At 38.2% G+C, this 57,671-nt stretch carries 48 protein-coding genes and 1 riboswitch (1 of these 49 only partly in view); of the genes, 25 read left to right on the forward strand and 23 right to left on the reverse strand.

Going from position 1 to position 57,671, the window contains the following annotated elements; translation table 11 throughout:
* Positions 1 to 44 precede the first annotated feature (44 nt).
* Both FHT21_RS07985 and FHT21_RS07990 read left to right on the forward strand, forming a co-directional pair.
* Positions 45 to 626 (forward strand): Crp/Fnr family transcriptional regulator, encoded by a 582-nt coding sequence (locus tag FHT21_RS07985; protein ID WP_167294169.1) that lies wholly within the window; start codon positions 45 to 47, stop codon positions 624 to 626.
* Between the two features lie 123 nt (positions 627 to 749).
* Entirely contained in the window at positions 750 to 1,142 is a 393-nt protein-coding gene (locus FHT21_RS07990; RefSeq protein WP_167294170.1) for a DUF983 domain-containing protein, read from the forward strand.
* Between the two features lie 310 nt (positions 1,143 to 1,452).
* Here the strand turns inward: FHT21_RS07990 and FHT21_RS07995 are convergent, their stop codons facing one another.
* From FHT21_RS07995 to FHT21_RS08015, 5 genes are all read right to left on the reverse strand, one after another.
* Positions 1,453 to 2,211, reverse strand: coding sequence for a copper homeostasis protein CutC (locus tag FHT21_RS07995; protein ID WP_167294171.1), 759 nt, complete (start codon positions 2,209 to 2,211; stop codon positions 1,453 to 1,455).
* A gap of 25 nt (positions 2,212 to 2,236) precedes the next feature.
* Positions 2,237 to 3,115 carry a DUF2314 domain-containing protein gene (locus tag FHT21_RS08000; protein ID WP_167294172.1) on the reverse strand — a complete coding sequence of 293 codons (879 nt, stop codon included), beginning with the start codon at positions 3,113 to 3,115 and terminating at the stop codon, positions 2,237 to 2,239.
* A gap of 42 nt (positions 3,116 to 3,157) precedes the next feature.
* Positions 3,158 to 4,192, reverse strand: coding sequence for a N(4)-(beta-N-acetylglucosaminyl)-L-asparaginase (locus FHT21_RS08005; RefSeq protein WP_167294173.1), 1,035 nt, complete (start codon positions 4,190 to 4,192; stop codon positions 3,158 to 3,160).
* Between the two features lie 123 nt (positions 4,193 to 4,315).
* Positions 4,316 to 5,119: a nitrilase family protein gene (locus FHT21_RS08010; protein WP_208398890.1), complete on the reverse strand. Its 804-nt coding sequence runs from the start codon at positions 5,117 to 5,119 to the stop codon at positions 4,316 to 4,318.
* Positions 5,120 to 5,140: 21 nt separating this feature from the next.
* A complete protein-coding gene (locus FHT21_RS08015) occupies positions 5,141 to 6,286 on the reverse strand; it encodes a methionine aminotransferase (RefSeq protein ID WP_167294174.1) in 1,146 nt (381 codons plus the stop codon).
* A 280-nt stretch (positions 6,287 to 6,566) separates the two neighbouring features.
* On the opposite strand from FHT21_RS08015, the gene FHT21_RS08020 reads away from it, so the two are divergent.
* Positions 6,567 to 8,099 carry a DUF2271 domain-containing protein gene (locus tag FHT21_RS08020; protein WP_167294175.1) on the forward strand — a complete coding sequence of 511 codons (1,533 nt, stop codon included), beginning with the start codon at positions 6,567 to 6,569 and terminating at the stop codon, positions 8,097 to 8,099.
* On the forward strand, positions 8,065 to 8,754 hold the full coding sequence (locus tag FHT21_RS08025) for a PepSY-associated TM helix domain-containing protein (RefSeq protein ID WP_208398891.1): 690 nt from the start codon (positions 8,065 to 8,067) through the stop codon (positions 8,752 to 8,754). Before FHT21_RS08020 ends, FHT21_RS08025 begins: the two co-directional genes overlap by 35 nt.
* A gap of 68 nt (positions 8,755 to 8,822) precedes the next feature.
* Here the strand turns inward: FHT21_RS08025 and FHT21_RS08030 are convergent, their stop codons facing one another.
* A complete protein-coding gene (locus FHT21_RS08030; protein WP_167294176.1) occupies positions 8,823 to 10,049 on the reverse strand; it encodes a multidrug effflux MFS transporter in 1,227 nt (408 codons plus the stop codon).
* 204 nt (positions 10,050 to 10,253) lie between these two features.
* On the opposite strand from FHT21_RS08030, the gene FHT21_RS08035 reads away from it, so the two are divergent.
* Together FHT21_RS08035 and FHT21_RS08040 are read left to right on the forward strand one after the other, a co-directional pair.
* A complete protein-coding gene (locus FHT21_RS08035; RefSeq protein ID WP_167294177.1) occupies positions 10,254 to 11,024 on the forward strand; it encodes a queuosine precursor transporter in 771 nt (256 codons plus the stop codon).
* Between the two features lie 28 nt (positions 11,025 to 11,052).
* The gene (locus FHT21_RS08040) at positions 11,053 to 11,502 is read left to right on the forward strand and encodes a hypothetical protein (protein WP_167294178.1); all 450 of its coding nucleotides are present in this window, start codon (positions 11,053 to 11,055) and stop codon (positions 11,500 to 11,502) included.
* Between the two features lie 78 nt (positions 11,503 to 11,580).
* On the opposite strand, the gene FHT21_RS08045 is transcribed toward FHT21_RS08040, so the two are convergent.
* From FHT21_RS08045 to FHT21_RS08055, 3 genes are all read right to left on the reverse strand, one after another.
* Positions 11,581 to 12,825 carry a homoserine dehydrogenase gene (locus tag FHT21_RS08045; protein WP_167294179.1) on the reverse strand — a complete coding sequence of 415 codons (1,245 nt, stop codon included), beginning with the start codon at positions 12,823 to 12,825 and terminating at the stop codon, positions 11,581 to 11,583.
* A 143-nt stretch (positions 12,826 to 12,968) separates the two neighbouring features.
* The gene (gene metX / locus FHT21_RS08050; protein WP_167294180.1) at positions 12,969 to 14,027 is read right to left on the reverse strand and encodes a homoserine O-acetyltransferase; all 1,059 of its coding nucleotides are present in this window, start codon (positions 14,025 to 14,027) and stop codon (positions 12,969 to 12,971) included.
* A 26-nt stretch (positions 14,028 to 14,053) separates the two neighbouring features.
* Entirely contained in the window at positions 14,054 to 15,385 is a 1,332-nt protein-coding gene (locus tag FHT21_RS08055) for an O-acetylhomoserine aminocarboxypropyltransferase/cysteine synthase (protein WP_167294181.1), read from the reverse strand.
* 267 nt (positions 15,386 to 15,652) lie between these two features.
* Positions 15,653 to 15,763: riboswitch (SAM riboswitch) on the reverse strand.
* A gap of 210 nt (positions 15,764 to 15,973) precedes the next feature.
* Between FHT21_RS08055 and FHT21_RS08060 the strand changes: the two genes are divergently transcribed.
* A complete protein-coding gene (locus FHT21_RS08060) occupies positions 15,974 to 16,990 on the forward strand; it encodes a hypothetical protein (RefSeq protein WP_167294182.1) in 1,017 nt (338 codons plus the stop codon).
* Positions 16,991 to 17,182: 192 nt separating this feature from the next.
* On the opposite strand, the gene FHT21_RS08065 is transcribed toward FHT21_RS08060, so the two are convergent.
* Positions 17,183 to 18,298 carry an aminotransferase class V-fold PLP-dependent enzyme gene (locus FHT21_RS08065; RefSeq protein ID WP_167294183.1) on the reverse strand — a complete coding sequence of 372 codons (1,116 nt, stop codon included), beginning with the start codon at positions 18,296 to 18,298 and terminating at the stop codon, positions 17,183 to 17,185.
* Positions 18,299 to 18,422: 124 nt separating this feature from the next.
* Between FHT21_RS08065 and FHT21_RS08070 the strand changes: the two genes are divergently transcribed.
* From FHT21_RS08070 to FHT21_RS08085, 4 genes are all read left to right on the forward strand, one after another.
* Entirely contained in the window at positions 18,423 to 18,917 is a 495-nt protein-coding gene (locus FHT21_RS08070; RefSeq protein WP_243853904.1) for a hypothetical protein, read from the forward strand.
* A gap of 411 nt (positions 18,918 to 19,328) precedes the next feature.
* Entirely contained in the window at positions 19,329 to 20,522 is a 1,194-nt protein-coding gene (gene mqnE / locus FHT21_RS08075) for an aminofutalosine synthase MqnE (RefSeq protein WP_167294184.1), read from the forward strand.
* Between the two features lie 103 nt (positions 20,523 to 20,625).
* Positions 20,626 to 21,249 (forward strand): histidine phosphatase family protein, encoded by a 624-nt coding sequence (locus FHT21_RS08080; RefSeq protein ID WP_208398892.1) that lies wholly within the window; start codon positions 20,626 to 20,628, stop codon positions 21,247 to 21,249.
* A gap of 90 nt (positions 21,250 to 21,339) precedes the next feature.
* Entirely contained in the window at positions 21,340 to 22,080 is a 741-nt protein-coding gene (locus FHT21_RS08085) for a menaquinone biosynthesis protein (RefSeq protein ID WP_167294186.1), read from the forward strand.
* A 100-nt stretch (positions 22,081 to 22,180) separates the two neighbouring features.
* Here FHT21_RS08085 and FHT21_RS08090 read toward each other — a convergent pair whose 3' ends face one another.
* Positions 22,181 to 22,495: an HPF/RaiA family ribosome-associated protein gene (locus FHT21_RS08090; protein ID WP_167294187.1), complete on the reverse strand. Its 315-nt coding sequence runs from the start codon at positions 22,493 to 22,495 to the stop codon at positions 22,181 to 22,183.
* A gap of 580 nt (positions 22,496 to 23,075) precedes the next feature.
* Between FHT21_RS08090 and mutS the strand changes: the two genes are divergently transcribed.
* The 4 genes from mutS to FHT21_RS08110 all read left to right on the forward strand — a co-directional run bounded on the left by mutS (position 23,076) and on the right by FHT21_RS08110 (position 27,497).
* Positions 23,076 to 25,655, forward strand: a complete 2,580-nt coding sequence (gene mutS / locus FHT21_RS08095; protein ID WP_243853906.1) for a DNA mismatch repair protein MutS — start codon at positions 23,076 to 23,078, stop codon at positions 25,653 to 25,655.
* A gap of 80 nt (positions 25,656 to 25,735) precedes the next feature.
* Entirely contained in the window at positions 25,736 to 26,263 is a 528-nt protein-coding gene (locus tag FHT21_RS08100) for a C40 family peptidase (RefSeq protein WP_167294189.1), read from the forward strand.
* Between the two features lie 154 nt (positions 26,264 to 26,417).
* Entirely contained in the window at positions 26,418 to 26,885 is a 468-nt protein-coding gene (locus FHT21_RS08105) for a TlpA family protein disulfide reductase (RefSeq protein ID WP_167294190.1), read from the forward strand.
* Positions 26,886 to 26,891: 6 nt separating this feature from the next.
* On the forward strand, positions 26,892 to 27,497 hold the full coding sequence (locus tag FHT21_RS08110; RefSeq protein WP_167294191.1) for a thioredoxin family protein: 606 nt from the start codon (positions 26,892 to 26,894) through the stop codon (positions 27,495 to 27,497).
* Here the strand turns inward: FHT21_RS08110 and FHT21_RS08115 are convergent.
* Positions 27,494 to 28,681 (reverse strand): heparan-alpha-glucosaminide N-acetyltransferase domain-containing protein, encoded by a 1,188-nt coding sequence (locus tag FHT21_RS08115; RefSeq protein WP_167294192.1) that lies wholly within the window; start codon positions 28,679 to 28,681, stop codon positions 27,494 to 27,496. The two genes, FHT21_RS08110 and FHT21_RS08115, sit on opposite strands and share 4 nt — an antisense overlap.
* Positions 28,682 to 28,960: 279 nt before the next feature.
* On the opposite strand from FHT21_RS08115, the gene FHT21_RS08120 reads away from it, so the two are divergent.
* On the forward strand, positions 28,961 to 30,385 hold the full coding sequence (locus FHT21_RS08120) for a glycoside hydrolase family 125 protein (RefSeq protein ID WP_167294193.1): 1,425 nt from the start codon (positions 28,961 to 28,963) through the stop codon (positions 30,383 to 30,385).
* A 195-nt stretch (positions 30,386 to 30,580) separates the two neighbouring features.
* Positions 30,581 to 30,775: a hypothetical protein gene (locus FHT21_RS08125; protein ID WP_167294194.1), complete on the forward strand. Its 195-nt coding sequence runs from the start codon at positions 30,581 to 30,583 to the stop codon at positions 30,773 to 30,775.
* On the opposite strand, the gene FHT21_RS08130 is transcribed toward FHT21_RS08125, so the two are convergent.
* The 5 genes from FHT21_RS08130 to FHT21_RS08150 form a co-directional block, all read right to left on the reverse strand.
* Positions 30,776 to 31,129: a nuclear transport factor 2 family protein gene (locus tag FHT21_RS08130; RefSeq protein ID WP_167294195.1), complete on the reverse strand. Its 354-nt coding sequence runs from the start codon at positions 31,127 to 31,129 to the stop codon at positions 30,776 to 30,778.
* Positions 31,130 to 31,234: 105 nt separating this feature from the next.
* Entirely contained in the window at positions 31,235 to 33,679 is a 2,445-nt protein-coding gene (locus tag FHT21_RS08135) for an outer membrane beta-barrel family protein (RefSeq protein WP_167294196.1), read from the reverse strand.
* Positions 33,680 to 33,854: 175 nt separating this feature from the next.
* Positions 33,855 to 34,613 carry a leucine-rich repeat domain-containing protein gene (locus FHT21_RS08140; protein ID WP_167294197.1) on the reverse strand — a complete coding sequence of 253 codons (759 nt, stop codon included), beginning with the start codon at positions 34,611 to 34,613 and terminating at the stop codon, positions 33,855 to 33,857.
* A 12-nt stretch (positions 34,614 to 34,625) separates the two neighbouring features.
* Positions 34,626 to 35,231 carry a hypothetical protein gene (locus tag FHT21_RS08145; RefSeq protein ID WP_167294198.1) on the reverse strand — a complete coding sequence of 202 codons (606 nt, stop codon included), beginning with the start codon at positions 35,229 to 35,231 and terminating at the stop codon, positions 34,626 to 34,628.
* 224 nt (positions 35,232 to 35,455) lie between these two features.
* Positions 35,456 to 37,624, reverse strand: a complete 2,169-nt coding sequence (locus tag FHT21_RS08150; RefSeq protein ID WP_167294199.1) for a glycoside hydrolase family 95 protein — start codon at positions 37,622 to 37,624, stop codon at positions 35,456 to 35,458.
* 456 nt (positions 37,625 to 38,080) lie between these two features.
* Between FHT21_RS08150 and FHT21_RS08155 the strand changes: the two genes are divergently transcribed.
* Positions 38,081 to 40,228: a GH92 family glycosyl hydrolase gene (locus tag FHT21_RS08155; RefSeq protein ID WP_167294200.1), complete on the forward strand. Its 2,148-nt coding sequence runs from the start codon at positions 38,081 to 38,083 to the stop codon at positions 40,226 to 40,228.
* Between the two features lie 216 nt (positions 40,229 to 40,444).
* On the opposite strand, the gene FHT21_RS08160 is transcribed toward FHT21_RS08155, so the two are convergent.
* Positions 40,445 to 40,855 (reverse strand): hypothetical protein, encoded by a 411-nt coding sequence (locus FHT21_RS08160; protein ID WP_167294201.1) that lies wholly within the window; start codon positions 40,853 to 40,855, stop codon positions 40,445 to 40,447.
* 179 nt (positions 40,856 to 41,034) lie between these two features.
* Here FHT21_RS08160 and FHT21_RS08165 point away from each other — a divergent pair, with 179 nt between their 5' ends.
* Both FHT21_RS08165 and FHT21_RS08170 read left to right on the forward strand, forming a co-directional pair.
* On the forward strand, positions 41,035 to 43,080 hold the full coding sequence (locus FHT21_RS08165; protein ID WP_167294202.1) for a sensor histidine kinase: 2,046 nt from the start codon (positions 41,035 to 41,037) through the stop codon (positions 43,078 to 43,080).
* On the forward strand, positions 43,067 to 43,702 hold the full coding sequence (locus FHT21_RS08170) for a response regulator transcription factor (protein ID WP_167294203.1): 636 nt from the start codon (positions 43,067 to 43,069) through the stop codon (positions 43,700 to 43,702). The genes FHT21_RS08165 and FHT21_RS08170 overlap by 14 nt, the downstream gene beginning before the upstream one ends.
* On the opposite strand, the gene FHT21_RS08175 is transcribed toward FHT21_RS08170, so the two are convergent.
* The 5 genes from FHT21_RS08175 to FHT21_RS08195 all read right to left on the reverse strand — a co-directional run bounded on the left by FHT21_RS08175 (position 43,694) and on the right by FHT21_RS08195 (position 48,314).
* Complete coding sequence (locus FHT21_RS08175) at positions 43,694 to 44,254, reverse strand: hypothetical protein (protein WP_167294204.1); 561 nt, start codon at positions 44,252 to 44,254, stop codon at positions 43,694 to 43,696. The two genes, FHT21_RS08170 and FHT21_RS08175, sit on opposite strands and share 9 nt — an antisense overlap.
* Before the next feature lie 741 nt (positions 44,255 to 44,995).
* The gene (locus tag FHT21_RS08180) at positions 44,996 to 45,757 is read right to left on the reverse strand and encodes a hypothetical protein (RefSeq protein WP_167294205.1); all 762 of its coding nucleotides are present in this window, start codon (positions 45,755 to 45,757) and stop codon (positions 44,996 to 44,998) included.
* An 11-nt stretch (positions 45,758 to 45,768) separates the two neighbouring features.
* The gene (locus FHT21_RS08185; protein ID WP_167294206.1) at positions 45,769 to 46,353 is read right to left on the reverse strand and encodes a hypothetical protein; all 585 of its coding nucleotides are present in this window, start codon (positions 46,351 to 46,353) and stop codon (positions 45,769 to 45,771) included.
* 452 nt (positions 46,354 to 46,805) lie between these two features.
* Positions 46,806 to 46,955 carry a helix-turn-helix domain-containing protein gene (locus FHT21_RS08190; protein WP_167294207.1) on the reverse strand — a complete coding sequence of 50 codons (150 nt, stop codon included), beginning with the start codon at positions 46,953 to 46,955 and terminating at the stop codon, positions 46,806 to 46,808.
* Between the two features lie 384 nt (positions 46,956 to 47,339).
* On the reverse strand, positions 47,340 to 48,314 hold the full coding sequence (locus FHT21_RS08195; RefSeq protein ID WP_167294208.1) for a GntR family transcriptional regulator: 975 nt from the start codon (positions 48,312 to 48,314) through the stop codon (positions 47,340 to 47,342).
* 383 nt (positions 48,315 to 48,697) lie between these two features.
* Between FHT21_RS08195 and FHT21_RS08200 the strand changes: the two genes are divergently transcribed.
* The 5 genes in view from FHT21_RS08200 to FHT21_RS08220 are tightly spaced (at most 18 nt apart) and all read left to right on the forward strand, a layout consistent with a single transcriptional unit that may run on beyond the window.
* Entirely contained in the window at positions 48,698 to 51,877 is a 3,180-nt protein-coding gene (locus FHT21_RS08200; RefSeq protein WP_167294209.1) for a TonB-dependent receptor, read from the forward strand.
* Positions 51,878 to 51,895: 18 nt separating this feature from the next.
* Positions 51,896 to 53,467, forward strand: coding sequence for a RagB/SusD family nutrient uptake outer membrane protein (locus FHT21_RS08205; RefSeq protein ID WP_243853910.1), 1,572 nt, complete (start codon positions 51,896 to 51,898; stop codon positions 53,465 to 53,467).
* A gap of 17 nt (positions 53,468 to 53,484) precedes the next feature.
* On the forward strand, positions 53,485 to 54,384 hold the full coding sequence (locus FHT21_RS08210; RefSeq protein WP_243853912.1) for a DUF5017 domain-containing protein: 900 nt from the start codon (positions 53,485 to 53,487) through the stop codon (positions 54,382 to 54,384).
* Positions 54,381 to 56,969 (forward strand): glycerophosphoryl diester phosphodiesterase, encoded by a 2,589-nt coding sequence (locus FHT21_RS08215; RefSeq protein WP_167294212.1) that lies wholly within the window; start codon positions 54,381 to 54,383, stop codon positions 56,967 to 56,969. The genes FHT21_RS08210 and FHT21_RS08215 overlap by 4 nt, the downstream gene beginning before the upstream one ends.
* Before the next feature lie 8 nt (positions 56,970 to 56,977).
* Positions 56,978 to 57,671, forward strand: partial view of a hypothetical protein gene (locus FHT21_RS08220; protein WP_167294213.1) — the 5' portion only. Its footprint extends 2,717 nt past the window's final position; the window shows 694 of its 3,411 coding nt (coding positions 1-694); it begins with the start codon at positions 56,978 to 56,980; its stop codon lies beyond the right edge, outside the window.

A 57,671-nucleotide genomic window follows, 5' to 3' on the forward strand; every position in this document is an offset into this window, starting at 1 on the left:
GAATGACGACTGTTTGAGCGGATTAAATTACTATAAGCAAGGAGATGAACATCCAAAAACTGATTGATAAAGGCTTAAAACTTAGGAGCTATCTAAAAGATTCGGTTATTTACGAGCCAGACATGCAGCCGAGGCATGTGTATTTTATCAAATCAGGTGAGGTACGAATGGTTACTGTGAGCGATGAAGGAAAGGAGTTTATTCAAGGCGTTTTTAAAACGGGACAGTATTTTGGTGAACCTGCTTTATTAATCAACAGGCCATATTTAGCATTTACCATTGCCAATAAAGATTCGCAGATTATTGCTGTAAATAAAGAAGATTTCTTTGAACTGATAAAAAATGAGCCCGATTTTAGTATGGATCTGATCCGTACTTTAAGTAACCGCTTATTTTATAAATCGATGATGTTGGAAGAACTTGCGAGCGAAAAGGCTGATCATCGCTTGTTAACGATTATCAATTACCTCCTTAACGATATTGCTGTAGGTGAACATTTAAAGGTAACGCGACAAGAATTAGCCGATATGACTGGTTTAAGGGTAGAAACAGTTATCCGCGGAACTAAAATACTAGCAGAAAAAGGCCTGATTAGAACTGTTAAAGGGAAAATTGTGAAGATTTAAGATTATTAAGAGAATAAACAATAACCAACCGGTGAACCAATAGACTAATCCCTCAAACATGATGTAGATCATAAATTAGTTTTTAATTTTAAGTTTACCTTTGTGCTATTAAATTATAAGATTATGGCTGAGTTATCTAAATTCCAGGCTTTTATACAGTGTAAGTGTCCGCGCTGCCGCAAAGGTGATATTTTTACAGGAAGTGCTTATTCTTTCAAACTCCAAAAAACAAATGTTAGCTGCCCACATTGCAACTTAAAATTTGAGCGTGAACCAGGGTTTTTCTATGTAGCGATGTTTGTGAGTTACGCCATGAATGTTGCAGAAATTATAACTATCGGAGTAGCATCATATGTTTTGGGCTTACCTTTAATTTATGAGAACCTGTGGTACTATGTAGCTTTAATCTTAGCTGGAGTTTTATTATTATCACCAATCAATTACCGCTATTCTAGAGTTATTTTGCTTCATTACCTTACGCCAGGCCTTCATTACGTTCCTGGAAGCGGAGATTAATAAAAACTAATTTCTCTTTAGGTTTTTATTAGAAAATGAGCGTTCAGTAATGCTTCGGAAACAGCAGTCCCGTTATTCGCTATAGCTCCGATAAAAAGATCGGAGGCTGTCGCTTTTACCGGGTTTGTGGAACAGAGGCCTGTATAAAAAGTCCCGAATCCTTTTCTAAGAAGCCAATCGTTATCATTTGTAAGGAGGATGGAAGAGAAGGACAATTTTATTGCCATCAAACTGTTCTTTTCGCATTACAAATGCAGACCTAGATAGCCCTCGTTGCAAACGATGACTATTTTAAAGTTATTTGGCAAGCCTAATTAATAGCCTTATTTATACAATCAACCAAAGCCTTAACTTTTATTGCTGAGGTGAGTTCGTACCGATATTCGTCTTCAATACTGCCCATTTTGGTTTCCGTATTTCTGAATTCCATTTTACTTGGTACAAATTCTTTGGCAGAGGCATGGAATTGCGTGGCACCAGTTTGATCAATAAGACTTTCGATATTGTTTTCATTTATCCCTGCACCAGGCATGATGGTAATCCGGCCAGCGGCCTTTTTTACAAGCTGTGATAATTTTTCTGCCCCTAGAATTGCAGAAGAAGCGCCTCCTGATGTAAGTACTCTTTTTATTTTAAGAGCGATTAAATCTTCCAGCGCCTGATCCATATCGTTACTCATATCGAATGCCCTATGGAAAGCTACTCCCATAGGTTTGGCCAGCTCAATAAGTTCAGTACACCTTTCTTTATCGACGGTGCCATCCGATTTAAGTATTCCTATAACTACTCCATCACAATTTAATGATTTGCAGATTTTTATATCTTCTTTCATTAATTCAAACTCGATCTCAGAGTATAAGAAATCTCCTCCACGAGGACGGATAATCGGCCAAATTTCGATAGATAAATTTTTCTTAGCAAAAGCAATTTGAGCATAACTTGGTGTAGTACCACCTTCTGCCAGGTTATCGCAAAACTCCACTCTTTTCGCCCCACCATTTTGCGCGGCCAATGCCGATTGGTAAGAATTAGCGCATACTTCTAAGCAACCAATTGCCACTTCACTCATTATATTAGATTTAGTTAATTTATTATTATTCCTGTGGTCCTGCCGGCCCTAAAACCACCCATCCTTTTGGTGATTTGTAGGTATTAAGCAACTGTACTGATTTTCCACCATCCGGATACCAGCATACTTCTGTAATTACCCAATGCGTTTCGTCAACTTTTTTACGCTCAGGAAAAGCATTTTGGACAGTAGAAAAATCAGGAAAACCATGTTCTTCTATATTATTGATGAAAGATAATTTGAGCACTTCGGCCGTTTCGTTGATAATATCCTGATCAATCTCCATTTTCATCACCGAAAGTAAAGATTTAGCTTCTTCAAAAAAATCCTTACAGGCTATGGCAGCATCAATATCTTTATTGTTGTAGGCTTTTTCGATCGCCAGAATCGCACCTTCTGGTGTTTCGAGATCGGCTTTGAAATGATCAACGCCCTCATCGATATATAAACCTATACTGTTATCAAATGCTGCTTTCTCTTTTTCCGGAATGCCATCCCTAATGGCCCGTATGGTATAACCGCCAATTAACCTTCCGTTTTCAATAATCATCCAATCTGAGATCAAATCACGTTTTATGCCAATTTTTTGATTAAATTTTACAGAGCGAATATTTACCGGTTCGTTTCCAACGGTGCCAAATAAATTTCCTTCATCGTCAAAATGCGGTTCCGTTAACCAAATATGCTCGCCTTCGTCGCCATCGGTAATGAGTACTTTAATCGAAAAATAGTTTTGGTAAGCTTGTTGGTTTTTTAAACTTTCTTCGAAATACCAAAGGGTTAAATTGGCTTTTTCGATGGCCCAGTTCATGCGCTCGTCTTTGCTGGGCACATAAACCATACCTGGCTCGCCCTCGCGTTCGGCAACATTTTTCTTTCCAAAAATTTTCGACAATAATCCCATTTATTGTTTCATTATGTTTACCGTTTGGGAAAATTCAGCATATTAATAATAACTTTTGCCTTTAATTAAAAGATCTTGTTTTTCTGCATTGCACACAGCGTAACTAAAACCTTGCTGAATGGCATAGGCACCATATTCTCCCTTTTTGTTGATGGCTAAAAATCCTACCTGTATGTTTTTGGCCGTTTCAGGCTTCTTTTTAATGATACGCATTACTGCCTCTTTGCAGGCTGCTTCAGGCGTATAACCCTGACGCATTAATTCTACTACCAAAAAAGAACCAACATTCCGTACCACCTCTTCACCCACACCGGTAGAGGTTGCGCCACCAATCTCATTATCTACATATAGGCCGGCCCCAATAATCGGGCTATCGCCAATGCGCCCATGTAATTTATAGGCCATACCGCTGGTTGTACAAGCGCCAGAAATGTTTCCTTTAGCATCAATGGCAAGCATACCAATAGTATCGTGATTATATTGGTTTCCAGGAAGTTTTTGCGGAGCAGCTTTCTGGTAGAGCTTATTTTCGATATTCATTACAGGTGCATATTTCGCCGTTTTTAACCATTCTTTCCAGGCTTTTTCGCTGGCCGGAGTAAGTAAGTTTTCTTTTTTAAAGCCCTGCTCTAACGCAAACTGCAATGCACCATCGCCAGCAAGCATCACATGCGGTGTTTTTTCCATTACTTTACGTGCCACAGATATGGGATGTTTAATATGTTCGAGTGCTAAAACAGCACCACAGTTACCAAGTTCGTCCATAATGCAAGCATCGAGGGTAACGTGGCCATCACGATCCGGTAAACCGCCATATCCGACAGATTGGTTGTGCTCGTCAGCTTCGGGTACCCAAACGCCTTGTTCTACGGCGTCTAAGGCACGGCCACCGGTTGATAATACCTTCCATGCATCAGCATTAGCCGCAATTCCAAAGTCCCATGTAGAAATTACAATCGGGAAATTTTCTGTTTTTGTCTCTTCACGCGGAATTACATTAGCGATACTACTTTTATCAATGGCCAGCAATCCTGCTGATAGGGCTGATGCTTTTATAAATTTACGGCGGTTAAACATGTGTGTGGTTAAGTGGTTAATCGTTTAATTAATCGATCGCTAGTTTGAAATTGCGATTTGATTATTGGTTATTATTTAATTGCTAGATTGTTGTGATTGCTCCAGTTTGAATATTGTTATTATCTATTGTATAGTGAATCTATCTGCATCCTTTAAAAAAGGAAACTGCCTTCTTACTTTAACCAGTTCTTCGTAATTGATACTGAATGTATATAAATCTTCGTCTTCCGGTTTATAATAAACGGTATTACCGTAAGGATCTAAACACATGGATAATCCGCTGTGGTAAATCTGGTTTCCATCATGTCCAACGCGGTTTACGGCAATCACATAACTTTGGTTTTCTATTGCCCTGGCGGGAATTAATGCCTTCCAATGTGCCGATCGTTTATCTGGCCAGTTGGCTACTAAGAGTAGGATATCGTATTCCTGATCTACATTGCGCAACCAAACCGGAAAGCGTAAATCGTAACAAATGGCCAATCTTATTTTCCATCCTTTAAGTTCTACAATAAGTTTTTCTTTACCAGGGCTAAAGTGTTGATCTTCGTCGCCCATGCCAAACAGATGGCGTTTATCGTAATGCTGGTTTTTACCATCTGGTTCCATCCAGATCAAACGGTTAAAATATTGATTGTTTTCTTTTATAATAATGCTCCCTGTAACCACACAATTGTATTGATACGCCATTTTTTGCATCCATTGCATCGTTACTCCGCCCATTTCTTCAGCTAAGGCTTCCGAATTCATGCTAAAACCTGTGTTAAACATTTCGGGTAAAATAATAATATCGGTTTTCTCCCTTACACCCATCGATAATCTAAGTGCCAGATTCAAGAGGTTTTTCTCAATGTTTTCCCAAAAAAGATAGGCCTGAAAAACGGTTACTTTCAGATTTTCTATTTGAGTGTAAACAGGTGCTTCCATTGTATACTAGGTTTAGTATGGTTAAACGTTTTTTAATTTCTCGGCCGCTAAGGCTAGTGTAGCGTTTTCTTTAGCAAAGCAGAACCTGATAATTTTATGATCGGTTGCTTTTTGGTAAAATGCAGAAACCGGAATACTAGCTACTCCAAATTCCTTGATCAACCGCATGCTAAAATCGGTGTCTTTTTCATCGCTAATACCACTATAGCTTACACATTGAAAATACGAACCATTGCAGGGCAAAAGCTTAAAACGGCTATCGGCCAGGAGACTTCTAAAATAATCTCTTTTCTGCTGAAAAAAACTGCCTATTTCAGTGTAGTTTTTTGGTTCTTTAATGTAATCGGCAATAGCTTGCTGCATGGGACTATTAACGCTGAAAACATTAAATTGGTGTACCTTCCTAAATTCTTTGGTTAATTTCTCTGGTGCCAAACAGTAGCCCAGTTTCCAACCTGTAGCATGCAGAAGCTTGCCAAATGAGGCTACAATGAAACTTCTTTGCTTTAATTCTGGATAGAGCATTACACTTTGGTGCTTTTGTTCATCGTAAATTAAATGTTCATAAACTTCATCGCTCAAGATTAAAATATCGGTACCCGCAACGAGTTTAATAAGCGATTTCATGTCATCTGATGATAAAATACTACCTGTTGGATTTTGTGGTGTATTTAAGATGATCATTCTGGTTTTTACCGTAAATAACTTCTTAACCATATCCCAGTCAATGGCATAGGTAGGCGGAGCAAGTTCATAGGTTTTAACCAGGCCGCCTAAAAGTTTAATCGTAGGGGCATAACTATCATAAGCTGGTTCGAAAATAATCACTTCATCACCTGCATTAATTATGGCCGCCAATGCAGTAAAGATAGCTTGCGTTCCGCCTGCGGTAACGGTAATTTCAGTTTCAGGGTTATATTTTATGTTATATAGTTTTTCAACTTTCTCTGCAATTGTTTCTTTTAAAAAAGTAGAACCAGGCATTGGTGCATATTGATTAAAACCATCTTGCATGGCTTTATTTACCAATTGAACTAGCTTTGGATCGCAGGCATAGTCAGGAAATCCCTGAGAAAGATTAATAGCATTGTGCTCTGCTGCAAGTTTACTCATCACCGAAAAAATGGTGGTACTTACGCCAGGTAGTTTAGATTGTATATTAAGCATCTTATAAGCGAAAATAGGAAAAAAAAGCTTAAAGCGTAAAACCCTATACCAAAAGCCCCGTTACTTAATCGAACAATTGCAATCGTATATAAAGAAAAATTTTTCAGCATCAGTTAAACCCTCACGCTAAATCAACGTCAATAACCACATTAAATGGGAGAGCCACGGGCTGATTTTAAACTCATGAATTTTGTATTATTTCAAATATATTTCTCCTTATTTAAAATTATTCCAGATAAACCCTTTTCTTTGCATTTTAAAATCTCAATTATCCATTAATATGAAGTTTAAACACTTAAGTGCTGCTTTTTTACTCGTAATAACTGCATCAGCATTTGTTAACCCGAAAAAAGCTTTAAGAACATTTGTTTCCAATTACGAAAATGTATTGGGCACATCATTAGAATTAAAATTTAAAACCAGCAGCCAGGCCGACGCAGATTTAGCTGAAGCACGTGCATTAAATGAAATAGACAGGCTTGATGATATTTTAAGTGCTTATAAAACGAACAGCGAGTTTAATAAATGGATGAGCAATGGTAAACAAACTACCAAAGTTTCGTCAGAATTATTTGAGGTTTTAAAGCAGTTTGAAAACTATAAAACCTTAACTAATGGCGCGCTCGATGCCTCAGCTAAAGTAATAGGCGATGTCTGGAAAAAAGCAGCTGCCGAAAACCATTTACCATCAACTGAAGCATTAAAGCATGCAGTTACTTTGGTTAAACAAAGACATTATATACTGAATGAACAGGATAAAACGGTTACACGTTTGGATGATGCGCCATTGGCATTAAATTCCTTTGCAAAAAGTTATATCATTAATAAAGCTGCCGAGAAAGCAGCTCAAAGTCCTGGAATTGAAAATGTAGTGGTGAATATTGGTGGCGATATGGTAATTAAAGGAAATCAGCCAGAAGCTGTTGAAATAGCAAACCCTAAAGCTGATGCCGAAAATGATGCTGCGCTAACCACAATTAAAGTATCTAATATGGCTGTGGCAACCAGTGGTAATTACCGCAGAGGTTTTAACGTAAATGGAAAATGGTATTCGCATATTGTTGATCCACGCACTGGAAAGCCTGCTTCAGAAATAATTAGTGCAACGGTTATTGGCCCTGATGCTAGTGAAGCAGGTGCTTTAGCTACTTCTTTTAATGTACTTTCAGTTGCCGAGATTGAAGCATTAACTGCAACTAGAAATGATATTGCCTACCTATTAATCACTAAAGATGGCAAAGAAATTAGAAGCAAAGAATGGGCTAATTACGAGGTAGCTTTAAATAAGCCAGCTGCTGTTTTAGAAAAAGCAAGCAAAGCTGATAAACTTTGGAATACAAAATATGAGTTAGTGGTAAACTTAGAAATTGCCAATATAGAATCTACAGATGGTAAACGCGTTCGTCGTCCGTTTGTGGCAGTATGGATTGAAGATGCAGCTAAAACACCTGTACGTAATCTGGCTATTTGGTATAATAAACCACGTTGGCTACCAGATTTAAAATCATGGAACCGTGCCAATGGCGATGAGTTTAAAAAAGGAGCAGAAGGAAAACTAAGCTCAACGAGTTCTGCAACACGTGGCCCAGGTAAATATAGCTTATCATGGGATGGAAAAGACGATAGTGGGAAATTGGTAAAAGCAGGTATTTACACTGTTTTTATCGAAGTTGCCCGCGAGCATGGAACTTATCAGGTGATTGCTAAAGAAATGAAATTTACAGGCTCGGCACAAAAAGTAGAATTAACGCCAAATACAGAACTAACATCAGCATCTCTTGACTACAGAAAAATCGGAACCTCAAAAAAATAACATAACGCCTGTACCTAGTGGCCTGGGAAAAAAGCAGGTTAAAAAAGATAGCGGAAAAGGTAAGGGTAAAAAGCGTTTAGCTGGTTTATCGCGCTGGCTGCATATTTATTTATCAATGGTGAGTTTTACGATCCTGCTATTCTTCGCCGTATCGGGCTTAACGTTAAATCATGCAGATTGGTTTACTTCTGGGAAGGAAGTGGTTACTAAAGATTCTGGCTCAGTGAACTTAAAATGGGTAAATCAACCTGATACCAACAAGATCAATAAGTTACAAATTGTTGAGTTTTTTAGGAGTAAACACGGGGTTAAAGGTGCATTAAGCGATTTTAGGATGGATGACAGAGAACTGAGTTTAACCTTTAACGGACCTGGTTACCTGGCCGATTCTTTTATAGACCGTGAAACCGGGAAATACGAATTAACCATAACCCGGTTTGGCGCGGTAGCTGTTATTAATGATTTACACAAGGGCAGAGATTCTGGTAAGGCTTGGTCGTGGATTATTGATATTTCGGCAGTATTAATGACTTTGGTATCTATCTCCGGAATTATCTTAATCTGTTTTATTAAAAAGAAGCGATTGAGCGGCTTTATTATTGCAGCTGTGGGTACAATTGTTTGCTATTTGATTTATAAGTTATTCGTTCCATAACCTAACCACTAAGGCACTAAAGGGAATTGAGATTACCTATTATGCTTAGTGTCTTAGTGGTATAAATATTAATGCGCTATAACCGTCGAATCAGACGATGCCTCCACTTCAGTGGTGATAAATTTTCTGCCGATTAACAAACAACATAAAGCAATAAACGCTGCAACCGTCATTACCAGGGGCATGGGTACAACCGAATGTTCGCTAAATAAGCTTACCATTACCGAAGCCAGAGCGCCTAGCCCCATTTGCAAGGCACCCATTAAGGCCGATGCACTACCGGCATTTTTAGAAAATGGTGCAAGCGATAATGCAGCAGCATTAGGATTAATTAAGCCTAAGCAAGACAGGAACAATGCAATAAAACCTATTGTAGAATATAAATTTAACCAGTCATTTAAAGCAAAAATCAAAAATATTAAGCTGAAAATACATTGCGCGATAAGTGCATAGGTTACAATATTTTTGCTGGTAAACCATTTTAATATCAGGCTATTTACCTGACTCGAACCAATAAAAGATACCGATAAAAGCGCGAAAATCCAGCCATACCCAGTCTTGCTTACTTCGTAGATTTTCATAAATACTGTAGGTGATGAAGATACATAAGCAAATAAACCTGAAAAGGTAATGGAGCTGATCAACGCATAAGTATAAAATTGAGGCTCTTTTAAAACGGTAAAGAAATTGGTTAAAATAGGCTTTGGTTTTAAAGAGTAATTCGGATCTGGTTTATAACTTTCCGGGAGTTTGAAAATTGAAGCCAGGAGCATTAAAACGGCCATCAATCCTAAAAACACAAAAACATATTTCCAGCCCAGGGCCGAAATTAAATAGCCACCTGCAGTTGGGGCAAGCATAGGCGACACCGCAATGACCAGCATTAAGGAAGCAAATACTTTCGGGCTTTCTTCTACCGAAAATAGATCCCGCACCATAGCAACCGAAGCAACCGCAGTGGCACAGCTTCCAATGGCTTGTACAAAACGTAAAACAATGAGTTGGTTAACATCCGTTACGGCCAAACACAAAAATGACGAAAGGATATAGAGTGCTAAACCAAAGTATAGCGGTTTCTTTCTTCCAAATTTATCCAAGAGTGGGCCATACAATAACTGACCGGCAGAAATCCCGATAAAAAAGCTTGATAGTGATAATGCTACAGTTGATTCATTACTTCTTAAATCCTTTGCAATATCAACAAAACCAGGCAGGTACATGTCGATAGAGAATGGACCAAGCGCTGCCAATGAACCTAAAATGAGTATGAGATAGAAGTGTTGTTTTTTAGCCATGAAGATTACCAGAATTTGATGCCGCAAAGATTGGGAGATTTAATTTGTTAACCTATTTTTACAGTCGAACGATTGTAAAAATCATATTTTTAGTTAAAAACTAATTATACAATAGGATGGATGCGTAATCTTTGTGTTATCTCTGTTAAAAATATGATGATTGCTATACTATAAATCTGCTATTTATTTCTAGATTTATAGTCTATGACTTTTAAGACAAAAGAAAGCCGTTTACTACTCATTCTGGGTAGCTTTTTTGTAGCAAACGCTATATTATCAGAGTTTATTGGAGTTAAATTGTTCAGTGTTGAAGAAACACTGGGCTTTAAAAAGTTCGATATAAACTTATTGGGTGTTCCGCATCTATCCTTTGTAATGTCGGCAGGAGTATTAACCTGGCCAATCATTTTCATTATGACGGATATTATAAATGAATATTTTGGTGTTAAACAGGTCCGATTCTTATCCATTCTTACCGCTATATTAATTGCATTTGCCTTTCTTGTGGTTTGGGGGTCGATGCATTTAACCGCCGCCGATTTCTGGGTACATCAAAATATAAATGGAGAAGACCTCAATATGAATAATGCATTTGCAGGAATATTCGGGCAAGGGATGTGGATCATTGTAGGATCAATTACCGCCTTTATAATCGGACAAATGGTTGATGTAATGATATTCCACAGAATAAAAAAAATAACAGGAGAGCGGGCACTTTGGTTACGCGCAACGGGTTCTACTTTGATCTCTCAGTTTATCGACAGTTTTGTGGTGATTTTTATCGCATTTTATATAAATCCTCAATATCATTACAGTTGGCAGCAGGTTTTTGCAATCGGCCTGGTAGGGTATACATATAAATTTATTGTGGCCATATTAATGACGCCGATCTTATATATTGTACACGCCATAATTGATGGTTACTTAGGAAAAGATCTCGCACATAAACTAATTAAAATGGCTGGTAGGGGATAAATATTTAAATAACCAAATAATCCGATTTATGAGAAACATCCTAATGCTATTGGCAGTACTTTCATTATTTTCTTGTGCGAATAAAGATGAAAACAAAAAAGATCTACATCTTGATATTCAGGGCACATGGCAATTATTATCGGCTACAACCATCGAAAATGGAGCCAGCCAAACAACCGATTATTCAGGCAAGCTAAAAATGATCAAGATGTTTAACAACACACATTTTGCCTTTTTAAAACATAGTCTTAACCCTAAGGATACCAGCAGTTTTGATGCAGGAGGAGGAACTTTCGTTTTAAAAGGGGATGATTATACTGAACACCTTGAATATTATAAAAACAAAGATTGGGAAGGCAAAACTTTTAAGTTTAAACTCACCATCCATAAAGATACTTTGATTCAGAAAGGTGTTGAGAAGGTAGAAAAAGCAGGGGTAGACCGGGTGATAATCGAAAAATACATTAAGGTAAAATAATTAACGCAAAAGGTCGGACTCGCTCCGACCTTTGTACTTAACAACAAAACAAATAAAAAAATTAACCTTAAAAATAAATTATAGGCTTGCCAATTCTGCGGCAAAAACATTTTCACTCAATTGCTCTTGTTTGTAAATCTGCCTGCCTGTGTAAGCCACAAAAACAGATTCATCCAAAAGCAGGTCGCGGTTTTTAATTAAGCTTCCTAGCTTAACGGTACCAACCACATATTTATAACTGCTTGCAGCGTAGCGCTCGCTGATGTTATCAAATTCCAATAGGGTAATCAGATCTTCATCAGCATAACGCAGATAGATTTCTAACAGAATATCTTCAGTATGTTTTACACCGTTTTCTGAATGGTATTTTTTGTACTCATAACGGTAATCGTAACGCAAGGCCGCAATATCTGAAAGTACAGCGGCACCAGTAGGATGACCACCCGCGCCTTTACCGTAAAAAAACTGCTTATCAGCAAAAGCTGCTTGAACCGCAACTGCATTATACTCGTTTTCTACGTTGTATAGAAAATCATCTTTAGCCACCAGTTTGGGTAGTACATAAGTTACAATATCTTTTGTATTTACCTTCCGTGCTGTAGGAACCAACTTAATTTTAAAGTTTTTCTCTCGCGCATATTTAATGTCGTGGTTAGAAAGATTCTGTATACCAATGTTTAAAATGGCATCAGGATTTACGAATAAACCATAAGCATGTGCGGTAGCAATAGCCAGTTTATATTTTGGATCGTAACCTCCTACGTCTAAAATCGGATCGGTTTCTGCAAAACCTAAATCCTGTGCTTCTTTTAATGCCGAATCGTAACCTTGATTTTCGTTAAATATTTTTGATAAAATATAATTAGATGAGCCATTAAAAATTCCACTCAAAGCATGGAATAATTCATTATCATAGTATTCTTCTAAATTGCGGATAATTGGGATACTACCACAAACGGCTCCTTCATACAATAAAGAAGTGCCATACTCTTGTTGTAAATCTACCAGCTCTTTTAAGTGTGTGGCGATCATTTTTTTATTGGCCGATACTACGTTTTTACCATTTTTTAATGCCGTAGTAACAATTTCGTAAGCGGCATCCGCATCATTAATCAATTCTACAATCGTATTGATCTCTGTATTGTTCAGTATTTCGTTGCGATCAGTAGTAAACAGATCTTTATTAAGGGTACGCTTCTTTCTTGGGTCTTTTATTGCAATTTTAATGATCTCCAGGTTCAGGTTCTGGCTTTGGATAATATCCAATAAACCTTGTCCTACAACACCGAAACCAAATAAACCGATTTTTAAATTCTTACTCATTATTTTAGACTTGATTACACAGATAAACAGATTACTGATTAACTGCATTTATTTTATATTATTTTTTGTTGAATTTGATAGTACAGGTATTGGCTATTCTCTTTATTTTTCACCTTAACCCCTAAACCATAACCTTCTACCTCCTAGGCAGTGTGCTGCAATTTGATTATCTTTTTATTCCGGCTTTCCTTAATAAAGTTTCCGATTATGTTAGTCAAAGCATCTGTTTCGATTAAAAACCCATCATGGCCATAATCTGAGTGCAAAGCACTAAATTCTGCTCCCGGGATATGATCGGCCAGATATTTTTGTTCCGATAAAGGAAATAAAACGTCATTTTCTATCCCGATTACCAAGGTATTTGCCGTAATTAGTTTTAGTGCATCGGCAATGCTTTTGCGGCTACGGCCCACATTGTGGCTGTCCATTGCTTTGGTTAAATAATAATAACTGTAAGCGTTAAAGCGGTTGATCAGTTTTTCTCCCTGATAGTTCTGATAAGAAGACGATCTGAAATTGTCGGTCTTGTCGTTTACACTTTCTACCTGTGTACTGCCGTAAGCACTGTAGGTTCTATAACTTAATAGTGCAATGCTACGGGCTGTTTTTAAACCTTTACTGCCACCGTTTGGTTGGTTGGCATAAAAAGTTCTATCGGTAGTAATGGCCAAACGCTGACTTTCGTTAAAAGCAATTCCCCAAGGAGAATGTGCTGCATTGGTGGCAATCAAGATCAGGTTTTCGATTTTATTCGGTTCCGAAATACTCCATTCAACAGCTTGTTGCCCGCCTAAAGAACCGCCGATTAATAATTTAATATAATTAATACCTAAATGCGCAGCTAATAACTGGTGTGCCGATACTAAATCGCGGATGGTAAACTGCGGAAAAGAAAGGTAATAAGGTAAGCCCGTTACCGGATTGGTACTTAATGGGTTTGTACTACCATAATGCGAGCCTAAAACATTAGCGCAAACAACATAATGCTCTTCCGGATTGAATAAAGCATTCTCACCAAACAAACCTTCCCACCATTCAAAAACATCAGCATTGGCCGTAAGTGCATGGCAAACCCAAATCACATTATCTTTATTTGCATTTAATTTGCCATAAGTTTGATAAGCAATTTGCAGGTTACGGATTTTTTTTCCGCTTTCTAATTTAAACTGTTTGTTATAATGATATGTTGATGCTGTACTCATTGTTTTGTTGTATTCGGAATAAACGGTTAGGCTTGTAAACTCTCTGTTGGAACTGAAGCATTAATTGTTGCAAATGCCTGTTCGAAATCGGCTTTAATATCATCAATATGCTCAATGCCTACTGATACCCTTAAAGCATTCGGTTTTACACCTGCAGCTAATTGTTCCGTTTCGCTTAATTGTTGGTGTGTTGTGGCCGAAGGTTGAATGATCAGCGTTTTTGCATCACCCACATTGGCCAGGTGCGATACCAGTTTTAAGTTATCAATTACCTGTGTTGCATTTTCTTTGCTTCCGGCTAACTCGAAAGATAAAACTGCGCCAAAACCATTGCTTAAATATTTTTTAGCCAGGTTATTGTATTTACTGCTGGCTAAGCCAGGGTACTGAACTTCTTTAACTAATGGATGGTTTTCTAACCAGGTGGCCAATTCTAATGCATTATCTACATGACGTTGTACGCGGAGCGATAATGTTTCTAATCCTTGTAATAAAAGAAAAGAATTGAAAGGCGATAGGGCAGGTCCAAGATCTCTTAATCCCTCTACACGGGCACGGATGATAAACTGGATGTTTCCAAATGGTCCACCAATACCAAAAACATCACTAAAAACCAAACCATGATAACCTTCAGAAGGTTCAGAGAACTGAGGGAATTTTCCATTGCCCCAGTTGTAATTTCCACCGTCAACTATTACTCCGCCAATGCTTGTTCCATGGCCACCGATCCATTTCGTTGCAGATTCTACAACAATATTGGCACCGTGTTCCAATGGTTTAAACAAATAACCTCCTGCACCAAAAGTATTGTCGACTATTAAAGGGAGATCGTATTTTTTTGCAATGGCAGCAATTTTTTCGAAATCGGGAACGCTAAACGCAGGATTTCCGATGGTTTCGAGATAAATGGCTTTAGTTTTATCGGTAATTTTAGCTTCAAATTCTTCAGGTACATCTGGATTTGCAAAATCGACATGTATACCCAAACGTTTAAAAGCTACTTTAAATTGGTTGTAAGTTCCACCGTAAATGTGAGATGAAGAAACAATGCTATCACCAGCTTCCAATATGTTATTTAACGCTATAAATTGAGCAGCTTGCCCCGATGCCACAGCCAAAGCAGCTACACCACCTTCTAAAGCTGCGATACGTTTTTCGAAAACATCGTTGGTAGGATTCATAATCCTGGTGTAGATATTGCCAAATTCTTTTAAGGCAAATAAATTTGCGCCATGCTCAGCGTTTTTAAAACCATAAGAAGTGGTTTGGTAAATGGGAACAGCCCTTGAACCTGTTGTTGGATCTATTTCCTGGCCAGCGTGTAATTGTAAAGTTTCAAATTTATATGATGTTGACATAGTATCTATTTTTTTAATTGTTGAGTGGGTAAATGCATTAAGATTTTGGGCAATCGTAAAATGTAACAAGGCGTATCCCGATTTTTCGGGACCTTCCAGTTTGAAAGAAACAAAAAAGGAAGATTTTTAAATTACAGTATGCAACAGCACATACAAGCAATCGCGCGCACATCACAACAAGTAATAGAAATAGAAGCTCGTTCTAACTTGTTAAGGTTTGATTTTGGTTCGCTCAGCGATTGAAGATTTAATGTTTTCATCAGTTCTAATTTATATCTCCAAATAACACCATGTTATCCGGTCAGGAATTGGCACCTTCTCTTTCTGAGGGTTGCCAGTGGGTCATCGAGCCAGTCTCTCGCCACTTCTTTATAAATCAACCTGTGAAGATTGACTTTTATTTAGCTTTCCGCCAAATAATATTCCAAATGTCTGAATTAAATTTTAATCGACAAAATAAAATTTCGAATTTAAACTAACACATTGAAAATGAGCAATGTATTTTTGTAGCGGTATACCAAACTAAAACTTTTAATATAAAATTAACGCTTAAAATTCTAAGTTTGTGTTACCTATCTAAATTTAATCATGATGAAAAATATAAAAGCTTTAGGTTTAGGCCTGCTACTAACTGCAATGTGTTTAAGTAATGCAAACGCCCAATTTGGTGGTTTGAAGGACAAATTACTAAAAGTTGGCACGGCCCAGGGTGCTAAAGCATTAGGCGTAGACAAGTTTTTAAAGCAACCTGCTGCCATTACCACTAATTTTGAAGATGTAAATAGAGAAGGCGAAAAACAGCCTGATTTTATTAATTCATTAAATTTAAAAGCCCAGCCCTTGTATTTACTGCCTAAAAATCCAGAAGGCGGTTTCGTGCTTTGCGAGGGGCTTTACGAAATGACCAATAAAAGCTACTGCCTAAAAGCCGGAACTTTTGCGCCATCAAAAGGAGATGGATATATGTTTGCCCCAGTTTTAGGGCCGAAAGAAGAAATTGTGGTTTCTATACTTAAAAGTGCAGAAAAACATCCTGATGTTGAACAACACGATATCCAGGCGTTGTTATGGACCATTATTGCCAGAACGAAATTTGCCGATTTCAATGGACAGGTTAAACTTACTGCGATAAAATTATTAACACCGAAACAACTTACGCAATTAGAAGGAGGTGCTTTAGGTGTTTTGCCTTTCGATGTAATGGAAAAAGCTAAAGATCAGTTACCATCAGGCGTGAGAGCCGTTTTTGAAGCAGAAAATAATATTCGACAACTAGTAGCTTCTGGAAATTATACTTATGCCGACATGGAAAAGTACGCCATTATAGCAGGTATGGCTCCTCCAAGAAGCGATGTGCCAAGTGGTATCTGGACTAAACACCCTGACGGTTATTATGTGCGTTATTTTCCTTCTGGTTATTCGATTACCAAGGTGCAGGTATATGTACCAAAAGAATTATTGGCAAATGGAGCTAGGCTGGTTTATGATGCAGCAGGAGATATTGCCTGCCCAGCCAATACAGGATCGCAACGTTTAGCGCAGACTAATGAGCCCTTGGAGGCAAATTATTCCTTGAAGTTAACCACGATTTGTAATCCTAAATAAGTTTTGGAAATTAGGGTTCTGTAATCCTTAGGGTATTGCATTCCCGCTTTACGCTTTATCTCCCTTTTGGCTACCCTTCGACTTCGCTCAGGATGACAGCCAAAAAGGATATCGCTGCAATCGGGTTTAGAAACAAAGATTCGTAATAACTAGAAACCTATAAGGTCTTTAAGTCCTTATAGGTTTTATATTTTACCCCAGCGCCTGTGCCAAATCGGCAATAATATCATCAACATGCTCTAAGCCTACAGAAATACGAAGTAAATTTTTTGGCGTTTTGCTATCGGGGCCTTCCACCGAATAGCGGTGCTCAATTAAACTCTCTACACCTCCTAAACTCGTCGCTTGCGCAAATAACTTTACCTTATTCACCACCTGATGTGCAGCTTCAATATCTCCTTTAACTAAGAACGACATCATCCCACCAAAATCTTTCATTTGTTTCTTTGCAATTGCGTGTTGTGGGTGATTTTCCAATCCAGGATAAAAAACAGCTTCAACATTCGGGTGTCCGTTTAAATAGTCAGCGATAATCTTTCCATTTTCACAGTGGCCTTTCATGCGATAAGCCAGGGTTTTAATACTTCTGGTTAAGAGAAAACAATCGAAAGGGGAAGGCACCGCACCACCAGTTTGCTGAATGTTTTTGATTTTCTCCCATAACTCGTCTTTTTTAGCGGTTACTAAAATCCCGCCGAGCACATCACTATGACCACCCAGGTATTTGGTGCTGCTATGCATTACAATATCAGCACCTAATAAAACCGGATTTTGTAAAATAGGCGAAGCAAAGGTACTATCGCAGGCTAAGGTGATGTTTTTAGCTTTAGCTATTTTGGCAATCTCTTCGATATCGGTAACCTTTAATAACGGATTGGATGGGGTTTCGATCCAGATCAATTTGGTATTAGGTTTAATGCTCGATTGTATCAGATTTAAATCAGTCTGATCAATAAAATCAAACTCCAAACTATCGTTAAAAATAGTAAGTAATTGCTTTTTAATACCCCAATACATATCATCAGGTGCAATAATGTGGCTACCAGGCTTTAAGGCCTGAAATAAAACCATACCACAGGTATTTCCCGAAGAAAAAGCAGCCGCATCTTCGCCATATTCTAATTTGGCTACAGTGTTTTCTAAAGCAGACCGGTTTGGATTGCTTACCCTGCTATACATGTGCCCTCCGGGATAACCCCCATCCTCAGCACGAAAAAAAGTTGTTGATAGATTAATAGGCAGGGTAACATCGCCTGTAGTGCTTTTTACAAGATTAGAAGCGTGAATAGCAAGGGTTTCGGGTTTCATGATAATTAATTTTGATCGAAGTGATATGGGGATGCAATTTAATAATTTGGCGCTAATTTAAGGTTCGTAATGGTTTTGGCAAGATTTATGTAACAAGTTTGACGAAATTTAAATTAAACAAAAAATGAAAAGATTATTTATAGCTATCGCAATAGCATGTTCTACTTTAGTAATGTTACAAAGTTGTAACACGGCAAAAAGAGTAACTGCAGGTGTAACAGGTAGCAGAGGTACAGTTGTTCGCGACTGGGTAGTAAGTAATGTAGTTTTAGAAGGTTTACCTGATGGTGCTGTGCAAGGCCTATTTGGCGAAAAATCTTACAAATGTTTCCAGGGAAGTACATGGCACTTAACTAACAGCGGTAATGGTTCTTACACTTTACCAGCATCAAGCACTTGTGGTTCGGTAATGCAAACTATTTTCTGGTCGGCAGCACCTAAAGACCAAACTTTCCAATTCAAAAAAATCTTTGAAGGCGATAAAGCTAAAAATGTAACAGAAGGCTATCGTTTGATATTAACTGATCTTTCTAGCACACAAATGATCTTGAAATCGCCAATCGAATTTGGTGGCAAAACCGCAAACATCGTCTTAACGTTTGTACCTGCGGCAAGATAATTAGATTTACCTGTGAAAAACATATTAAGAGCACTTCTGAAAAGAGGTGCTTTTTTTTTGTTACTCCTTCGCATTATCATTATCAGGCCTGATTTATTTTATAAAAAAAATTAGGTTACGAGACGTCGTCATTCCCAGCTGCGCGGGAAAGACAATTACTTAAATAAAAACATTTGTAGATTATAGCGAAATCTAAAGATCTTTATGGGATATTGATTTTAGGAGATCCCTTTTTGTGGTCCGGTGCTTTGTATTGCTTTAGTTAAGTGCCTTAGGATATGGTTAACAATCAAAATCTATCTCATCCTGGGTTATTATTATGAATTAAAGCAGTTCTAAATCGCGGTTTGTTACAAGAAAATGATTTTCAAATCGCCTCATTATTGTATTTTTGTTCAAAATAAATCAGGAATGAATACAACTGAGCAAGTTGAAAAAATATTAGCTGATACCAATTTATCAACTGAATTACAAAACATAGCACACAAAGTCCTTCACGGAGAACGGATTACCTTTGATGAAGGTGTTTACCTGTATGAACATGCAGAATTAGGTTACCTTGGTATCCTGGCGAATTTTATCCGCGAACAGAAACACGGTGATAAAACTTATTTCAACCGGAATTTCCATTTAGAACCAACCAATCTTTGCGTTTACGACTGCAAATTTTGCTCGTACTCCCGTTTAATTAAACAAAAAGAAGAAGGTTGGGCCTTAACGATGGAGCAAATGCTTGATATTGTTAAAAAATACGATGGCGAACCTGTAACCGAAGTGCATATTGTGGGGGGCGTGCTTCCACAATACGATGTAGCATTTTATTCTGCATTGTTTACGGCCATTAAACAACATCGTCCAGATCTGCATGTAAAAGCATTAACGCCTGTAGAGTACCATTATATTTTCAAAAAAGCTAAAATTGATTACGCAACAGGTATGCGTTTAATGAAAGAAGCCGGATTGGAATCGATACCAGGTGGGGGTGCAGAAATTTTTCATCCTGAAATTAGAGAGCAGATTGCAAAAGATAAATGCACCGGTCAGCAATGGTTAGATATACATGAAGAATGGCATAAGTTAGGGATGCGCAGTAATGCCACCATGCTTTACGGTCATATCGAAAAATATTGGCACCGGGTAGATCATATGGAAAAACTCCGCGAACTGCAGGATCGTACTGGTGGTTTCCAGACTTTTATTCCACTAAAGTTCAGAAATCAACATAATCAGATGAGTAATGTGCCTGAATCATCAGTAATTGAAGATTTAAGAAACTATGCCATTGCCCGTATTTACATGGATAACTTCGATCACATTAAAGCCTATTGGGCAATGATCAGTCGCGAAACAGCTCAGCTATCGTTAAATTATGGTGTTGATGATATCGATGGAACTTTAGATGACACTACGAAAATTTACTCTATGGCCGGTGCCGAAGAGCAAACACCTGCAATGAGCACGAAGGAGTTGGTGAATCTGATTAAACAAGTGGGCAGAAAAGCAATAGAACGCGATACTTTATATAACGTGGTGACCGATTTTGAAAATGTAGTTTTCGAAGAGGAAAAGAAACCTCAATATTATAAGCTACCGGTTGTGAATTAATAATCGAATGAAAGAATGAGAGATTGAGTGGATGTGACAGGCAACTCGGTATTCGATCATTCAAAACTCAATAATTAAACAATCAATAACTCAATCATTATTGATGAAGGAAATATACATCATACGCCACGGCGAAACGGAACTTAATAAACAAGGCATAGTACAGGGCAGAGGTATAAATTCTGACTTAAATGATTTAGGTAGGGCACAGGCAGAAGCGTTTTACCAAACCTATAAAAATGTCCCTTTTGATAAGATTTATACTTCGGATTTAAAACGTACCTGGCAAACTGTCCAGAAGTTTATTGATTCGGGATTACCCTGGGAAAAACTTTCGGGTTTAGACGAATTGGCCTGGGGCGTTTGGGAAGGGAAACCGAATACAGAAGATGCTCGTGATGCTTTCCGTGATATGTTGCAGAGTTGGCAGGATGGAGATTATACAGCACATTTCGAGGGTGGCGAGAGCGTTCAGGACGTTTACGAACGTTTAAAACAGCCTATGGAAATTTTGATGAGCAGACCTGAGGAAAAAACAGTTTTACTTTGCATGCATGGTAGAGCGATGCGTGTTTTCTTGTGTTTACTGTTAGGCAAACCGCTGAGCGAAATGACTGAGTTTCCACATCAAAATACGGTGCTTTACAAGATGGGCTTTGAGGATGGGAAATTCTCAGTTCTTGAATTTAATAGTACCGTTCATTTAGACGGTTTAGTAATTGGATAATCGCAAGATAATTCGTCATCATTAACTTGTTTCAGGATAGATGCTGAAATAAATTCAGCATGACGACAATAATAAAAATAACATAACACCTTGAATAAGATTAAAATATCGGCTGTTGCCTATACCAATACCAAAGCTTTTATATACGGATTAGAACATTCGGACATTATAAATAAAATTGATTTAAGTTTAGATATTCCTTCAGATTGCGCAGCTAAAGTAATTAACGGTCAGGTTGATATCGGATTAATGCCTGTAGCTGCCATTCCTTTGGTTCCCAATGCCAATATTGTGGCCGATTATTGTATCGGAAGTGATGGAGGTGTAAATTCTGTATTCATTTTTAGTGAAGTTCCTGCCCAGGAAATTAAAACCGTAAGATTGGATACGCACTCACGTACGTCAAACAATTTAGCCAAAGTATTACTTAAGTTCCATTGGAAAAAGGAAGTGGAGTTTACTACAGACCCTACTGCAAAAACAGATGCATTTGTTTTAATCGGCGATAGAACCTTTGGCAAAAAAGAAGACTTCGCTTACGCTTACGACATGGGTGAAGAGTGGAAAAACTTTACCGGATTACCCTTTATGTACGCGGCCTGGGTGGCCAACAAAGAAATTTCACAAGAATTTAAAAATGAATTTAATGCCGCTTTAAAATTCGGTCTGGAACACAGAAAAGAAGTTTTGCAGGAGCTGCCAGCATCGCCTAATTTCGATCTGGAAGATTACCTGTACCACAAACTTCAATTTGATGTTACCGATGATAGAAAGAAAGCTTTAAAGCTGTTTTTGGGATATATTGAAGAACTGGAAAAAGTAAGTATATAAATAAAATCGTCATTCCCAACTTGATTGGGAATCTTAATGCATTGCTATGACTGCTTTAAGATTCCCGCCTACGCGGGAATGACGGCCGCGTCAAAGAAATTTAATGTGCTTTCATCTTTCCTGCCACTTTTTCGAGCGTACTTTTTAATTTCGTTAATGCACCTGTAATGGCCAAATCGTAGGTATTGCCCATATTGGTAACGGCTATAGGGTCTTTTCCGGTTATTCTCGCCTCTAATAAACATCTTTTATCGTCTAAGCCATCTTTACTTCCGTTTTCATCAGATAGATGAACTTCTAAGCGTGTAATTAAATCATTATATCTGCTCAAACCTTCATTTAATTGCGTTTGGATTTTTTCGTCGTATTCCTGGTGTATGGTTAAATTTTTGTCGGTATTCAGTTGGATCGTCATAATTAAAAAATTAGGTATAAATTTATATTAATATAACACACAACTACGAGAAACGTTTTAAGAATAAGGGTTAATTGTTTAAGAAAGAAAATTATTACGCAACTGGGTTAAAACAGGCCATTGTTTCTAAACCTGGTAGGAGCGAACACGAGTGCAACGAAGTAAAGCGGATAACAGGGCTACATTGACCGAAAAGCACAGCACCCTCCATTTACAAAAGATGGCTACTGTTAAAGAAAAAAACTATAATGGAATCGGGTTAAAACAGACCATTGTACCTAAACCTGGTAGGAGCGAACACGAGTGCAACGAAGTAAAGCGGATAACAGGGCTACATTGACCGAAAAGCACAGAACCCTTCATTTTCAAAAAAATGGTTAACTGGTTAACCGGGGATAACGGGTCAATTGTTTAGATTGCCTGACTGTGATATCTACGATTGACCGATTAACCTTTCGATTTTAAACAATCTTTCAACTTTTCAACAAAACAGCCGTAGAATGCTTATTCATGTTATCTTTATGGCTTTTGTAAATTAATTTCAGTTTTGGCTAAAGACACGAATAAAGAAACCCCGTTAATGCAGCAATACAACGCGATTAAAGCGAAGTATCCGGGCGCACTTTTACTATTTAGGGTTGGCGATTTTTATGAAACCTTTGGCGAAGATGCCATTAAAACGGCACAGATTTTAGGCATAGTATTAACCAGAAGAGGTACCGGGCCTAATGGAGGCGCCTTAGAACTGGCTGGTTTTCCACATCACTCATTAGATAACTATTTATCCAAATTAGTTAGAGCAGGGCAACGCGTAGCCATTTGCGATCAACTCGAAGACCCTAAAACCACAAAAACCATTGTTAAACGTGGTGTAACAGAATTGGTTACCCCTGGCGTAGCTTATGGTGATAATATTGTAAACCAAAAATCGAACAATTTCCTGGCCTGTGTTTTCTTTGATAAAACACAATTAGGTGTCTCATTCTTAGATATATCGACAGGTGAATTTTTAATTGCGCAGGGCAACAGCGATTATATTGACAAACTTTTACAAGGCTTTAAGCCAACAGAGGTTATTTTTCAGAAATCGAAACGACAGGCGTTTACCGAGAATTTCGGCGATCGTTTTTACACTTTTGGTTTAGATGAATGGCCTTTTACAACTGATTTTGGGAATGAAACCTTGATGAAACACTTTGAAGTTTCTTCGTTAAAAGGTTTTGGTATAGAGCGTTTGCAAAGCGGAATTGTTGCTGCTGGTGTTATTTTACACTACCTGGGCGAAACCGAGCACCGCAATTTACAACACATCAGTTCGATTGGCCGTATTGAGGAAGACCGCTACATGTGGTTAGATCGTTTTACCATCCGTAACCTCGAATTAGTGAATTCGCCAAACGACAATGCGGTAACCTTGTTCGATATCCTCGACCATACCTGTACTCCAATGGGTGCACGTTTGTTGCAGAAGTGGATCATTATGCCGTTAAAAGAATTAAAGCCAATCCAGGAACGACTTGGTATGGTGGAGTATTTTGTAAAGCATGAAGAATTACAGGGCGAATTTTTAAATAACATTAAACAGATCGGCGATTTAGAACGTCTGATCTCAAAAGTAGGTCTGCAGCGGGTTGGTCCGAGAGAACTGGTAGCCTTAAAGCGCGCATTGTATCACATCGAAGCGGTTAAAAAATTAGCTGCCGATTCTAAAAACCCGTTCCTGATCAAAATAGCCGATCAATTGAACCCCTGTTTGGCAATAAGGGAAAGGATTGAAAGGGAATTGCAACCCGAACCGCCTGCTTTGCTGATTAAAGGAAATGTAATTGCCGACGGAATTGACGAAGATTTAGACCGTTTGCGTAAAATTGCTTTTGGCGGTAAAGATTATCTGGTTCAGATACAAAAACGTGAAGCAGAAGCAACGGGTATTCCATCGTTAAAAATTGCCTTCAATAATGTTTTTGGGTATTATTTAGAAGTTACCCATACGCATAAAGATAAAGTACCCGAAGGATGGATCCGTAAACAAACGCTGGTAAATGCCGAACGTTACATTACGCCTGAACTTAAAGAATATGAAGACCAGATTTTAGGTGCGGAAGAGAAGATACAGGCTATAGAAATTCGTTTGTATAACGAACTGATGTACGAAACTGCCAGTTACATCAAACCGATCCAACTCGATTCGTTTTTAATTGCGCAGCTTGATTGTTTATTATGCTTCGCACAGTTAGCGGCTAAAAACCATTACAACAAACCTAAAGTTACCGAAAATAAGGTGCTCGATATTAAAGGTGGCCGTCACCCGGTAATTGAGAAACAATTGCCAGTTGGCACAGAATACATCACTAATGATGTATATCTAGACACAGAAAGTCAGCAGATTATTATGATTACCGGTCCCAACATGGCGGGTAAGTCGGCCATTTTAAGGCAAACCGCGCTTATTGTATTAATGGCTCAAATGGGGTCTTTTGTTCCGGCAAAAGATGCAGAGGTGGGTATTGTAGACAAGATTTTTACCCGAGTAGGGGCATCTGATAATATTTCTTCAGGAGAAAGTACATTTATGGTCGAAATGAATGAAACGGCCAGTATCCTGAACAACATTTCTGACGATAGTTTGATCTTACTCGATGAGATTGGTCGCGGAACGAGTACTTACGATGGTATTTCAATCGCCTGGGCCATTGCCGAGTTTTTGCATCAGCACCCAATTGCTCGACCAAAAACCTTATTCGCTACACACTACCATGAGTTAAATGAACTGGCCAATACTATGCCGCGCATTAAAAACTTTAATGTATCGGTAAAAGAAATGACCAATAAGGTAATCTTTTTACGCAAGCTTGTACCAGGAGGTAGTGAGCATAGCTTTGGTATACACGTTGCGAAAATGGCAGGTATGCCAACAAAATTAATTGGCCGTGCTAACGAGATATTGAAAAAACTGGAAATAGACCGTACAGAGGGGCAAAGCATAAAAGATAGCATTAAAAAAGTGCAGAACCAGGCTTATCAGTTGCAGATGTTCGCCATTGATGATCCTGTTCTGGTGAAAATCCGTGATACACTGAATAATTTAGATGTAAACGCATTAACACCCGTAGAAGCCTTGTTAAAACTGGATGAAATACAACGATTGATTAAGAATTAAGAGCGGTTGTAAGGTATGAGATTTAAGGCATAAGGTTTTAAATCTCATAGCCTGCAACTAATATACTATTATACTATACGATGGAAAGAACCTTAAAGCTTATACCTTTTACCTTTCACCTCAAAAGGAATATATTCTTTTTAATTGCAATCATATTTTTCCTTTCGTCATGTGGTACGCGAAAGTATGCGGTTAAAAATGATACAAAAGCTTCTAAAGCGGCAGATGCAATGGCAAATTTACAAAGCAAATCGCTCTATCGTTTCATTACCGACTGGACAGGTGTAAAATATCGTTTTGGAGGTTTAGATAAAGGCGGTATTGATTGTTCTGGTTTTGCTTTTTTATTGGAGAAAGAAATTTATGGGATTACTCTTCCGCGTATTTCGCGCGAGCAAGCCAATGTGGTGAAGCGTAAAAATATCGATAATTTGAAAGAAGGAGATTTGGTGTTTTTTTCTTTTGGCGGAAATGACGTAGATCATGTAGGAGTATACCTCAATAATGGCTTTTTCGTACATGCCAGCACTACAAGGGGCGTAATTGTTGATGATTTAACACTTCCTGCCTATCAACGTGTATTCGTTAAATCCGGATCTGTGAATTAGTTAACCCAATATCTATCGTCATGCTGAACTTGTTTCAGCATCTTATTATTGAAGAAAAATTCAGTTTAGCATGCTCCTCTCACAGCCCCTGAAACAAGTTCAGGGTGACGATCCCATCGATAAAACAAATCTTTTCATTTTTCGTTATTCATTTATGCGCATATTTTTCATAATCTGCTTATCTTTAATTACTTGCTACGCTACAGCGCAGGTAAAATTGCTCAAATTGGATGAGTTGGATAAACGAATTGCCAATGGAAAAGATACTACTTATGTAATCAATTTCTGGGCTACCTGGTGTTCTCCATGTGTTGCTGAGTTGCCGAATTTCGAGAAATTACGTTTAGCCAATTTAAAAAAGCCTGTTAAGGTGCTTTTAGTGAGTTTAGATTTTAAGTCAAAATTGCAAAAGGAAGTGATTCCATTTGTATTGAACAATAAAATTAATGCGGAGGTATTTCTTTTAAACGAACCCGATCAGCAACAGTATATCGAACGGATAGACAAAAAATGGTCGGGTGCTATTCCCGCTACCTTGTTTGTAAACAGGAAAACCAGGCATTTTTACGAGAAAGAATTTACCGAAAAGGAACTGAACAATACTTTGTTAAACTTAAAATAGATCGCAATGAAAAGATTGATTTTAATGGCTTTTATGCTGATCTCAGGATTTGCTTTTGCACAGACTGATGGTTATAAAGTGGGCGATGTAGTAAAAGATTTCTCACTTAAAAACGTAAATAACAAAATGATATCCCTGGCCGATTATAAGGATGCAAAGGGTTATATTATTGTTTTTACCTGTAATACTTGCCCTGTGGCTAAAGCTTATCAAGCGCGTATCTCTGCTTTAAACGCCACTTATGCGGCAAAAGGTTATCCTGTAGTGGCCATTAATCCAAACGATGCAGGTGCCGTTCCGGACGAAAGTTTTCAAAAAATGCAAGCTCTGGCCTCGGAAAAGAAATTCAATTTCCCTTATTTATTAGATCCTGATCATGTGGTAACCAAACAATTTGGTGCAACCAGAACACCACACGTTTTTGTGCTGAACAAAACCGATAATGGAAATGTGGTTGAGTACATTGGTGCTATAGATAACGATCCGGAAGAAACAAACAGTACAAAAGTGGAGTATGTTAAAAATGCAGTTAACGAATTATCCACTGGTAAAAAGCCTGCAATTGCATCAACTAAAGCTGTTGGCTGTAGTATAAAATGGAAAAAAGGCTAAACATACCTTAACCACCATTGTCGGTGTGTTTCCTTATATCGTTTAAACCACCTGCAAGGAAGATACAAAGCGGCTACAACACAAAGCCATATTAAATACACTATTGGTAAACTAAAACCAAAGGCGGCTGGTCTAAATAAAAATGGTACCTGTACAATTTCTTTGGTACTATATCCTGTGGCGAAAAACACCACAATCAAGAAGGTGTGCAACAGATAAAAGTGTATAACATAATAGAAGAAAGGTACAGCGCCATATACAGAAGTTACCCTGGTAAACCAGTTACTCAGGTTTTCAGTAAAAGCTAAAAACAGCATGGCTGGACCTAAAGTCATAGCGATATACTGTAAAGACGGTGGGTATTTGTTTACATTAAAAAAGGATAATAGATTCTTGAAAAAATCGTGATATTCTTTTCTTGGGATGGGATCGCCATATATATTGATCAACCTCAGAGAGATAAACACAAATATAGTGAGCAAGCCTATAATTAATAAATTTTGCTGTCTACGTTGGGCATTATAACCTTTTTTATACCAGGCACCAATTCCATAGCCCACAAACATTACACCTGTCCATGGGAGGATGGCGTAAAATACGCCAACAAAATGATTGATGGAAAGCGGGACAACAGTTCCTGATGCGGTAAAAAATATTTTTAAGATCAAACCACCGTTGGAGTCTGTTGGAGCAGGGAATAAATTAAAGAGATTATGTCCGAAAACCAATATCAAGCCGGTTATGAGCACAGCCTTATACGAAATGCGACTGGCCAATGCCAAAAATATCATACTGCTGCCAATAGCCCAGATCACTTGCAGAATAATAAAATTGTACGATGGATTAAAGGTTAACCCGAATGTGATCACAATAATCTCTATCAATATTAACCATAAACCCCGCTTTAGCAAAAAAGAACTCGCCTGTGCTGGTGTTTTGTGTTGTGCTGATAAATAGGCAGATAATCCTGATAAGAAAACAAAGGTTGGTGCACAGAAATGCGTAATCCAACGGGTAAAAAATAACATTCCTGTAGTAGTATCTGGATTTAGCGGATCGCCAGTCATAGCGCCAATATGAAAGAAATCTCTCGTATGATCCAGCGCCATAATGATCATCACTAATCCGCGGAGTATATCAATAGATAAGATACGTTTAGATAGGGTAGTGTTATCAGCATTCATAGGCGTAGGTTTGGTTATTTAAATATACTCATTCAAAAATTATTTTTACTGACATACTTTATTACCTTTAGGATCATCAAAAATGTTATCAGAATCTATTCCACATGATGTAGAAGAAAATCGATTTAGGAATAGTTTAATTGACTATAATGATTTTGATGTTCGAAAAATTATCATAATATTTGTTAAGCGCTAACCGAATAATATCTTACCACTACTATTTATCATAACCGATAGATTTCGTTTAGTAAAAATTAAATCAAAATATCATACATCATAATGAAGAGAAGAACATTTATACAGAACACAGGCTTGTTAGGGGCAGGAGTTGTTGCATCGAAATTTTCTTTTGCTGCTAATCTTGCACCAGAATTTCCTGTGGTACGTGTAGCTGCTGCAAAACGACATTTTCAAAGTAAAGCTGTAGACGCTGCAATTAAAACTTTCCAGGCAAATGTTAAAAATCCCGAATTAGCCTGGCTGTTCGAAAACTGTTTTCCAAATACTTTAGATACTACGGTTTATCATTCGGAAAAAGATGGCAGGCCAGATACTTATGTGATAACCGGTGATATTGATGCGATGTGGCTACGCGATAGTTCTGCTCAGGTTTGGCCATATCTTCAGTTTGTAAATGAAGATGAACCACTTAAAAAATTAATAGCTGGCGTAATTATCCATCAAACTAAGTGCGTTTTAAAAGATCCTTATGCCAATGCTTTTTATGGGGATGCTACTAAGGTAGGCGAGTGGAAAACCGATAAAACAGCTATGCAACCTGGTGTGCACGAGCGTAAATGGGAAATAGATTCGTTATGTTATCCGATCCGCCTGGCTTACCACTATTGGAAAAAAACCGGAGATAAAACACCTTTTGATTCTAATTGGAAAAAGGGGATCGAAGCTACTTTAAAAACCTTTAAAGAACAACAACGAAAAACGGATAAAGGACCATACCATTTTCAGCGGGAAACTACCCAACCTACCGATTCATTACCAATGGCAGGTTATGGTTTTCCGGTAAATCCGGTCGGATTAATCTGTTCTGCATTCCGCCCAAGCGATGATGCCACCATTTTCCCGTTCCTGGTTCCTTCTAACTTTTTTGCAGTATCGAGCTTAAAGCAGGCAGCAGAAATGATTAAAGCTTTACAACACGACCAGGCTTTGGAAAGCAGTTTGCTAAACCTGGCCGATGAAGTGAGTGCAGCGCTACAGAAACACGCTATTGTTAATCATCCTAAATATGGTAAAATTTACGCCTTTGAGGTAGATGGTTTCGGAAGCTCGTATCTGATGGACGATTCTAATGTTCCAAGTTTACTAGGCTTACCTTATTTGGGTGCAATGAAAATTGAAGATCCGATTTATCAAAATACAAGGAAATTTGCACTTTCTAAAGATAACCCATATTTCTTTAAAGGTACCGCTGCTGAAGGTATTGGGGGACCACACGCTGGTCAAGATATGATCTGGCCAATGAGTATCACCATGCGTGCTTTAACTTCAAAAGATGATGCAGAGATTAAAGCCTGTATCGAAATGTTATGCAAAACACACGCTGGTAAAGGTTTTATGCACGAATCTTTTAATAAAGACAACCCTGCAAATTTTACAAGAGCTTGGTTTGCCTGGTCTAACACCTTGTTTGGCGAGTTACTTTGGAGAACTTACCATGAAAAACCAGCTTTATTGAAGGCTTAATGTAGTTGACCGTATTTATTAGCTGTTATTATTTAGCCTGATGGCGAATAAATACGGTCAAATTCCTTTTCTTTGTTATACGGGTAAAGATTGGGGCTGTAAAATTATTCATTGCAACAGAAATTGCCTGTGCATGGTCAGAATACCTGCGTTTTACACTTCAACAATATGTTTTACATTAACTTACCATTTAAAATGATCACCATCAACGATAAATTACCTACTTCTACACTTTTAGACCTGAAAGTAGGAGATGAGATTACAAACGGAAATGATCAATCCGGTAAGATAAAAAACATCGAGATCAGCGAAACAGATGAGTTTTTATTGTTTCTTTTTCAACTCGAAAATAACAAGATCATTATTAAAAAACTCAAGCAGGTTTGTTAACTATACAATTGGTCTGGGATCAAATATCACCTGGAACGATTTAATCTTCTCATCTTCTAAATGGTACCAACCGCAGGCAAATATGGTGTTTTTGCCCATGTTTATGTCGTACCACAAACAAACATCCTCAAAATCTAAAAATACTTTTTTTACATCGTATTTGAATTTCATTTTCTTCATGTCTTCGATGTAAATATCTGCGCCATTTCTTTCACCCATAACGCCTTTAAAAGTCATATCATCATGAAGTTGCTGTCTGGCCAGATCAAAGTTTTCGGTGTTTAAGCCATTGATAAAATCAAGTACAACAACTTTAGCATTATGCTCGGTGAGTAATTTATTGGATGTATCCATGCTTAAATCTATTTACTTTTAAACGAAAATCTAATAGGAAATGTTTTACAAAGTGAGTGATTGAATTATTAATATCTAAGCTTATCTTTATTGCTGCTTGTTTTATTAATTGTTGATTAAATCATCGTTATTTACTCCTCTTTTTTTCGACAGGTTTTCTTTTAACTTCCCAAAATTATAAGTGAAACCAACATAAGTTACCCTAAATGGGGAGGTAGTTGTTGATTGAATCTTAAAATTGGCATCCTCAGTAAACGACCTGTTTGTTCTCCACTTGTTAAAAAACTTGTTAAAATTGATTGTTGCACTTAGTTTTTCGTTGAAGAATTTATACCCGAAGTTGATCTGATAAAAAGGAAAAGTATTAAAGGTATTGATCAGGCTATATGCTGGTTTATCAATACCACCATTACCACTGATAGAGAACGATTTTACCACTTTATAATTGAAATACAAGGCAACTTGCCAGCTAAAACCCTGTTCCTGTTGGCTTGAAATAATGGTATTTTCAATTTTATTATAACGGAGTGTTGAATTTATACCTCCACTAATTTTTCTTAAAGAGGTAGATAGCGTGAGTAGGGCACTTGCTTCCCTATTTTTTCCAACGTTACCATATTGTGTTGTACTTACTCCGTTAAGCTCGTTGAAAGTAGTATATTGTATAATCATATTTCCTGAATAAGATGTGCTTAAGCCGAATGTGATAAAATTAGCCCCTTTAAGTAGACGGTTTTGGAATGATAGTGTATGGATAGTCTGTGCACTTAAATCAGGGTTGCCATAAGAAATATTCAAGGGATCATTATTGTTTACAAAAGGATTTAAGGTGTTGATATAAGGGCGCTGCAAACGTTTCGTATAGCTTAATACAACCGTGTAATTTTTGCCCAATTTGGTATTTGCTGAGAAATCAGGGATCAATGCAGTGTAATTTTGCCTTACCTCGGTATCTGAACTAAAGAAATTGCCATTTACGCTGGTATTTTCTAAACGTATGCCTGTACGGAAATTTAACTTTTTGAGTGTAAATGACAAAGAACCATAGCCACTGTACACTTGTTGTTTATAAGCAAAGTTGTCTGAGTTAAAATAGTCAGGTTCAAACGGTAGATTTTCATCTGTTTTGCTTAAGCTTAAATAGTTGGCTTTTGCATTTCGAAAAACAAATTTAACTCCGGTTTCCAGTTTCATTGATTTGGTAAATGGTTGGATGAAATCGGTTTGGACAGTGTATTCTCTATTTTTTGAATTGCTTTCATTCTGCCTGAACAGGTCAGAACTAGCGGTATTCATCAAACTATTGTTTAAGCCATCATTTTTACTAAACTGGCCATTAAACCTAAAACTTAGCTCTTTATCCGGACTTCCTTTAAATTTTTTAATAAAATCGCTTCCAATACCAAAAGAAGGAAAGTTATTCCTGATATTTTGATCAAATAAGTCATACTGTATAGCTGTACTTGCAAACGTAGTGGTAATATTTTGGTCGAGTCTACTTTTATTATTTCCTCCGCCAATGTTTGCATAGGCTACTATCGTTTGCAAACTATCTATACTGTAACTTGTTTCTAAAAGGCCGTTATTTGAAAAACGGTTGGTAATGCGCGCTCCCTCTAAAAATCTTTTTTGGTAAGCAGTTGGTTGTAATGGCGTGGTTTCACTTGTTATCTGCGACTTATTATTGTAATTTCCACTTAAGAAATAGGTTCCTGTCATGGCAAATTTGCCAGATTGGACACTAAAATTGCTACTGCTTTGATAGTTGATATTTGAATAATAAGCACTTAAATAGCCATTGTAACCTAAAACAGCTTTTTTGGTAATAATATTGATTAAACCTCCAATACCTTCAGCATCATATTTAGCTGAGGGTGCGGTAATAACCTCAATTTTTGAAACTACAGCTCCTGGAAAGCCTCGGAGTGCATCTTTGACGTTAAGCGCAAACATGGCTGTTTCGCGTCCGTTGAGTAATACTTTATAATTAGCCTGGCCATTCAACTGTATATTACCTTCACCATCTACACTCAACATTGGGATCTTTCTGAAAATATCGGTTAAGTTTTCACTTTTAGCAGATGGATCTTGATCTACATTATAAACAAGTTTGTCTTTATCCTGGCTAATTAAAGCTTTTTGACCTGTAATATTAATTTGTTCAAGCTGGTTAATGGAAGGCTTCATCAGAAATAACTTTGTATCTGCAGGCATACGATGATAAAACTTACAGTTATTGGTTAGTGATGTATAACCAAAAAAAACAATCGAAAGTATATAGGTACCTGTATCAGCATTGATAGTAAACCGGCCATTATCATCTGAGTGAGAACTAAATACAATAGATTTAGCCACATCATTTTTAAGTAAATTAACGGTAGCATAGGGGATGGGTTTCTGAGTAGCCATATCTTTTACCATACCATTAAATTTTACCTTCACTTGTGCTTTTACGCTTAAAAAAGGCAATATGAATAACAGTAAAAAAAGTACGAATAATTTCGTACATTGATTGACAAACAAGAGGTAACAGTTAATTCCAGATTTCATTTTTTACTTGAATTTTATTGGTTTTTAAGTAGACGCTCCATAAATAAAATGGTTGCATCCCATTTTAAAATGAGAATATTTTTTGATCAATTCAAAAAGCAGTCTAATTTAAATCAAGTAGTTAACATTAACAATGACCAGAAACAGCTATTTTTAACCAAGAGTCAAAGAGTGATTACCACTCCATTTTGCTTAAACTTACGGTTCCACTCATGTTAACATTTGTTAAACGGGTATAAGAGCAGTCTAAGGATTTAAGTTTCCTTAAGCCATACACATCAATAGCTACAAGTGGATTATCCCTAAGCGATAATTCTTCGAGCTCTGAAAATTTTCTAAAATCTAATTTCAACAATTGATTTTCATCTAACCTGATCAGCTTCACGGCAGGGCATCCTGTCACGTTAAATTCGGTCAACATATTTTTCTGAAATTCAATATGTTCAAGCTTTGGGAGATTCGAAATATTAATTTTATTAAGTGCGTTATTATGCATTTTTATCTCTTCAAGTTTTTGTAAACCCGTTAAATCTAAAGCACTGATTTTGTTTTGATGAACATGTAAAGTTCTGAGATTTGTCATGCCCTTCAGGTTGATGCTCTGAATCTGATTGTTGTATCCAAAAATCTCTTCCAAATTTTTCATTCCCTCTAGATCCAGTACTTTTACCTGGTTATTCCAAAAACTCAACTCTTTTAGGTTTGTGAAATTCTTAATACCAATTAATGAACTTATGCCTGCCTGATCTACACTTAATTTGGTCGGTTTTTGTGCTTCAGAAAGTTGAATTTCTCCATCTCCGTTAAGGTCTATACCCTGAATAATCAGTTGCTTTTTAAAATTAGGATCTGGTATTTTTATGGACTGAGCAAAAGCACCAAACGATACGGTCATCTGAATGATGATGTACAGATAGAAATATCTTTTCTTCATTGTTTTCTGATTTTAATTACTCACCACTACATTCACTACTGCACCAGCTTCCTTAACATCAACAAATCCGCTGATTTCATTTTCAATAAATACGTCATAATGGTAATCTTCGTAAATTGGCGATGAACCTAAAGCATATCCATAAACATTATAAGAGGTGCTTGTTCCAGTCTGGACAGCAACCGTTTTCTGCCTACCAAATGCAATCCAGCTAATTACATAATACTTTCCAGCTTTTAAGTTGGTAAATTCAAAGGTTCCCTTATCATCCAGAAATCTACCTTCTACCCGGTAACTAAAAGCCAAAGGGCTCATCGTTGCCTGTTTTTTTCGGCTATTGAATTTTTTCTTCAGTTCCAGGAATTCAGTAAGATAAGGCGTTACTGGAAACAATAAAATCTGGCTTCCCTTAACACCAAAGTTATCTTTTCCCTTTTTTTTCAGTGTAGCTGTTCCTTGTATGGTAGCTGTTCCTTTTTCCATCAATTTGGCCGTTTCCAATTCGTTAAAAGGAGTACTTGGAAGAACCCATTCGGGGGTTTTCTGTGCATAAACTACATGTGCATACAATAGAAGTAACAATTTAACCGATAATACCCTTAGTATCCCTTTGTTCATGATTTTTTTTTCTTCAAGTTTTACATTGTTTAACGTGTTGATAAAATCTGGTACAACAAACCTTTTGTATAGTGTCTGCTGTGTAATTATTGGATATTCTGATATTTAAAGCTATCTATTTTTGAACTAAAATCCAAAGGAAAATGCTACAGATCTAATGATTGTAGGATTGAGCTTTTAGTTGGAGAATAATTTAATATTTATTTTTAGTTCTACTCAGTAAGTTATTTATTCAAGCCTTCAAAATAATATATTTTCCCTATTTGTGTCTTAAAACTGTATTTAAAATCATTTTCGGCTTTGTCATTTGTAACTCCATTTAAATTTGCTTTTAATGCATTTGGACTTCTTATGATGCAGTTTTCGCCAGATAAGGATTTAATGGAGAGCTTTACAATTTTACCATCCTTCCATTGCAGATCTGTAATTTCGAAATTACCACGAGCTCTTAAACCTTGAATACTTCCCGTCGCCCACTTATCGGGTATGGCTGGCAGGAGTTGTAACTCACCTGTTTGGCTTTGTAACAACATTTCCGATACACCTGCAGTATAACCAAAATTACCGTCGATTTGAAAGGGTGGGTGTGCGCAGAACAGATTGGTATAAATTCCACCGCCTTTGTTATAATCGGTACCTGAGCCACCAACGGGAGTGATGAAATTCTGTAATATTTTATAAGCATGATTGCCATCTTGCAATCTCGCCCAAAAATTAATTTTCCAGGCCATAGACCACCCAGTCGATACATCACCACGTGCTGTTAAAGTTATCTTTGCAGCTTTTGCGAGTTCTGGCGTTTTAATGGTACTGATCTCTCTTCCGGGATGCAAACCAAAGAGATGTGAAATGTGCCTGTGTTGGTCGGTAGGATCATCGCGATCGGTTTCCCATTCCTGCAGCTGGCCCCACTTTCCGATTTTAGGCTTCAGTAAGTGTGCTTTAAGATCTGCAATATGTTTTTTATAATCAGCATCGATACCTAAAACTTCAGCAGCTTCAATATAGTTGGTAAACAGATCAAACACAATTTGTTGATCGTGTGTTACCCCATCTTCAGTTGGTCCGTGTTCTGGCGACCAGCCCAACGGCGATACCAATGTTCCATCTGGTCTTCTTTTTAAATGATCGTCCCAAAATTCAGCGATTTCTTTAATAATCGGGTAAGCGAAATTCTTTAGATAATTTTTGTCTTTTTTAAAGGCATAATGCTCCCAGAGCGCCTGTGCATACCAGGCGCTTCCAGGGGTATTCCATAGAAAGCTCATGCCGCCAAAAATATTGTTTTCTGTTTTTACCGTCCAACCTCTTGTATTGGGATATTGCTTGCGGGTGGCTATAGCACTCACTTCTCTCATGCTATTAATATAATCCAGGTACGGAATCTGACACTCAGAAAGATTGGTCGGCTCGGCCAGCCAATAATTCATCTGGATATTGATGTTAGAGTGGTAATCGCTTCCCCAGGGTGGGGTATTACTTTCATTCCAAAGGCCTTGTAAATTGGCAGGTAAACCACCTGCCCTTGATGAGCTGATTAACAGATATCTGCCATATTGAAAAATTAAAGCTTCGAGTGCCGGATCGGCCAGCTTTTTATAATTGATTAACCTTTCATGGGTAGGCAGATTCTGGTTATTCGCATCGCTGGTGCCCAGGTTTAAGCTTAAGCGGTTAAACAGCTGTTTATAATCGCTAATGTGTGCATTTAACAGTTTATCGTAACTTTTGGCCTTAACCGCATTTAAAATGCGTTCAATTTTAGGTGCAGGTTCTTCGCCCTTCCAGTTTTGCTCACGTTTATTAACGTAATTGGTAGCCGCAGTAAAAATAAGGGTAACCGCATCTGCATTGGTTATTTTTAATTTTTCCTTGTCACCATCTTTAACTGCCTCAAGCTTCCCATTTTCTACTTTAATGAGGGCAGTAGCCTGATAAGTCATGCCATTTGATAGTTTACCAGTAAGCTGTATGGTATTTCCGCTTGCTATTATTGTACCCTGATGTGCATCTTTTAAACTAATACTGGCAGAATAAGCTTTTTTCTGGTTAGCGGTAAAACGAAGCACCATCACTTTATCCGGAAAGCTGCAAAAATACTCACGTTTAAATTGGGTATCGTTTTGTGTGTAATTAATGGTATGCACCGCATTGGTAATATCCAATTTGCGGCTGTAGTTGGTAAATTGCTGATCTTTATTGTTGAAATCGATAAAGAGATCGCCAAAAGCCTGATACATGCCACGGTCATTTTCATCGCCGGTCCACAAAGTGTTATCATTAAACTGAATGTGTTCCTGATCAACACTGCCAAAAATCATCCCGCCAATGCGGCCATTGCCAATAGGATATGCCTCGGTCATCCATTTTTGCGCAGGTTTATTATCCCACATTATGAAAGCATGATTTTCTTTGTTTTGGGCTAAAAGGTGGTTTGCGAAGCAGAGGAGGAGTAAACACGATAATACGGTGCAAACAATATTTTGCCTGTAATTTGGAAGCATGTTGGTTATTTGATTAGTGTGTAAACCAAAGATATATAAAATAGAATAGGAGGCATGAAAAGCCAGGCAATAAAGTATCCCGATATTTGGCAAATTATTCAACTATTTAAGCATTGGATTTTCTATCATATTTACAGATCCCAGCATTTTGAGTTTCAATTTTCTTCGTAATAGCTGGCATGGTTAATAGTCGATTTTTAAGCCATTTGAAAGACTTCATGAAGTCGTCATTGCAATAACGACTTTTATGGTGGAATATGTGAATAGTAACTATTCTGATATTTTATAGATGAACTTGATAGATTTTATATATTTGGTATGACGTACTAAAACGTTTTATGTTAAATGAAGCCGCTAACCAAATCCTTAACCATTTTCTTACTTCTGGGCGTCGTGAGTCTATACCAAACTCAGGCGCAAACCAAATTAACCCAATATGTAAATACTTTTATCGGTACTGCGCCTTTAACTGATCCTAAAATTTTGGGATATGAATTACCGCAGGGTTGGCGATCTTGGGCAGGTTTAACTTTTCCAGGCAGCTCATTACCTAATGCTATGGTGCAATTAAGTCCGATTACAGAATTTGGCTCTGGCGCTGGCTACGAGTATGAAGATGATACTATTTATGGTTTTGCACACACCAATAAAGGGCATTGGAACCTGTGTAATATACCGATTTTACCGTTATCAAACCCAAATGGTAAATTTGGATCAAAGTTTTCGCACAAAAAAGAAAGTGCGGCACCTGGATTTTATCAGGTTTATCTGGATGATTATCAGGTAAATGTTAGGTTAACCTCGACCTTAAGATGTGGTTTTCATGAATATACATACAAAAGCAATACCGACAGGCAAATCCTATTTAGTATGGGGAAAGCCAACAGTGGCGTTAACACCTGGAATATCGAACAAGTTGGTACTTCGGCCATACAAGGTTTTCAAGGAGGGGAGAATATTTACTTCTATGCAACTGTAAATGGCAAGATCGAAAGACTTGATCAGACTGATGTAGGTAAACGCTCGGGTTATGCCATTGTTCACCTTGCCAATGGAAGCAACGGACCTGTAGAACTTAAGATCGGCTTATCTTTTGTAAGTGTAGCCAATGCTAAAGAAAATCTGGCAAAAGAAATCGGCAATAAAACTTTTATGCAGGTTCGGCATGAGGCTACTGAAAAATGGGAGGCGCTTTTGTCTAATATTCAGGTTAAGGGAGGAACTGAGAAACAAAAACAGATGTTGTATTCTTGCCTGTACAGATCTTTTTTATGGCCAGCGCTAAGGAGTGATATTAATGGTGAATTTAAAGATGCAAAGCGCAATGTGGTAAAAGGAAATTTCAATTATTATACTGAGCCATCACTTTGGGATACCTATCGCAATAAAGATGTACTATTAGGGCTGATTACGCCTAAAGTAACCCTTGATGTAATTAAATCAATGAAAGATGTTGGCGATAAAACGGGTTTTATTCCTACGTTTTTTCATGGCGACCATGGCGCATCATCAATTGCGGGTGCTTATTTGAGGGGAATAGATGATTTCGATATCAAAGGTACTTACCAGATTTTGTTGCGTAATGCCAATGTGGAGGGTGGTGCCCGTCCATTTGTGAAAGAGTACATCGAGAAGGGCTATATTTCAGATCCTGATGTTAAAAACCCTCATGTAGAAACCAAAGCTAAAGCAGGTGTTTCTAAAACGCTGGAGTATGCCTATGATGATTATTCGCTGGCTCAAATTGCTAAAAAACTAGGCGATAGCAGTAATTATCACATCCTGATGGCCCGATCAAAAAATTATAAAAACATGTTTGACCCGGGCACGCGGTTTATGAGGGGCAGGTTAGAAAATGGCGACTGGATCAAACCTTTTAATCCACAATATCCTTACTACGAATACATGTACAGAGAAGCCAATGCATGGCAGGTATCGTTTTATGTTCCTCATGATATGAAAGGTTTAATCGAACTATATGGCGGTGCAAAAGGGTTCGAATCCAAGCTAGATTCCTTATTTACCTTACCCTGGAATCCGAAATATATTGCAAGGAATGTAGAAACCATGATTGGTCAATACTGCCAGGGTAACCAGCCAGATCACGAAGCACCTTTCTCTTATACTTTTATTGGGAAACCAGAAAAATCGCAAAAAATAATCGATAAAATCTTAAACGAACTGTATGGCATAGGGAGCGATGGCTTGGCACTTTCGGGAATGGATGATGCCGGCGAGATGTCTGCCTGGTATGTATTCAGTTCTTTAGGTTTGTATCCATTCTCTGCAACCGATCCGGAATATTTGATTACCGCTCCACTTTTTGATGAGATTAAGTGGAAAACCAGTACGGGCAAATTGTTAACGATAACCAAACCTGGTAGGGGGAGAGCCATTAGCAATATTAAAGTTAATGGGAAAGCAAATAGCGGGTATTTTATCTCCCACGATCTGTTTAAAAATGGCGGTAAGGTAGAGATTGGCACCAAATAGGATTAACAATGACCAAATATTAATCAATGTTAATCCCGCAATGGTGAAATAGTGAGCGTGGTAATCAGTTATTCATTAAAAAAACCTGAATACATCTTAAATGAATATTCAGGTTTAGACACAGGTGATTGAGCAGCGATTAACTTTACAACGGTACTTATTTATTGTTTATTAAGCACCTACTAAAATTTTGATCAAACAATAACTGAGTATGAATTAATAAAGCAATTCGATTTTACTTTTAGTTAAATCTACTGTTTTGCCTACAGAGTAATCGACTGCTAACTTTGCAGAGAATGTTTTACCAGCCTGAACATCGGCTACATAACTATTTTCATCATAACTAGATCCATCAGTTGCTACTACTGTCAGTTTGAGTTTAACAGGATTAAGTGCATATTTTTCAACTGTATAATCAGTACCCGAAATGTTCTTAACGTCAAAGTCAATTAAAACTGCCGATTGCGAAGGAAGATTTTCCTGTTGGGTAATTTTAGCATTGAAATTTGTCAGGGGGAACTTGCCATTTGACGGTGCATCATCCTTTTTTTTGCAAGAAGCCAATAAAGTAACAACAAATAAGAATGTAAATGCACTTGTTAACTGGGTTTTAAATAATTTTTTCATTGAGTAAATAAATTTTTATAGGTGAAATATTAATTACTCAAAGCTACAGGCGCAAAAGGGCAGCAGCAATGACTGAAAAAAGTCAATTTCGAACTAGCTGTTTTCAGCTATTTTTTATATTTATTTTTATATGTAAGATTTTATCTTAAATATTGCGGCAATCCGGTTGGTCATTCAGTATGAAAATAAAAATATGCATCGTTTGTTTTTTGTTCTTTTTTTCTAAGGTTTACGCACAAAGCCCTTCAAATAAGCAAAATTATGCAGACAGTATTACCCAGGTATTAAAAAAGCAGTTACCCCCAAGCAGCAAGCGCTTCTCCGATAGTTTAGTGAATCTTGCAAAACATACAAAATCTGATAGTTTGAGGGCTCGTGTTTTCTTTAAACTAGGTTTCTATTGGCGCGACATAAACCGTACAGTTGCTAAAAAGTATTTAGTTACAGGTTTTAAGTACGGAGCTAAATATCCCTATGTAAAAGCCGTTTATTACCATTATCTGGGCGCTTATTATTATCCTGTCGATGCAACAAAAAGTGAACTTAATTATATTGAAGCTGATAAACAGTTATCGAAATTTAATACTGACGAAGCATATTTTTTAAGAGCAAAAGGCTGGGGGAATTACGCTAATTTACAGCAACAAAAAGGCGATGAGCTTCTTATGGCAGAAATCCTGTTAAATAAATGCATCCCCTTAATAAAAAAAGCAGGAGTAAACGAATTTTTAGCCAAGTACTATGAAGATCTGGCGTCTGTATTCATGAATCAAAAACAGTATGATAAGGCAGAAAAATATTTTCTATTGGCTATTGCTACTTTCGAAAAAATAGAGCTGTGGGATGTTGTTCACTTATATGATGCTTACATCGGAACAACAGAAAACTATTTGTATAACAACAAAATAACGGAAGCCAAAAGAACTTTAGAAAAAGCTAAAAATTTAATGCCGAAATGTAATGATAGTTTAAGTCATACTGAATATTATCTGGCAGAATGCATATTTTATAGAGAAAATAAAGCCTATGATAAATCACTCCAAAGCGCAAATACCGGACTTAAAATTGCGGTTAAAATAAACGACGAGTACCAAATAGAAGTCCTGAATATACAAAAATACAAAACACTCATCGCGTATGGCCGTTATCAGCAAGCTGCTGCGCTGATTGAGGATATTGTTCGGAAAAACAGTTCAAAATCACCAACAAATATCTTAGCCTGTTTTTATGATCTCTCAGAAGTATATGATAAAATGGGGGACCGCAATACTGCTTATGTGTGGCTTAAAAAGTATAGTGTTTTAAATGATAGTTTAAATAAACAAGAGGTTTTGCGAAAGATCAACGCCCTTGAAATAAAATTCAAGACAGCTGAAAACGAAAAAACCATCATGAACCTCAACGCTGAAAACGAAAAGACAAAGCTCATCACAAGAAACAGTAGATTAGCAAACTGGCTCTTGGCTTTAATCAGTCTGTTTTTGTTAATTCTGGCTATTGTAGGTTGGTTCTTTTTTCGCAACAGTAAAAAACTGGCCATACAGAAAGACTTAAACCATCAACAAGATTTAAAAGATATTTATAGCCAGCAGCATATTCAATTGGTAGAAGTAATGTTAAATGCTAAAGAAGATGAACAAAATAGAGTAGCCAGAGATTTGCATGATGGGGTTGGAGGTATGCTTGCGGTTTCAAAAATGAATCTGGCACATTATATTAATGAAAGTAAAAATAACGATTCAGACCTTCAAAATGTTGTTGTTCACCTGGAAAACACGATGAAGGAGCTTAGGCGTGTAGCGCATAACATGATGCCCGAAATGTTGATCAGATTGGGGCTAGAAGCTTCGTTAAGAGATTTATGCGAATCAATAGCTTCAGATAAATTAAAGGTAGAATTTCAGTGCCTCGGTATAGGTAATAATTTGAAGTCACGCGAACAAATCAATATTTATCGGATTGTGCAGGAAGCAATGGCCAATGCTGCAAAACACTCCAATGCTAAGAACCTATTGCTGCAATGTTCTCAAAACAAAAACATATTTTTTATAACCATTGAAGATGATGGGAAAGGTTTTGATACAAGTCATATCGATATCGTTAAGGGGATAGGCGTTCGAAATATAAAAAGCCGTGTAGAATACTTAAAAGGAAAAATTGAAATTTTGTCGCAAGAAAATAAATCTGGTACCTCCATTAATATAGAATTGTATGTTACAGCCTAAAACCACCGTAGCCATAGTAGACGATCACCCAATCATAATAGAAGGCTTGATTAAATTGCTGCATAAAACATCCACTTTCGAAATTGTTGGTGGTTTTACGAGTGGACAGGAGTTTATTTCCGCTTTAAAGCTAAGGCCTGTAAAAATTGTTTTACTGGATATTATACTCCCTGATATTAGCGGAATAGATATATGCAAAGAAATAAAAACCATCGCTCCCGATACCGTGGTTTTGGCCTTTAGCAATCATCAGGAAAGAAGTGCTATAATGAAAATGTTAGCCAACGGTGCCAATGGATATATCCTTAAAGACGCACCTATTGATGAAATTGTAAACTGCATTAACATGGCATTAAACGGACATATTGCCTTTAGTAAGGCGATAAGTGAAATTATTTCCAAACCGCTTTCAGATGATAATCAAGGTATTGCTAATTTAACAGTACGTGAAAAAGAAATTCTAAAACTGATAGCTACTGGTTTAAATACAAATGGTATAGCAGAACTATTGTTTCTGAGCAAGTTTACAGTAGAAAACCATAGGAAAAATCTATTACAAAAAATGAAAGCCAAAAATGTTGCCGACTTAATGCGGATTGCTACCCAGGAAGGCTTACTTTAAAATATCCAATCGTGACTTTTCCCAGAAACCTTTTTCATCAAAAATTTTTAGATAGGAGCTAAATGCTTTGTTAGCATGATAAAGTTGGTACAGCTTATCGGTTAGCGCCGTGAGGAAGTTGAAGAAAATTAAAAACTCTTCTTCTGAGTTGTAAAGTCCGCCCCATTCATTCAATATCCATTTTAACTTTTTTCCATCACAAGTGCTGATCGAAAATTCTAAGTAGGGAGTATTCACATCTGTTCTTTTGTAATAGTCGAGCGGCAGCCCTCCCAATAACCCTATTTCTCTTACAGGAACCCAAATGCAGTTGATTTCAGAAAATAGCACAGAACCGAAACAAGAACTGGAAAAGCCCTCGTTACTTAATGAAATAATTTCCGCCGACCTTCTTCGGGGTGCCAATTTAAACAGATTGTAAATCGCGATTAACGTTAATGGTAATAAGATCAGCAATAGCCAGGCTGGGAAAAGCGGGTGCGAATCTGGTAGTAAAACGATTGTTATGCCTGTTAACGGAATGGTTAGTAATATTGTAAAAAACCAAAACAATAGTATTGAGGTTTTTTTGCTGTTATTAAAACGGAAGCGATAAATGTGCATAAAATGACTACTCTATCGGTTAAATTTATTTTAGATGAGTCTGTTAAAGATAAGCTAAATAAAATTGTTATATCTTAAAATTGGGTAGACAGGTTATTGCCTATCGATCAAATAAGTATTAGTTATGAATTTAAACAGCTGTAATGACTACTACGTAATCGGCATTTCTGATATCCTTGCCGATTTCCGAAGCTTTTTTCCATTGTTTTACTATCATTTTAGTATATTGGGATAATCAAAAAAAGGACGATACCCCAAGTCCATCCATCTGATTAAAAGTTCCAAAATAAATAATCCAAAATCCACCTTTACGCCGCATTTACTCCACGTTTAAGCCGCCTTCCGGCCAGGTCTGCTTATGGCTTGCTATATACATGCTTCACACCTGCATTAATAGAGTTAGGGTATCGTTGCAGATCAGGTTAGTCAAAGATTTGCTTCGCTTTAACTCTAGCGGTTAACAATAGCTAAAAAAAGGTAAAGAGAAAGTTATCTTCCGGTAAGGTTGGTGTACAGCTGTGTCGGAGCAGCCTGGATAAAGTGACAGCAAACGGCAGTTCTGGATTTTAGCGCAGTAAATCTTCTTTTAGACAAAAAAACCTCACATTTCTGTGAGGTTTCTTGTGATACCGCTGGTATCTGCACCTGGTGCTAAAAGAGAAAAATTATTTTAATCTGTACCATTTTTTATTAATACCAACTCAGGTCATTTAGTTTTACCGTGCCACTTAAGTTGAGCGTTTTGATATTCGAATCATAGCACCTGCAGGTTTCAAGATTGGCAAGGCCCCGGATATCCAGCGCAGGGATGGGATTGGAATAAGCTCTGAAGAACTTCAGCCTGGGCATTGCTCTAAGGTCGATAGGATGTGCTATTTGATTCCTAGACATCCAGATATCGAGCATTTCAGGGCAATTGTTGAATTTTATTTCCTGGAGTGAATTATCATTCACCTCCAATTGCAGTAGTGAGGTATGATTACTTACATCCAACCGGGTAAGCAGATTCCATCCCAGGCTTAAAATGACTAATTTTTTCAGGTGAGAAACATCGATACTCCTGAGCTTGTTCTTGTGGCAACTGATATTCACCAGGCTATCGCAGCCTTTTGTCAGAATGGTTTCCAACTGGTTGTCAAAACCATATATAAATTTGAGTTTTTTCATACCCGAAACGTCTACCGTTTTCACTTTGTTTTCGTGAAAGCCAAAATCCACCAGGTTGATAAAGCTTTTGATGCCTTCCAGTGAAACTATATCGGATTTAGTAGTATACAATACAGTCACCTTTCTGGCTTCTTCTACCTGGATTTCTCCGTCTCCATTGGTATCAACACCTTGCTCAATAATACTTCTTTTGAAATTCGCATCAGGTATACGTACAATCTGTGCGATGGTTCTTATCGATAAAGCCATGAATAAGGCACAGCCTGCCATTATTTTTGTGGTCATGTCTGGTAATTTTAGAGTGTAAGATTAATAACCTGCCCATTGGTACTGATCTCTACAATTTTCGCAAGGTTCTCGTCGGTCTGGTACAGGTAGCGGGTTTTTTCCATGATGGCCCGACTGCCTTGTCCCACCTGTATCCCAAGACCATTGTAGGTGGTCGTAGTTTCAGTACCTACTTGCTTTTCACCATTACCTACCTTGGTTTGTACGACCCTTGTTTGCAGATAATACTTGCCCGGATTCAGCCCTTTGAATTCAAAGCTGCCATCTGCACCGATCATAGTCAATATCCGGTAGCTAAAGGCTTCGTCTGAGAGGTATATCGCTTTCTTACCTTTTTTGTCTTTCTTTTTGAGTTCGAGAAATTCGAGGAAATAATCAGTGCAGAGATATAGCTCTACCAGGTTGACCATGTAGTTACTTTTTTTAGATACAAAGCCCTTAATGGTGCAGGTACCGTCTTTGCCGATCATGGCTTCAGCTGCTACTTTGTTAAAGGGGGTGTTCGGGCTAGTTACTTTAGGTGTCTTTTGCGCCTGTAGCTGGAAAACTAGCGGGATCAAGATGGTTACCAAACCTATAGATCGTGTACTCATATTTTAGGGGTTATATATTAGATAGATACAATATGTAAATGTGCTGTTATGCAGGCATTTAAAAATATAAGCCGCTAGGGGTTCCTGAAGCTACTCTGCACTTATATTCAATACTTACAGTTTTTGGATAAACCTTAGTGGGGACCTCAACCTTATCTTTTTTGCGCGATACGAAGGTCAATATCATTGTAGAGATTAGCGCGGAAAATAAAAAAAGTCTTGTTTTCATGATTATCGATCTAAAATTTCAGAGTTTTAATAGCAAAGGTGGAACACTTAGAAATGATAATCGCCCCACGAGGCTTCGTGGCACCTCTTATTGGTTTGTAATAATGAGTTAGTTAAAGTGGAGTTACACTTTAAGTAGTTGATAATAAATGAAATAAATCGATTTTACAAGCATGTATGCTGTCAAGAAGGAATAATTGAGTAATAAGGAATGAGTGGCGGAACTATAGCGCCTTGGGATATGTTATTTCGGCTGGTTTTCTGAAAAAATCTGAAGGGGATTTACCTGTAAATTTTCGAAAATTACGATTGAAAGACGATTTGGAATTGAAGCCGCAATCAAAAGCGATAGATACCCAAAGATAAAAGTTCATCCAAAGTTTCAGCTTTCAGTTTTTAAGTGCGACGATCCGCTCTGCCAGGTTTCCAGAATAGATTTTTATTCCCTGAATCTCTGCGAGGCCCATCAGTCATCATTCAAGACTCTTCCAGGCCCGAAAAAACAGTCCATCTAAACTAGATCACATAGCACAATCTACACTTTCTTTTTTTTGCAGATTTTAAAGCACCTGCAGCGCGTTCTGTTATGTAGACGACAAGAAGATTCTAGAAGTCTGAAAACGCTAAAAATTAGCCGACGGCACGCTTTAAACGGTAATCAGTGCACATTTAGGAGCGAAATGAGTGGCCACTTTTCGGATAATCCCCACTTAACAATCTGATTGTTAAAGCTTCATTGTTTTAAATAACTTTAGAAGTTAGAGCGAACGTCTTTTGATCACTTTTGTCGGGTTTCTTGTAATCACAATTTTTTCATCTAGGATGGCTTGTGCGACTGTTTTACCCATTGCCTCAAAATCGGTTGAGATGACCGTAATACCATCTTCAAGCACTTCTTTCACAAGTGTATCATTATAAGAGATGAGACCTATATCCTTCCCTAACTTAAGTTTCTTTTTTCGCGCAAGCTTAATTAACATGACGTCATCGGTGTCGTACCTGCTGAAGGTTACATAAGCATTACCTTTTTGAAAAGTCTTTTCATCAATCTCAGATTGTATCAGGTAGGGGTATTCAGTTTCAGTGCAATAATGTAAAAAACCTTCAATTACTAGCCTGGCATGAACAGCTTCGGGATGGGCAACCAATATCAGCCGATCGTATTTTTTTAACTCAGCCTTTAATTTATGAAGGCTATTATAAATGTCAAAGCCGTAATCCTGGTATATACTACTGTAATTGCCTGATAAACCTTGCTCGTTTAAATCAATAATTATTCTTTTCTTGTCCGGAATCAGGTTCAGGAGCGGGGCTACATTTTCTTTTAAAAAAGTTGCAATGACGTAATGTGTATATGAACCCAGATTTTCTTTGATCAATTTTTCGAATACCTGATAATTATGATGGTGAAAGTAGATATCTATATCGGCGCGGTTTTCCAGTTGGTTAAAAAGCGTCCTATAAAACTGTTCACGCAGAATATTCATTTTATCAAGCAGCAAAAACACGCGGAAGGAATGGTGAATGGCCTTTTTGCGTACATAATATCCTTTCCTGTATACAGATTCAACGATGCCTTTTTCAACAAGTTCATTTAGGCCTTTGAGTAAAGTTTCCTTACTCATTTTTAATTGTAACTGCAGCTGCTTGAGAGAAGGCAGCTGATCTCCAATATGTAGCTGATCAATTTCAATCAGTGACATAATGTGATCGGCAAGCTGTTGGTATTTCATTTTGCCTTGATTGCCTTTCTGGAGTGTGTTTTCAGAGATCATAGGTATATTATTTAGGCAAATGTAATTAATACACCATACAAACCAAACCAGCCCACCTAACAATTATTCAATAATCACCCCATTTTGTGTGTGAAGAGCTTTTTTTATTTTTTTATTTTTTGTAAAGAAATAAAATATATTATATTTGTTAACCTAACCAGTCCAGACCAGACTAATAATGTTGATCATTTTTTATATGCGTAGTAATTATTGTTATTAAGCTCTAATTGCTATTCCCCGGATCTGGATGAGGTTTTAAATGCTTTAGCGAGTCATTTAAAAATATACTGCAGATGTGTAAATGTTTGTGGTAACAATATAACCAAATATAAACAATGAATATGAAACCAAACTTACTCTTAACAGTGCTATTGGTTCTGGGTATTCCGCTTTCCAGTCTGGCCCAAGCGGTAAAAACCATTAGTGGAACTGTTACAGAAGAAACCGGGAAACCCTTGCCGGGTGCGAAAGTAGTCATCCAGGGGAAAACAGTTTCCCGCGTAACAGATGATCAGGGCCACTTTAGTCTTTCTAATACAAAAGAAAGTGAACTATTGGTGGTCTCTATGGTTGGCTATATCAGCAAAACTGTAGTTATCACCAGTCAAAACCAGTATAAAATTCAGCTGGTGCCTAACAACACCGCTTTAGATGACGTGGTAATTGTTGGTTATGGCCAGGTAAAACGAAAGGACCTGACTGGTTCGGTCGGTTCTGTAGTGATGAAAGATATGGAAAAGGCACCGGTAGTTTCCTTTGAAGATGCCTTGGCAGGAAGGGTGGCAGGAGTGCAGGTTGGTTCTGGTGATGGACAGCCAGGCAGTATTAGCAACATCACCATTCGCGGAGGGAATTCCATTACCCAGTCAAACTCACCACTTTATGTAATTGATGGTTTTCCTTTGGAAAATCCCGACAACAATACCATTAATCCGGATGATATTGAATCAATAGATATATTGAAAGACGCATCTTCTACGGCAATTTATGGAGCGAGAGGAGCCAATGGTGTGATCATGATCAAGACCAAGGAAGGTAAGGTAGGCGCGCCGGTAGTTAATTATAACAACTGGCTGGGCTATCAATATCCGTCAACGCAGATAGAAGTGATGAGCCCTTATGAGTTTGTGAAATACCAGCTGGACTTGAATAAGACTTCCGCTACCGCTTTGTATCTTAAAGACGGCAAAACTTTAGATGCTTACCGCAATGAACGTGGGATAAACTGGCAGGATCATGTATTACAGAATGCATTTATGCAAAATCATAGCTTCTCTATGAGGGGTGGCACTGCGGCTACAAAATATTCGGTAAGCAGCTCTTATTTAGATCAGAATGGAATTGTGATTAATGGTGGGTATAAGCGGTACCAGGGACGGTTTCAGATCGATCAGCGTTTGGGAAAAAATATGAGAATTGGCATTAATACCAATTATACATACGGAATCAAAAAAGGTCAGATAGCAAATCTAACCAGTGATAACCTAAACAGCAGCTCGGCCGGAAATGCCAGCTCATATTTGATGTACAGTACCTGGGGATACAGGCCTGTTACAGGCAATGTGGATGACGAAAATTTCCTTGATCAGCCTTTTGACGACGATGTGGCGGGTAATACAGATTTAAGGATAAATCCGGTAGTAAACTCCAACAACTTGTATCAGTATGCTTTTAACAAATCACTTACTGCCAATGCTTTTGCGGAGTATTCTTTCCTGAAGTATTTTAAGTTCAAGCTGAGTGGCGGGATGACGGATACCCGTTTGATTTTTGAGCGTTTTAACAATGCTAATACGGCAGCCGGAAATCCGAGAACCGTTTACGGGCAAAGCTACGGCATTAATGGTTCCATCGAAAATCAAAATATCCGTAGTTTGCTGAACGAGAACCTGCTTACATTTAACAAGACATTTAACAAGAAGCACCGTTTAGATGCAGTAGTTGGATTTACCATGCAGCGAAATAGTATGGAGGGAGATGGATTTGTATCTATTTTATTGCCAAATGAGTCATTGGGTGTCAGGGGGCTTGACCAGGGGACTGTCCTGGTAAAAACAACCTCAGGTAGTTATTCAACGCTGGTGTCTTTCCTGGGTCGTGTGAACTATACCTTTAACTCCCGCTACCTGTTCACGGCTTCTGTCCGTAGTGATGGATCTTCAAAATTTGCCAAGGATAACAGAGTGGGCTATTTCCCTTCCGGGGCCTTTGCCTGGAATATCGGGGAAGAAAATTTCCTGAAATCAGTTAAGGCCATCTCTTCTGCAAAACTAAGGGCTTCTTATGGAATTACCGGAAACAACCGGGTATCGGACTTTGCGTACCTGAGCGTTTTGGATCAGGAAGTAGGGGCCAACACTGGAAATACCAGAAGTGGTTATTACTTTAACGGACAATACATTAAAGGAACTGTACCTGTTGGGCTGGGAAATGAGAACCTTAAATGGGAACGAACGGGAAACCTTGACCTTGGAATAGACTTAAGTTTCTTTAAGCAACGCATCAGTTTAACTACCGATTATTATTATAAAAGAACTACAGACTTATTACTGAATGCTTCATTGCCTACTTCAACGGGGTACCTTACCGCATTTAAAAATATTGGTGTTGTGGTAAACAGGGGCTTGGAGTTTACCTTAAATACCATAAACCTGAGTACAAAGAAATTTAGCTGGACATCCAATTTTAACATTGCCTTTAATACCAACAAGATCGAAGAGTTAAATGGTGATCAGCCTAGTTTAATTACACGTGTTTCGAACTGGAACGCCAATTTCAATAACTCTTTACCCTATATAGCCTTGCCAGGACGCCCTGTGGCATTGTTTTACGGCTATGTTTTTGATGGGGTGTATCCTTTAAGCGATTTCAATGTATTGTCTAACGGTAGCTATGAACTGAAACCTGACGTACCGAATAATGGGAGCGCCCGCTCGCTCATTAAGCCAGGCTTCATCAAATACAAAGACATTAACGGAGATGGGGTGGTAGATGCAAATGATCAGACGATTGTTGGTAATCCTAATCCGAAACACATTGGAGGCTTTTCCAACAATTTCAATTATGGACCGTTTGACCTCAATATTTTCTTACAATGGTCTTACGGAAATGACATTTTAAATGCGAACCGGATTGTATTTGAAGGCGCAGAAGCCAGGCCAAGTCTGAATATGTTTAAAACCTACGAGAACAGGTGGTCTCTGGAAAATCAGAATAGCGATTTGCCTGTAGCCGGTGGTTATGGCCCTAATGTGTTCTCCGACAGGAATATCGAAGATGGCTCCTTCCTTCGGTTAAAGACAGTCTCGTTGGGCTATAATCTTTCTTCTGCAGTAACGAAAAAGCTTAAAATACAATCAGCCCGCTTTAATGTTTCGGCACAAAACCTAATAACCTGGACCAACTATTCCGGTTTGGACCCCGAAGTTTCAGTGCGCCATTCTGCGCTTACACCGGGTTTCGACTGGAGCCCATATCCAAGGGCGCGTACCATCACCTTTGGTATGAACCTAACTTTTTAACGATAAATGTTTTTACAAATGAAAACGACTTTATTATATATCGCGATGATGCTGGCACTGGTTGTGAGCTCATGTTCGAAGATCCTGGACACAACCCCACAGGATTTTGTATCGCCAGTAAATTATTACAATACAGAAAGTGAACTGCAATCTGCATTGGCCGGAGTATACGACCGTTTGGGCGATAACAGGGTTTATTCACAAGGTATGTCTTGCTATATGGTTTTTAGTGACGAATTTTTTATGAAAAACCAGACATCGGGAATGAATGCCAATATTGTAGATGCTTCGACCCTGGAATTAAACAGACATTGGGAAACGCTTTACACGGGTATTGAGCGAGCGAACATGTTACTCGAAAACATAGATAAGGCTGTTAAGGTGACTGCGGAAAAACGCAACGAAATAAAAGGTCAGGCACTATTTTTAAGGGCTTACTATTATTTTTTGTTAACGGATGAGTTTGGAGGTGTGCCTTTAAAGCTTCAATCCAGCAAATCACCTGAAGAACCGCCTATCCCTGGTACTCCGGTAAAGGACCTTTACGAACGTATTGTTACTGATATGAAACAGGCAGAAGGTCTGGTGAAATCTGTTTCTGATTATGGCTATAATACCCGTATCACAAAAACTACTGTACAAGGTATACTCGCGAGGGTATATCTGACCATGGCAGGCGCCCCGCTAAATGATGTTGCAAAGTATGCCGATGCCAGGACTTATGCAGAAAAAGTAATGCTGTCAGGATTGCACAGTCTTAATCCCGATTTCAAGCAAATCTATATCAACCATGTTCAGGAGCTTTTCGATACAAGGGAAAGTTTGTGGGAAGTAGAATTTAAAGGCGTAAACCAAGGCGAAATACAAGAGGGTGGCATGATTGGCAGTTATAACGGCATTACCTGTGGAAATATTGAAATGGGATATGGTTATGATTATGTTCATGCTACGGCGAAGCTTTACAATGCTTATGCGAATGGCGATCAGAGAAGGGACTGGACAGTTGCTCCTTACCGTTATGTGACAAGCGGACAAACGGCCGTACGGACCAATTGGGCAGCAGATCAGATATACGATCGTAGTAATGGGAAATGGAGGCGTGAGTATGAACTTCTTTTGCCAAGAAATCAAAACTATACCGGTACAAACTGGCCACTGTTAAGGTATGCCGATGTATTACTGATGTTTGCAGAAGCTGATAATTATACCAATAATGGACCCTCTGTAAATGCATATAAAGCAATGAATATGGTAAGGCGAAGGGGTTATGGGAAAGATGTGCTTGTTCCCGATGTAACGGCCGATGCGGCCGCTAACCTGTCTCAGCAGGACTTCCTTGATCTGATCAGGAATGAACGGTTACGTGAGCTTGCTTTCGAGGGCATCCGGAAGCACGATCTTGTACGATGGGGTATTTATCCATCCGTTATGCAAACACAGGCAAGAGAATACCAGGCCAATATGCCAACTGCTTTAAAAGACGCAGCTATTGCACAGGCACAGCGCATAACAGATCGTGCTGTTTTATTCCCGATCCCTAACAGTGAACTGGCCGTTAACCCTAATATCAAACAAAATACAGGATGGTAACTACAAAATTATATAAGATGAATAAGCTATTAATTGCATCTGTTATATTATTCTCCCTGGCTTCCTGTCAGAAGACCTATGAGTTGGCTCCTCAGGATGATTTTTCTGTTGAGCTGGAAAAAAACAGTTATAAAGTTGGGGAACCCGTTAGGTTTATAATTAATGGTAAACCGGAGAACATTGTATTTTGGTCGGGAGAAGCCGGACGCAAATATGAATACCGAAAAAGAACGATCGTGGAAGGAAATACTGTTTCCCTAAATTTTAAAACTTATGCCCAGTTCGGGCTAATGCCCATCGATCAATCGGTGATAAAACTGTATGTATCTACCAATTTCAATGGAATATATGATGCTACAAATGTAAGGGCTGCTAACTGGGAAGATATTACAGATAAAGCTGTTTTATCTGCTGGTCTGGATCAGACCCCCTCGGGAAATATCAGTCTGAATACTTTTGCAGAGCGTAATAAAAACATGGCCTTGGCTTTGGTTTATAAAACCACAGTTATAAAACCAGAAGCACAGCAAAACCGTTGGGTAATCCGTTCTTTCGATCTTAAGAGCACCAACCAGCAGGGAGAAGAAACTGTACTGGCCACTATGGCTACTGCGGGCTGGACTGCTTTTAATTTTAGTGGCCCTGCAACCAATTGGAGTATTACCTCAGCACAGTTGCTTACTGTGAGGAACAGTACCGATCTTGATGATGACTGGGTAGTAAGCAAACAGTTCAACCCCAATAGTATTTTACCTGATGTAGGGGAACCTATTAAGAATATTTCCCAGAATCTAAAAGATTATACCAGGGTTTATACTAAAGCTGGTGTATATAAAGTGTCATTTGTGGCAACCAATGCCAATGTAGAACGATCACTTACAGTTGTAAAAGAAATAGATTTAACCATTACCCAATGAGATTAAACCCTGTAATCGTGCTGCTGCTTGCTTTTGCAAACAGCAGTTATGCCCAGTTAGCGCCCCAAGCCAGATTAACAAATGATGCACTTCGCCTGAACTGGGAAGACACTGGTATGGGATATAAAATAAAACAGCTATCGGTAAAAGGACAAAACGGATGGCATTCCTTGTTTGGCACATTGGGTCAATATACCCTGCTTTACAGTGCAGATCAACCCAGGATGGATTCGGAGGCTAAGGACAAAAACGGGAAAGAAATTCAATTTCCTGAACCTGAATACCGCTATATCATTCCTACCTGGAAGGCGAATACCTCTGCGGTTTCCTTAAATAAGGAAGGGCGTGCCATTTTATTTTATCCGCAACAGTATAAGCAGGTTGGCAATACACTTGTTTTTCAGCAAAAAACAGATGTCTCTATTGTGGAGGCAATCTGGAAACTAGATCCTGTTTACAAAAATGATCTATGTGTTTCCATTCATTTAACAGCAAATAAGGATGGATATTATTCCATAGCGAGTCCGGCATTGAGTACAAACGACAAAAAAAGTTTTGAATGGGGCTGTATCCCCGGTGTGTTTCAAGGCAGCACCATCAACAATAACTTTACAGATGCCTATGCTTATGGACACGGAATTCCGGATAGACCGGTTGTGGTAAGAGAAAGAACAGCGGCTGCACTTACGGCTATGCTCACGAATAGAGATGGAATTACACTTGCCGTAACGGCTGAGCCGGGAACAGCCAGGCATCCATGGGAATATGATAAATCTACCCAGTCGAATTGGCTGCTTGGCCTGTCACTGATCAACAGGCAGGAACAACTGAGCCCAACCTTATATCATCCGGTACTGGGGCAGAACAAGTCGTATTTAAAAAAGGGCGAAAGCATCTCTTTTGATTTCAGGTATACCATTAATACTTCAAGCTGGTATCAGGCATATCAGCATGTTGTAAACGATGTTTACCGCTTTGATGAGCTACTGCATTTAAAGCAAACCAAGCTCTCCTTATCTGGTCGCATGGAGCAGCTTTTAGACTATGTGAAAAAGGACAGTACTTCACGGTGGCGGACTTTCGATTATCACGCCCGGAAAATCGGTGCCCAGGAATATTTGGGTGGGGTGTACGGCTCGGAAAAAGACGCCGTAAAAAATGCCGATTATGGGGCCATGTGGATGTTGGCGAATATCACCCAAGACCCGATTCTGGTTCAGAAACGTCTTAAAGATGCATTGAACTTTAAATTGGCGCAGCAAAATACCGCTGAAGGGTTCTTTCACGGAGCTGCAGCTGGTCAATATTACCTCTACCATTCAAAACGGTTTACCGAAGAGTGGGGGCCTTATACCGAGCCAATCGCAACCACTTATTATATTTTGCTTGATATGGGCAACGTGTCTTTGTTTGAGCCAGATAATCAGCAGCTTAAATCGGGTATGCGTATGGCGGCCGACTGGCTTTTGACTAAAATGAAGCCAGAAGGTTATTGGGAAGTAGCCTATCATAACGACACGCAAAAACCTATGTTTGAAGATCTGAAAGACTATAGGCCTACTTTTTACGGATTGTTGGTTGCATACCAGACGCTTCGGGATAAAAAATACCTGGAGGCGGCTGTAAAAGCTGCAGACTGGTACATCAAAAATGCTGTAGATAAAGGCTACTTTTTAGGTGTTTGCGGAGATGCCAGGTTTGCACCTGATTTTGCAACGGGGCAAAGTGCCCAGGCTTTGCTCGATCTGTTTGAAATTACAAAGGATGTACGATTTAAACAGGCCGCTATTAAAACTGCACAATTCTATACAACCTCCATCTATTCTCATCCGATTCCAAATAAAGAAAGCAAAAAAGTTGGGTCGATACAATTGGAAGACTGGCAAATAAGCCAGGTGGGGCTAAGCTTTGAACATGGAGGGATTTTAGGTTCTGCAAATAACAGTGGCCCCATTATGCTCGCCAGCCATGCCGGCATGTTTGTAAGGCTATTTCAACTGACAAAAGATTCGCTATACCTCAAAATGGCAAGAACAGCAGCTTTAAGTAAAGATGCTTTTGTAGACCCAGCCACAGGAGTTGCTTCGTATTATTGGAGCGCCATGAACAAAGGAGCCGGGCCTTTTCCTCATCACGCCTGGTGGCAGGTGGGTTGGATCACCGACTACCTGATGGCAGAACTTTCCTTGCGTTCACAGGGACGGATTGATTTTCCTTCAGGCTTTCTTACGCCTAAGGTTGGCCCTCACAAAACCTTTGGCTTCAGGCAGGGAAAAATATTTGATAAGCAGGGAGACCTGACATTGATGGAGAAACTGGTTTCATTAAACAATCCCAATATGGACTATGTATGCGCCCTGAATAAGCAGGATAAAGTGTTTTACCTGTTTGTATTGAATAACGATGACGAAATACAGGAAAGTACCTTCAAGCTAGACATGTCCCGTTTTATTCCAGGTCACAGCCTGGATTTGAAAACTGCCAGATGTTTTTCTGCATCAGGTTCAAAAATTCCTTTTTCTACAGGAGATCCTATAAAAATAGCACCTTATGGTCTCCAGGTTTATGCATTTACCTACAAATAAATTAAGACATGTACCAGAAAACCAGGCTATGTTTATTATTAACAGCATTCTTGTTTTTAACAACAGGAACTGTGATTGCCCAGCAGGAAAAAAGCCTACTGCTGGGGACTGATTTTCAGTTTAAAGGCAAATGGTTTAATGAGGTCAATAAAGATGGCATCAGTGGCAGCATTTTAAGGTTTTTAGAAGGAGAACAGGATAGTACATCTGATGCATTAACCGTGATGAATATCGGAAAAGCAGGTCGTTATGCCATCTGGATAAGGACCCCCGATTTTGATACACGTCCCCGTACCCGGTTATTCCAGCTTTCGGTTGGAAATGCCAGGTTAAAAAAAGCAGGAGGACATGGAAAACCAGGATATGCTTGGGAGCGTCTCGGAAGTGCTGACCTAAAGGAGAGTGATGTGCTGTTGCGCCTCCATAATTTTAATTTTGGCCGCTGTGATGCTATTCTTTTTATGCAGGATAGCACCATCAATCCAAATGAGATAGATAAGAAAATCCTTTTATCCTGGAAAAAGCTTCCTGTTATGCAGGAAACACTTACAGCGGAAAAGAAAAACACGAGCCCCGCACTTCAACTGAGCAAGACGGATAAGATCATTGCAGGAATTGAAAACGAGGCTGTACGTGTGCAGTTTGTAAGGACGGGAGCTGACCATAAGGCTATCGCTTGTAAAACAGAAATAAAAAAAGATG

This window comes from Pedobacter sp. SG908, assembly GCF_011759615.1.
Classification (GTDB): Bacteria; Bacteroidota; Bacteroidia; order Sphingobacteriales; family Sphingobacteriaceae; genus Pedobacter; species Pedobacter riviphilus.

Bases quoted from the DNA above. Each gene is read 5' to 3' on its own strand.
- FHT21_RS08105 (WP_167294190.1), top strand. From the start codon at position 26,418: ATGCGCATATTTTTCATAATCTGCTTATCTTTAATTACTTGCTACGCT.
- mutS (WP_243853906.1), top strand. From the start codon at position 23,076: ATGCAGCAATACAACGCGATTAAAGCGAAGTATCCGGGCGCACTTTTA.
- FHT21_RS08090 (WP_167294187.1), bottom strand. From the start codon at position 22,495: ATGACGATCCAACTGAATACCGACAAAAATTTAACCATACACCAGGAA.
- FHT21_RS08035 (WP_167294177.1), top strand. From the start codon at position 10,254: ATGACTTTTAAGACAAAAGAAAGCCGTTTACTACTCATTCTGGGTAGC.
- FHT21_RS08150 (WP_167294199.1), bottom strand. From the start codon at position 37,624: ATGTGGGATAATAAACCTGCGCAAAAATGGATGACCGAGGCATATCCT.
- FHT21_RS08185 (WP_167294206.1), bottom strand. From the start codon at position 46,353: ATGAGTACACGATCTATAGGTTTGGTAACCATCTTGATCCCGCTAGTT.
- FHT21_RS08055 (WP_167294181.1), bottom strand. From the start codon at position 15,385: ATGTCAACATCATATAAATTTGAAACTTTACAATTACACGCTGGCCAG.
- FHT21_RS08020 (WP_167294175.1), top strand. From the start codon at position 6,567: ATGAAGTTTAAACACTTAAGTGCTGCTTTTTTACTCGTAATAACTGCA.
- FHT21_RS08165 (WP_167294202.1), top strand. From the start codon at position 41,035: ATGAAAATAAAAATATGCATCGTTTGTTTTTTGTTCTTTTTTTCTAAG.
- FHT21_RS08130 (WP_167294195.1), bottom strand. From the start codon at position 31,129: ATGGATACATCCAATAAATTACTCACCGAGCATAATGCTAAAGTTGTT.
- FHT21_RS08120 (WP_167294193.1), top strand. From the start codon at position 28,961: ATGAAGAGAAGAACATTTATACAGAACACAGGCTTGTTAGGGGCAGGA.
- FHT21_RS08045 (WP_167294179.1), bottom strand. From the start codon at position 12,825: ATGAGTAAGAATTTAAAAATCGGTTTATTTGGTTTCGGTGTTGTAGGA.
- FHT21_RS07985 (WP_167294169.1), top strand. From the start codon at position 45: ATGAACATCCAAAAACTGATTGATAAAGGCTTAAAACTTAGGAGCTAT.
- FHT21_RS08135 (WP_167294196.1), bottom strand. From the start codon at position 33,679: ATGAAATCTGGAATTAACTGTTACCTCTTGTTTGTCAATCAATGTACG.
- mqnE (WP_167294184.1), top strand. From the start codon at position 19,329: ATGAATACAACTGAGCAAGTTGAAAAAATATTAGCTGATACCAATTTA.
- FHT21_RS08100 (WP_167294189.1), top strand. From the start codon at position 25,736: ATGGAAAGAACCTTAAAGCTTATACCTTTTACCTTTCACCTCAAAAGG.
- FHT21_RS08180 (WP_167294205.1), bottom strand. From the start codon at position 45,757: ATGACCACAAAAATAATGGCAGGCTGTGCCTTATTCATGGCTTTATCG.
- FHT21_RS08215 (WP_167294212.1), top strand. From the start codon at position 54,381: ATGAGATTAAACCCTGTAATCGTGCTGCTGCTTGCTTTTGCAAACAGC.
- FHT21_RS08040 (WP_167294178.1), top strand. From the start codon at position 11,053: ATGAGAAACATCCTAATGCTATTGGCAGTACTTTCATTATTTTCTTGT.
- metX (WP_167294180.1), bottom strand. From the start codon at position 14,027: ATGAGTACAGCATCAACATATCATTATAACAAACAGTTTAAATTAGAA.
- FHT21_RS08065 (WP_167294183.1), bottom strand. From the start codon at position 18,298: ATGAAACCCGAAACCCTTGCTATTCACGCTTCTAATCTTGTAAAAAGC.
- FHT21_RS08110 (WP_167294191.1), top strand. From the start codon at position 26,892: ATGAAAAGATTGATTTTAATGGCTTTTATGCTGATCTCAGGATTTGCT.
- FHT21_RS08210 (WP_243853912.1), top strand. From the start codon at position 53,485: ATGAATAAGCTATTAATTGCATCTGTTATATTATTCTCCCTGGCTTCC.
- FHT21_RS08145 (WP_167294198.1), bottom strand. From the start codon at position 35,231: ATGAACAAAGGGATACTAAGGGTATTATCGGTTAAATTGTTACTTCTA.
- FHT21_RS08200 (WP_167294209.1), top strand. From the start codon at position 48,698: ATGAAACCAAACTTACTCTTAACAGTGCTATTGGTTCTGGGTATTCCG.
- FHT21_RS08125 (WP_167294194.1), top strand. From the start codon at position 30,581: ATGATCACCATCAACGATAAATTACCTACTTCTACACTTTTAGACCTG.
- FHT21_RS08115 (WP_167294192.1), bottom strand. From the start codon at position 28,681: ATGAATGCTGATAACACTACCCTATCTAAACGTATCTTATCTATTGAT.
- FHT21_RS08030 (WP_167294176.1), bottom strand. From the start codon at position 10,049: ATGGCTAAAAAACAACACTTCTATCTCATACTCATTTTAGGTTCATTG.
- FHT21_RS08155 (WP_167294200.1), top strand. From the start codon at position 38,081: ATGAAGCCGCTAACCAAATCCTTAACCATTTTCTTACTTCTGGGCGTC.
- FHT21_RS08010 (WP_208398890.1), bottom strand. From the start codon at position 5,119: ATGGAAGCACCTGTTTACACTCAAATAGAAAATCTGAAAGTAACCGTT.
- FHT21_RS08015 (WP_167294174.1), bottom strand. From the start codon at position 6,286: ATGCTTAATATACAATCTAAACTACCTGGCGTAAGTACCACCATTTTT.
- FHT21_RS07995 (WP_167294171.1), bottom strand. From the start codon at position 2,211: ATGAGTGAAGTGGCAATTGGTTGCTTAGAAGTATGCGCTAATTCTTAC.
- FHT21_RS08005 (WP_167294173.1), bottom strand. From the start codon at position 4,192: ATGTTTAACCGCCGTAAATTTATAAAAGCATCAGCCCTATCAGCAGGA.
- FHT21_RS08205 (WP_243853910.1), top strand. From the start codon at position 51,896: ATGAAAACGACTTTATTATATATCGCGATGATGCTGGCACTGGTTGTG.
- FHT21_RS08060 (WP_167294182.1), top strand. From the start codon at position 15,974: ATGATGAAAAATATAAAAGCTTTAGGTTTAGGCCTGCTACTAACTGCA.
- FHT21_RS08080 (WP_208398892.1), top strand. From the start codon at position 20,626: ATGAAGGAAATATACATCATACGCCACGGCGAAACGGAACTTAATAAA.
- FHT21_RS08160 (WP_167294201.1), bottom strand. From the start codon at position 40,855: ATGAAAAAATTATTTAAAACCCAGTTAACAAGTGCATTTACATTCTTA.
- FHT21_RS08000 (WP_167294172.1), bottom strand. From the start codon at position 3,115: ATGGGATTATTGTCGAAAATTTTTGGAAAGAAAAATGTTGCCGAACGC.
- FHT21_RS08070 (WP_243853904.1), top strand. From the start codon at position 18,423: ATGAAAAGATTATTTATAGCTATCGCAATAGCATGTTCTACTTTAGTA.
- FHT21_RS08140 (WP_167294197.1), bottom strand. From the start codon at position 34,613: ATGAAGAAAAGATATTTCTATCTGTACATCATCATTCAGATGACCGTA.
- FHT21_RS08195 (WP_167294208.1), bottom strand. From the start codon at position 48,314: ATGAAATACCAACAGCTTGCCGATCACATTATGTCACTGATTGAAATT.
- FHT21_RS08170 (WP_167294203.1), top strand. From the start codon at position 43,067: ATGTTACAGCCTAAAACCACCGTAGCCATAGTAGACGATCACCCAATC.
- FHT21_RS07990 (WP_167294170.1), top strand. From the start codon at position 750: ATGGCTGAGTTATCTAAATTCCAGGCTTTTATACAGTGTAAGTGTCCG.
- FHT21_RS08190 (WP_167294207.1), bottom strand. From the start codon at position 46,955: ATGAACTTTTATCTTTGGGTATCTATCGCTTTTGATTGCGGCTTCAAT.